The organism is Clostridium sp. YIM B02506 (assembly GCF_022324845.1).
Lineage (GTDB): Bacteria > Bacillota > Clostridia > Clostridiales > Clostridiaceae > Clostridium_T > Clostridium_T intestinale.
In genome coordinates this window covers 1-46544 of record NZ_JAKGTG010000037.1, presented here as the reverse complement: position 1 = coordinate 46544, position 46544 = coordinate 1, and the positions used below count along the sequence as shown (strand labels likewise).

General features: G+C 30.2%; 42 protein-coding genes. 36 read left to right on the top strand and 6 right to left on the bottom strand.

The genetic code is table 11. The features are described 5' to 3' along the window. Window positions 1-1950 (top strand): PAS domain-containing sensor histidine kinase (locus tag L1S49_RS20270; protein ID WP_238907160.1); only part of this gene is annotated, 1950 nt, incomplete at its 5' end. Window positions 1951-2078: 128 nt separating this feature from the next. Here L1S49_RS20270 and L1S49_RS20265 read toward each other — a convergent pair. Together L1S49_RS20265 and helD are read right to left on the bottom strand one after the other, a co-directional pair. Further along, window positions 2079-2315 carry a phosphopantetheine-binding protein gene (locus L1S49_RS20265; protein ID WP_238907159.1) on the bottom strand — a complete coding sequence of 79 codons (237 nt, stop codon included), beginning with the start codon at window positions 2313-2315 and terminating at the stop codon, window positions 2079-2081. 28 nt (window positions 2316-2343) lie between these two features. Next, window positions 2344-4575, bottom strand: a complete 2232-nt coding sequence (gene helD / locus L1S49_RS20260; RefSeq protein ID WP_238907158.1) for an RNA polymerase recycling motor HelD — start codon at window positions 4573-4575, stop codon at window positions 2344-2346. A gap of 245 nt (window positions 4576-4820) precedes the next feature. Between helD and L1S49_RS20255 the strand changes: the two genes are divergently transcribed. From L1S49_RS20255 to L1S49_RS20090, 34 genes are all read left to right on the top strand, one after another. Beyond that, entirely contained in the window at window positions 4821-5429 is a 609-nt protein-coding gene (locus tag L1S49_RS20255) for a copper homeostasis protein CutC (protein ID WP_238907157.1), read from the top strand. Window positions 5430-5456: 27 nt separating this feature from the next. Further along, a complete protein-coding gene (locus L1S49_RS20250) occupies window positions 5457-5864 on the top strand; it encodes a DUF2809 domain-containing protein (RefSeq protein WP_238907156.1) in 408 nt (135 codons plus the stop codon). A gap of 228 nt (window positions 5865-6092) precedes the next feature. Further along, window positions 6093-7139 carry a type 2 isopentenyl-diphosphate Delta-isomerase gene (gene fni / locus L1S49_RS20245; RefSeq protein WP_238907155.1) on the top strand — a complete coding sequence of 349 codons (1047 nt, stop codon included), beginning with the start codon at window positions 6093-6095 and terminating at the stop codon, window positions 7137-7139. 4 nt (window positions 7140-7143) lie between these two features. After that, the gene (gene mvk / locus L1S49_RS20240; protein ID WP_238907154.1) at window positions 7144-8118 is read left to right on the top strand and encodes a mevalonate kinase; all 975 of its coding nucleotides are present in this window, start codon (window positions 7144-7146) and stop codon (window positions 8116-8118) included. Between the two features lie 5 nt (window positions 8119-8123). Then, window positions 8124-9101 carry a diphosphomevalonate decarboxylase gene (gene mvaD / locus L1S49_RS20235; RefSeq protein WP_238907153.1) on the top strand — a complete coding sequence of 326 codons (978 nt, stop codon included), beginning with the start codon at window positions 8124-8126 and terminating at the stop codon, window positions 9099-9101. Between the two features lie 13 nt (window positions 9102-9114). Continuing rightward, on the top strand, window positions 9115-9357 hold the full coding sequence (locus L1S49_RS20230; protein WP_238907152.1) for a hypothetical protein: 243 nt from the start codon (window positions 9115-9117) through the stop codon (window positions 9355-9357). A gap of 1 nt (window position 9358) precedes the next feature. Further along, on the top strand, window positions 9359-10720 hold the full coding sequence (locus tag L1S49_RS20225; protein WP_238907151.1) for a tripartite tricarboxylate transporter permease: 1362 nt from the start codon (window positions 9359-9361) through the stop codon (window positions 10718-10720). Window positions 10721-10741: 21 nt separating this feature from the next. Beyond that, window positions 10742-11839 carry a phosphomevalonate kinase gene (locus L1S49_RS20220; RefSeq protein ID WP_238907150.1) on the top strand — a complete coding sequence of 366 codons (1098 nt, stop codon included), beginning with the start codon at window positions 10742-10744 and terminating at the stop codon, window positions 11837-11839. A 56-nt stretch (window positions 11840-11895) separates the two neighbouring features. Beyond that, a complete protein-coding gene (locus L1S49_RS20215; protein ID WP_238907149.1) occupies window positions 11896-12648 on the top strand; it encodes a MerR family transcriptional regulator in 753 nt (250 codons plus the stop codon). Between the two features lie 141 nt (window positions 12649-12789). Beyond that, entirely contained in the window at window positions 12790-13329 is a 540-nt protein-coding gene (locus L1S49_RS20210; RefSeq protein WP_238907148.1) for a GNAT family N-acetyltransferase, read from the top strand. 217 nt (window positions 13330-13546) lie between these two features. Beyond that, window positions 13547-14503: a sugar kinase gene (locus L1S49_RS20205; RefSeq protein ID WP_238907147.1), complete on the top strand. Its 957-nt coding sequence runs from the start codon at window positions 13547-13549 to the stop codon at window positions 14501-14503. A gap of 20 nt (window positions 14504-14523) precedes the next feature. Next, on the top strand, window positions 14524-15993 hold the full coding sequence (gene gtfA / locus L1S49_RS20200; RefSeq protein ID WP_238907146.1) for a sucrose phosphorylase: 1470 nt from the start codon (window positions 14524-14526) through the stop codon (window positions 15991-15993). Between the two features lie 14 nt (window positions 15994-16007). Then, window positions 16008-16979, top strand: coding sequence for a LacI family DNA-binding transcriptional regulator (locus L1S49_RS20195; RefSeq protein ID WP_238907145.1), 972 nt, complete (start codon window positions 16008-16010; stop codon window positions 16977-16979). A gap of 165 nt (window positions 16980-17144) precedes the next feature. Further along, entirely contained in the window at window positions 17145-18152 is a 1008-nt protein-coding gene (locus tag L1S49_RS20190) for a substrate-binding domain-containing protein (RefSeq protein WP_238907144.1), read from the top strand. Window positions 18153-18266: 114 nt separating this feature from the next. Then, window positions 18267-18944 (top strand): hypothetical protein, encoded by a 678-nt coding sequence (locus tag L1S49_RS20185; protein WP_238907143.1) that lies wholly within the window; start codon window positions 18267-18269, stop codon window positions 18942-18944. A 338-nt stretch (window positions 18945-19282) separates the two neighbouring features. Further along, window positions 19283-20272: an AraC family transcriptional regulator gene (locus L1S49_RS20180; RefSeq protein ID WP_238907142.1), complete on the top strand. Its 990-nt coding sequence runs from the start codon at window positions 19283-19285 to the stop codon at window positions 20270-20272. A gap of 240 nt (window positions 20273-20512) precedes the next feature. Beyond that, window positions 20513-22288, top strand: coding sequence for an ABC transporter ATP-binding protein (locus L1S49_RS20175; protein WP_238907161.1), 1776 nt, complete (start codon window positions 20513-20515; stop codon window positions 22286-22288). Continuing rightward, window positions 22281-24032 carry an ABC transporter ATP-binding protein gene (locus L1S49_RS20170; protein WP_238907141.1) on the top strand — a complete coding sequence of 584 codons (1752 nt, stop codon included), beginning with the start codon at window positions 22281-22283 and terminating at the stop codon, window positions 24030-24032. Before L1S49_RS20175 ends, L1S49_RS20170 begins: the two co-directional genes overlap by 8 nt. A gap of 378 nt (window positions 24033-24410) precedes the next feature. Continuing rightward, window positions 24411-25322, top strand: coding sequence for an AEC family transporter (locus L1S49_RS20165; RefSeq protein ID WP_238907140.1), 912 nt, complete (start codon window positions 24411-24413; stop codon window positions 25320-25322). A gap of 148 nt (window positions 25323-25470) precedes the next feature. Then, a complete protein-coding gene (locus L1S49_RS20160) occupies window positions 25471-25845 on the top strand; it encodes a GntR family transcriptional regulator (RefSeq protein WP_238907139.1) in 375 nt (124 codons plus the stop codon). Further along, on the top strand, window positions 25832-26527 hold the full coding sequence (locus L1S49_RS20155; RefSeq protein ID WP_238907138.1) for an ABC transporter ATP-binding protein: 696 nt from the start codon (window positions 25832-25834) through the stop codon (window positions 26525-26527). The genes L1S49_RS20160 and L1S49_RS20155 overlap by 14 nt, the downstream gene beginning before the upstream one ends. After that, a complete protein-coding gene (locus tag L1S49_RS20150; RefSeq protein ID WP_238907137.1) occupies window positions 26521-27336 on the top strand; it encodes a hypothetical protein in 816 nt (271 codons plus the stop codon). The genes L1S49_RS20155 and L1S49_RS20150 overlap by 7 nt, the downstream gene beginning before the upstream one ends. A 380-nt stretch (window positions 27337-27716) precedes the next feature. Continuing rightward, on the top strand, window positions 27717-28865 hold the full coding sequence (locus L1S49_RS20145) for a PucR family transcriptional regulator (protein WP_238907136.1): 1149 nt from the start codon (window positions 27717-27719) through the stop codon (window positions 28863-28865). A 169-nt stretch (window positions 28866-29034) separates the two neighbouring features. After that, the gene (locus tag L1S49_RS20140; RefSeq protein WP_238907135.1) at window positions 29035-30360 is read left to right on the top strand and encodes an aminotransferase class III-fold pyridoxal phosphate-dependent enzyme; all 1326 of its coding nucleotides are present in this window, start codon (window positions 29035-29037) and stop codon (window positions 30358-30360) included. A gap of 14 nt (window positions 30361-30374) precedes the next feature. Beyond that, window positions 30375-31526: an iron-containing alcohol dehydrogenase gene (locus L1S49_RS20135; protein WP_238907134.1), complete on the top strand. Its 1152-nt coding sequence runs from the start codon at window positions 30375-30377 to the stop codon at window positions 31524-31526. Window positions 31527-31596: 70 nt separating this feature from the next. Next, entirely contained in the window at window positions 31597-32406 is an 810-nt protein-coding gene (locus tag L1S49_RS20130; protein WP_238907133.1) for an ABC transporter ATP-binding protein, read from the top strand. 2 nt (window positions 32407-32408) lie between these two features. Next, a complete protein-coding gene (locus L1S49_RS20125) occupies window positions 32409-33185 on the top strand; it encodes an ABC transporter permease (RefSeq protein ID WP_238907132.1) in 777 nt (258 codons plus the stop codon). A gap of 18 nt (window positions 33186-33203) precedes the next feature. After that, complete coding sequence (locus tag L1S49_RS20120) at window positions 33204-33971, top strand: ABC transporter permease subunit (RefSeq protein ID WP_238907131.1); 768 nt, start codon at window positions 33204-33206, stop codon at window positions 33969-33971. Window positions 33972-34001: 30 nt separating this feature from the next. Further along, entirely contained in the window at window positions 34002-35030 is a 1029-nt protein-coding gene (locus L1S49_RS20115) for an ABC transporter substrate-binding protein (RefSeq protein ID WP_238907130.1), read from the top strand. Between the two features lie 133 nt (window positions 35031-35163). Continuing rightward, window positions 35164-36543, top strand: a complete 1380-nt coding sequence (hydA, locus tag L1S49_RS20110; protein ID WP_238907129.1) for a dihydropyrimidinase — start codon at window positions 35164-35166, stop codon at window positions 36541-36543. A gap of 188 nt (window positions 36544-36731) precedes the next feature. Next, window positions 36732-38237 carry an NAD-dependent dihydropyrimidine dehydrogenase subunit PreA gene (preA, locus tag L1S49_RS20105; protein WP_238907128.1) on the top strand — a complete coding sequence of 502 codons (1506 nt, stop codon included), beginning with the start codon at window positions 36732-36734 and terminating at the stop codon, window positions 38235-38237. A gap of 13 nt (window positions 38238-38250) precedes the next feature. Then, the gene (locus tag L1S49_RS20100; protein WP_238907127.1) at window positions 38251-39471 is read left to right on the top strand and encodes a Zn-dependent hydrolase; all 1221 of its coding nucleotides are present in this window, start codon (window positions 38251-38253) and stop codon (window positions 39469-39471) included. 166 nt (window positions 39472-39637) lie between these two features. Further along, entirely contained in the window at window positions 39638-40240 is a 603-nt protein-coding gene (locus L1S49_RS20095; protein WP_238907126.1) for a TetR/AcrR family transcriptional regulator, read from the top strand. 13 nt (window positions 40241-40253) lie between these two features. Next, window positions 40254-41945 carry a methyl-accepting chemotaxis protein gene (locus L1S49_RS20090; RefSeq protein WP_238907125.1) on the top strand — a complete coding sequence of 564 codons (1692 nt, stop codon included), beginning with the start codon at window positions 40254-40256 and terminating at the stop codon, window positions 41943-41945. Window positions 41946-42031: 86 nt separating this feature from the next. Here L1S49_RS20090 and larA read toward each other — a convergent pair whose 3' ends face one another. The 4 genes from larA to L1S49_RS20070 all read right to left on the bottom strand — a co-directional run bounded on the left by larA (window position 42032) and on the right by L1S49_RS20070 (window position 45369). Continuing rightward, window positions 42032-43306, bottom strand: coding sequence for a nickel-dependent lactate racemase (gene larA, locus L1S49_RS20085; RefSeq protein ID WP_238907124.1), 1275 nt, complete (start codon window positions 43304-43306; stop codon window positions 42032-42034). A gap of 177 nt (window positions 43307-43483) precedes the next feature. Then, window positions 43484-43960 (bottom strand): hypothetical protein, encoded by a 477-nt coding sequence (locus L1S49_RS20080; RefSeq protein ID WP_238907123.1) that lies wholly within the window; start codon window positions 43958-43960, stop codon window positions 43484-43486. A gap of 152 nt (window positions 43961-44112) precedes the next feature. Then, complete coding sequence (locus tag L1S49_RS20075; protein WP_238907122.1) at window positions 44113-44697, bottom strand: hypothetical protein; 585 nt, start codon at window positions 44695-44697, stop codon at window positions 44113-44115. Window positions 44698-44790: 93 nt separating this feature from the next. Beyond that, entirely contained in the window at window positions 44791-45369 is a 579-nt protein-coding gene (locus tag L1S49_RS20070) for a hypothetical protein (protein WP_238907121.1), read from the bottom strand. 94 nt (window positions 45370-45463) lie between these two features. On the opposite strand from L1S49_RS20070, the gene L1S49_RS20065 reads away from it, so the two are divergent. Next, on the top strand, window positions 45464-46372 hold the full coding sequence (locus L1S49_RS20065) for a YafY family protein (protein WP_238907120.1): 909 nt from the start codon (window positions 45464-45466) through the stop codon (window positions 46370-46372). Window positions 46373-46544 lie beyond the last annotated feature (172 nt).

Below are 46544 nucleotides of genomic sequence, written 5' to 3'. Positions count from 1 at the left end.
GTATCTTATATTCCGGTAGATATCCTCTGCATAAATTATCAAATATGTTCAATGACTAACTTAATGACATTGGGTCAAAAAGTGCAATATATAAAAAGTAAAAATACTAATAATAATATTCTTATATTAGCAGTTTTAAAATACACGATTTTAATTGCAATTATATTATTAAATAGTAACAAACGCTATATAGAAAAAAATTTAGTTGATATAAATGTTATGGAGTATCTACCTTTCTTTAAGGTGGCTACTATTCCTATTTCAATTGGAATAGGATTTTTTTTGAGATTTTTATTTTCTTATATTGGAGTAAAGAGAAAAAGTTATCATAATCAGATTATTGAAGATAGTATTTTTATTATATTAACTTCTGCTTTAATGATATTAAATAAAAATAATAGCAGTGGTGAGTATAAGGTTATGTTTATGGTTATTATTATTTCATCAACCATTTCTTTTGGGAAAAGGTATGGTTTAAAAATAGCTGGAATTTCATCATTTATAGTTTTGGGATTAAGTTTAATTTATAATATTACTGATATAACTAAAAGCTACAGATTTGAAAATGATTTGTTCATGTGCGTTATATTTGGAGTAATGGCTTGGATATTAGGTAATTATGTGATATCTGAGCAAAAGCAGATACAAGCATTAGAGGATGAATTAGAGATACAACTAAAGCAGCATAATTATATAGAGGATATGATGATACAAAATGAAGCTTGTTATGATTTATTAATTAAAAGTTCTTCAGAGGTTATCATTATTCATAATGAAAAAGGGGTACTATTTCTAAATGAAAAAGCATTAAATCTATTTGGGGTTAATCAAGGGGATGATAGTGCTCATAAGTATGAGTATGTTATTGATTCAGGATATAAAAAAGAGGATAAGGTTTCAAATAGTTATTATAAAGAAATCTTATTAAATAAGTATACGAATATTTCATTTGAAGAAGTTATAAAAAATAGTGAAGGAGAAGAGTATGTCCTCCACAATATATCTACCTACTGTATATATGATAAGCAGTCAGCCATATTAACTACAATGAGGGATATTACTCCAATAAAGCAGGTTCAGGAGTTAAAAGAAGATGTAAAAAGAAATGTTGCCTTATTAAATGAAACAATAGAATACAATAGATACATCACTGACTTTTTTTCAAATATATCACATGAGTTTAAAACACCTTTAAATATAATATTTTCATCGGTTCAATTGCTTAATATATATATTGAAAATGATGAACCAATGGGAATCTCAAAAAAGAAAGCGTATCTTAAGAGCATGAAGCAAAATTGCTATAGGCTTACAAGACTTATAAATAACATATTAGATGTAACTAAGCTAGATTCAGGTTTTATAACTCTTCAACTACAAAATATTGATATTATAAGCTATATTGAAAATATTACGATGTCTGTAATACCTTATGCAGAAAATAAGGGAATAGAGCTTATATTTGATACCTATGTGGAAGAAAAGATAGTAGCAGTTGATCCTAATAAAATAGAAAGAATAATGTTAAACCTCCTTTCAAATGCATTAAAATTTACGGATACTGGAGGGCGGATATACGTATCTATATCAAATACAGAGGATTCTATTATAATATCTGTAAAGGATAATGGAATTGGAATACCAGAAGATAAATTAGAATTAATTTTTGAAAGATTTATGCAAGTGGATAAGACGTTAAGAAGAAATCATGAGGGAACAGGTATAGGCTTATCTCTTGTAAAATCTTTTGTAGAACTCCATGAAGGAGATATACAAATAGTCAGTAAAATAAATGAGGGAAGCGAGTTTTTAGTAAATTTACCTATAAGATTAGTGGATAATCAGGAATGTATTATGAAAAAAGAAATAGAGGGAGATTTTATTGAAAAGGTAAATTTAGAGCTTGCAGACGTATATGGGGAAGTAATGAAAGAAACCAATGTGGAATGAGAAGTGTCTCAACAAGTTATATCAGATATTTTTTATTCTGTTTCTAAAGCTAAAAAATAATTAGGAGTATATTAGATTAAATAATAAATCTAATATACTCCTTTCTTTTATTTTAAGGAAATCTATTGTTAATCTTCATCTAGTATATCTTCAATATATTTAACAATATTGCTAATATATTTGAAAGTATGAACATCCTCATCATGAATAGTTATTTTAAATTTTTTCTCACACTCAATAACTATTTTTGCAATACTGATTGGTTCAACTCCGTGATCAGATGTTAATTGAGTATCAGCTGTGATGTCTTCGTAGTCAATATTAATAACTTCACCAACAATTTTAGCTATCTTTTCAAAAATCATAGTATTCCTCCTTTCATTTTTAGCGTAATTAAAGTAATGGACTTATTTCTCCAGTATAGAATAAGCTAAGTCTATGAAGGGCTCTAGTGCATGCAATATAGAGGAGATTTTTATCATCTTTAGAGTAATAGGTGTTTTTATCAGTATTTAATATTAATACAGAATCAAACTCTAAACCTTTAGAAAGATATATTGGAATTATAAAGGTTCCATCTAAAGTAGCCATGCTGTCACTTTTAATAAGTTTTATTTGGATTTCATCTTTTAAGATTTCATATAATGAAGATGCCTCTTTTTCAGTTTTACATATTAAGCCTATAGATTGATAGTTATTTTCTCTAGAGGTTTTAATTTCATTTATGATATTATCTTTAAGTTCAGTTAAAGTTGAAGAGGACTGAACTATAGGAGAGTTACCCTTTCTACTAAAACTATTGATTTTAAAATCATCATTAAGAAATTTCTTGCTAAATTCAAGTATTTCACTAGTAGATCGGAAACTTTTATCCATTGTAATTAAGGTGGATTTTTTCTTGCATAATATTTTATTTACTCTTTCATATAGGGATAAATTTTCTTGTTTTCCAATGGTTTGATTTATATCTCCTAAAATTGTGTATCTTGATTTTGGGAATAGTAAGTTTAATATTTTAAAATGAATAGGATAATAATCTTGAGCTTCATCAATTACTATCTGTCTTATTTCACTGTACCCATTGTTTGTATTTAGTTTTAAACTTAAGAAAGAAAGTGCTACTGCATCCCCATAAGATAATACATCATTATTAAGATTTTTAAAGGTAAAGTCTAGTATGTCTTCAATATTTTCTGGTAAATCTATACCTTTTGATAGACTATAAAAATAGCTTTTGTTAGTAAATAGTTTTCTATATAATTCTAAAGGATTTAGTTTAGTAAACTTTCGTATTTCTTTAATTAAATTTGTACTTTCATAAATAGATAACATACGAGCTGTTTCTTCAAGTTCAAATGAATGTTCTTTATAAGTCGTTACAAAGTCTGTTAACTTTTCTAGGCGGGTTTTATGATTTTTATGAACTTCTTCAAGAATTGATGCTTCCAATTGCTTTAGTCGTGAACTTAAAGTTATTGCTCTTTTTTCATTTAGTATTCTATTTTTTGATAGTTGTCTGTTTGATATATGTTTTCCATCATAATAAACATCTTTAAAATCTATCCATTTTCGAGGTAAATCATTAATAAAGCGATTTAGTATCTCAACGAACTCACTAGAACATTTAAATTCCATACTGCTTTTTGTCAAGTTATCATTAGATGAAAGTAGTGTTTCTAAAAGTTCATTCCTAGTTTCTATTTTAGGACCATTTAAAATATTGATAATTAATTCTTCAAAGGTTTTAGAGTTTACGTTCTTTTCACCAAGTTCAGGAAGTACATTTGATATATATTGCTCAAATAGGGTATTAGGTGAAATAATTAGTATGTTATTAGAAGATAGCTTATCTGATAAACCTTGATACATAAGGTAAGCTGCTCTATGTAGTGCAACTGAAGTTTTCCCGCTTCCTGCAACTCCTTGTACCATCATTAAATCCATTTCCATATTTCTTATAATCATATCTTGATCTTTTTGTATTGTTTCAACTATTGTCTTCATTTTAGAGGAAGTGTTTTGAGATAACATTTTTCTTAAAAACTCATCTATAATCTGTATATCTGCATCAAAAAAGTACTCTAACTTACCGTTATTTATTTCATATTGACGTTTTAGATTAACTTCTCCTGTTATTTTCCCAGATGGAGCTTCATAAAAGGCTTCACCTATTCCAAAACGATAAAATATACTTGATATTGGGGAGCGCCAGTCATAAACATAAATTTCACTTGAATCATCATCTATAAGAGAAGAACGACCAATATATATATTCTCATATTCATCTTCATCCTGAAATTTAAAATCAATACGAGCAAAGTAAGGAGAGTTAAGCAGTTTTTCTAACGCCATTATTTTAGCAGCTTCCACTTCATATTCAGAAATTTTATGAGATATAGGTTTAGCATATTGTCCTATTTCTATAAGGTCATAAAAATTATCCTTTACCCAAAGGTTAGATAAAGAGTGATTTGTTTCTTCCCTAAGCTGTTTTTTAGCTTCAAGTATTTCTTCACGAACCTTTTCACTATTTTTTCTTAAGGAAGAGAGTTGCTCTTCAGCTATTGATATAGTTTGATTTAAGCGATTGTTTTCGAAACCTAAGTGATCATAATTATTTTTCAATCTCAAAATCCCCTTTCAATGTATGATAGCTTTTCTATGATACTCCTAAAAATGTGCCAGTATAAGTCTTATATTAAGATTTTTAATATGGTATAATATAAGTGAGGGAAAAGTTATTTTCCCTTTAATAAGTTAAGAACTAGGATTGTTATTATGTATTTAGGATAATAACAATCCTTTATTGTTTTAGAGACTTAGATGTTATAATATTAGATATGATTTAGATAGGACTTTGGAGGGATAAAATGAAAATATATGAAGCTTGTGTTGGAAATTATAAGGAAGCTCTATTAGCTTTTGAAAAAGGTGCAGATAGAATAGAACTATGTGATAATCTTATGGAGGACGGAACAACTCCAAGTTATGGTACCATAAAAAAAACTGTAGAGAAATTAAGCATTCCTGTAATGGTTATTATAAGACCAAGAGGTGGAGACTTTATATATAATGATGAAGAACTAGAAATAATGAAATATGATATTCAGATAGCAAAGGATTTAGGAGCCCATGGGGTTGTTATAGGTGCAATTAAGGATTTTAAAATCGATAAAAAGATAATTAAAGAACTAATTTCTATAGCTAAGCCTATGTCAATTACTTTTCATATGGCTTTTGATGAAATAGATGACAAAAAAGAAGCTATTGATGAACTTGTAGAACTTAAAGTTGATAGAATTCTTACTAAAGGTGGAACTGGTAATGCAATTAGCAACAAGAATTTTTTAAAAGAATTAGTTGATTATGCAGATGGAAGAATTGTTATTATGCCAGGTAAAGGTGTAAATATAGAAAATAGAGATTTAATATTAGAATATATAGGGGCTAATGAAATACATGGAAGTAAGGTTGTCTAGCTATATAGGCTTAATGGGTGAAAAGAAATGAGTAGAGAAAAATTTATTTATAGCAGAATTAAATATTGGGTAGCCTTTATTATATTTTTTATAACAGAAGTTCTAATTGCGGTATATGTTCATGATGATTTTATAAGGCCCTATGTTGGAGATATACTTGTTGTGATTTTATTATATTGTTTTGTTAAAATATTTGTACCCTATAAAGTTAAACTAATGCCGTTGTATATATTTATATTTTCATCTTTTGTTGAGATACTTCAATATTTTAAATTAGTTGAGGTATTGGGATTACAAGACAATAGGTTTGCTAGAATAGTAATAGGTTCAGTATTTGATTGGAAAGATATATTGTGTTATGGAGTTGGATGTATTCTATTATGTGGGTATGAGAAATTAATAGATAAATGTTTAAGAGGAAGAACTGCCTTCTAAAAATATAATCAAAAAGATAATTATTTGTAATGTGTATATATGGCAAAATGATGTAAAATAGAAATAGACTTTGAAAGGTGTTAGCAAAATTACTTTGCAACACCTTTTATTTAATATTAAATGATAATATTTATCATTTACAAACTAATTTCCCTATGCTATTATGTTTGTAAATCCTCACAACAAGGCTAGAGATATAATCAATATTTTAGAGGAGGAAATGTGATTATGGAAGATTTAACGTCCAAAAGTGAAATAAGATCTTTAAGAAAAAAGGAACATGTTAAGCATTTTTCTAAAGGTGATTTTGAAGGAAATAATTATTTTAAATATATATATTTAGAGCACAACTCACTACCAGAGATTGATTTTAATGAGATAGATACAAGAGTGAGTTTTTTAGGTAAACAAATAAACTTTCCTGTAATGATTAATGCCATGACAGGAGGGTTTAATGATGCTGTAAAAATAAATAGTAATCTTGCAAAGGTTGCAAAGGAATTAAACATACCAATGGCAGTTGGATCTCAAGCAATAGCTGTTAATGATGAAAATTACTCAGCTTCTTTTAAAGTTGTAAGACAAGTATTAAAAGATGGGGTTGTTTTATCTAATATAAATGCTTTTTCAACTATAGATGATGTTAAAAAAGCTATAGATATGATTGAGGCTGATGGGATTCAGATTCATATAAATCCTGCTCAAGAGATATGCATGCCTGAAGGAGATAGAAACTTTAAAGGTGTTTTAAAAAACATTGAAAATATAGTTAAAAAAATAGATAAACCTGTAATAGTAAAAGAAATAGGTTTTGGCATGTCAAAAGATGTAGTCAAGAGGCTTTTAGAAGTTGGCGTAAAGTACGTAGATGTAGGAGGAAGTGGGGGAACAAATTTCATTAAAATTGAAAGTGAAAGAAATAAAGAATTTCACTTTGATGAACTATTTGATTGGGGAATACCTACAGCATTAAGTCTTATTGAAGCAAGAAGTTTAAGTGATGATTTAAATATTGTGTGTAGCGGTGGGGTTAAAGCTTCTGATGAGGTAATAAAGGCCTTATGTTTATGTGCCAATATGACTGGTATAAGTGGTCCTATATTAAAGTCATTTTTAGATGGTGGTTATGAAGGTGCACTTGAGTATCTTCAAAATATTATATATAAATCTAAAGTAATGATGTTTCTTTTAGGTAAAAAGAATATAGAAGAGCTTAAAAGTGTACCTTTTAGAATAAAAGGTGAACTTAAAGAGCTTGTGGATTATAAAAGGTGAAGACATGAATGAGAAATTAAAGGATATAGGTGAAGGGTATTCACATAGTAAGTTAATTTTAACCGGAGAGCATGGAGTTGTATATGGTAAACCTGCCATAGCAATTCCTTTTCCACTTAAGGTGAAATGTACCACAAAAAACTATGATAGAGGCATAAGGTTCGAATCATCAATTTATACTGGTGATATTAACGATATGCCAGTTAAGCTTAGAGGGCTTTCTTTGGTTTTAGAGGAGGCTTTAAATATTTTAAATAAACCATATGAAGGACTTCTTATTAATATTTATTCAGAAATACCAATAGGAAGAGGTTTAGGTTCAAGTGCATCAATTGCTACAGCTATAGTAAGAAGTTTATTTTCATTTTATGGACAAAATCTTACTAAAGAACAATTATTTTATTTAGTGAATATAGGCGAAAAATATGCCCATGGAAACCCAAGTGGTATTGATATGGAAGTGGTATCTAGTGAGGAAGCTATATATTTTAAAAAAGACAATAAGGTTCAGTATATTAAAAGTGCTAAACCATTTTATATAGTAGTAGGAGATAGTGGGAAGATTGGGGATACACGTAAGGCTGTAGAAAATGTACACCATAGACGTTTATTAAATCCTCATAAAATGGAATCTTATATAGATGAAATGGGAAAGCTTGTTGAAAAAGGCAAAGAAGCTTTTTTAGCTGGAAATATGGATTTATTAGGTGAACTACTTAATTCTAACCAAGATATACTTGAAAATATGGGTGTAAGCGATGAAAGTTTAGATATATTAATAAAAACTGCTAGAAAAAATGGAGCCTTGGGAGCTAAATTAACTGGGGGAGGATTAGGCGGTTGTATAATTGCACTTTCAAATAGTTTAGAGGATGGGAATTTAATTTCACAAGAATTAATAAATTCTGGCGCAGTTAAAAGCTGGTGTTTCTCTACCAAGGAAAATAAACTTTATACTTTCGAGAAAATGGAGGATTAAACTAAATGAAAGCTAAGGCAAAAGCTAATACAAACATTGCATTAATTAAATATTGGGGAAAGCGAGATAATGAATTAATCCTGCCTATGAATAGCAGTATATCAATAACCTTAGATGGATTTTATACCATAACTTCAGTTGAGTTTAAAGAATATCTTAAAAATGATATTTTTATATTAAATAATAAGGAAACAGAAGAGAAGGAACGGAAAAAAATATCAAAGTTTCTTGATGTTGTAAGAGAATTATCAAGAACTAAATTATATGCAGAAGTTAATTCTGAAAATAAAGTACCAACAGCTGCTGGATTTGCTTCGTCAGCTTCTGGATTCGCAGCATTAGCAGCTGCAGCTTCAAAGGCAGCGGGTTTAGATTTAAACAAAAGAGATTTATCAATATTAGCTCGTAGAGGTTCAGGTTCTGCATGTCGATCAATTTTTGGCGGATATGTTAAATGGGAAAAAGGTGAAAAGATTGATGGAACAGATTCTCATGGAGTTAGGCTGTTATCAGAAAAAGATTGGGATATAAGCATACTTTCAGTAATGGTAGCCTCAGGGAAAAAGAAGGTTTCTAGTAGAGAAGGAATGAAGCGTACAGTAGAAACCTCACCTTTTTATTCAGGGTGGCTAGATACTGTAGAAAAAGATATTAAAATAGCAGAAGAGGCAATAAGATTAAAAGATTTTTATAGACTAGGAAATATAGCAGAAGAAAATGCTCTAAAGATGCATGCTACAATGCTTGGAGCAAAACCACCTGTTTTATATTGGGAACATGGAACTCTAGAAGTTATGGGGCATATTCAAAATCTAAGAGAGTCAGGTATACCAGCATTTTTCACCATAGATGCAGGAGCAAATGTTAAGGTGCTTTGTCTTAAGGAGAATGAAAATATGGTATATGAATCTCTTTTAAAACTTTCAAGTGTTATGAAGGTTTTAGTTTGTCATCCAGGTTCAGGAGTTACTTATTTAGAATAATAGGAGTTTAATTATGAAGTATATAGATGAAAAAAAGGTTAATATCGAAATTTGGGAAGATGTTGTAAATATTAAGGATTTAGTTAAGGCGCTTGTAATATGTAGTGTTACTACCCTTGGAGGATACTTTATTGCGCCAAATGAACCACCTAAGCCATTATTTTTTGGTTTAGGCGGTGCAATTATCGGGTTTGTTGTTTGCTCTGTTCTAATAAAGCCTAAAAGGATATTTGTTAAGGAAGATAAGGAGAATTAGGATGGATATTAGTTTAATTATACAGATGATACTAGCAGCAGCTTTAGCTGCGGTGATTTATTCTATAATTGGAGCAGCTCCAGGTGCAGATGAAACTGCAACCATTGCTCCAGTAATATTAGTACTTGTTTTATCAGGAGTAGAACCTGTTGTGGTTTTAGCTTTCTTTATTTCGGCAATAGTTGCATGTAAGCTTATTGATGCAGTTCCTGTTTCTATTGCAGGAATACCAGCAGGTGTTATGTCTACGCCAATGGTTGAGCATGCGATGGTGCTTAAAAAGCACGGGCTAACTAATACAAGCATAAGAAAGATTGCTTCAGGAGCTATAATAGGAACTTTCGTTTCTATACCTGTAAGTTTATTTTTGGCAAGTTTTATTGTGCCATTTGCAACTACTATTAAGGAATATGGAGATGCTATATTTTTTGTTGGAGCCATAGTATTAGCTTTAATGAGCAAAAAAAGATGGATAGCACTTGCTTCTATATTACCTTTTGCGCTTTTAATTCAAGGACTTAGATATCTTTATTGGGGAATAAATGCAGTACCTAAAGAAACTAATGTTTTTGTTTCTTTTTTCTTAGGTATTACTATAGGACCTGTTATCTTAAGTTTATTTGAACTTCTTAATAAAGATAAAAGAGATGCCTTAAAAAAATATGATACAAAGAAAATATATATAAAAGAGGAAGAGGAGATAAAGAAGTTTCCAAATCCCTTTAAAATATTAACTAAAAAAGAAGTAGGTTATAGTACATTAGCCTCACTTATAGGATCAATTACTTTTCTTCTAAGCCCAGTAGGATTAACCACCTTTTTGGGGGAGTTATTCTCAAGTAGAGTTAAAGATCCTGTGGAAAAAGCTTCACTTGCAGTTTCTTGTATGGAAGCTTTGGCACAGGCAACATATATTTCAGGAATTTTAATTCCTCTCCTAGCGTTAGGTATTCCACTATCTCCCGTAGCGTTAGGTCCAGGGAATCCATTATTTAATGCACCACCAGTATTTACATTAGAGAATAATATGCATCATATATTATCAAGAACAGATTTTGTTGTTGCAACTCTCATAGGAGCAGTTATTGCATCAGCTTTTACTTATTTTATCACCGTAAAGTATTCTCAAAAGATTTGTTCCTTCGTATTTAAAAAGATTCCTCATGAAGCTATGTTAGGAGTATTTTTCAGTTTAGTTTTACTTTTAGCTTTTATGGATGGAGGAGTTATTAATATTGTCGGTGTACTTTTAATAGGTATTTTTTCAGGGGTTTTATATAGGTTAGGAGTTAACTATGGGGTTATGTTTATGATTCTTTATTCAGCTCCATGGATTATAAAAGTATTATCAGGATTATATTAACTTGAGAGAGGGGAGATATTAATGATTAATATAAAGGTTCCAGGAAAACTTATGATAGCTGGGGAGTATGCTGTGCTGGAGAAAAATCAAAAGTGCATAGTAGCTGCAATAAACAGGTATGTAGAGGGAAGTATTGAACCTAGCATTAAAAATCAATTATTTCTCCCAGATATTAAACTTGAAGATGTTTTTTTTGAAATTAAAGATGGGAATGTAGAATTTAGTATAGAGGATTTAAGGTTAAGTTTTTTAAGAAGTTCAATCTCTATAGTTGTTAGGTTTTTAAAAGAAAATTCAATTGAGCTTATTCCATTTAAGTTATCAATAAAAAGTCAACTGGATGATGCCTCATCTGGTAAAAAGTATGGACTTGGATCTAGTGCAGCAATTGTAGTAGCAGCTGTTTCCTCAATATTAGCACTACATAATAAAGATGAGTTTCTTAACCATGATACAATCTTTAAGCTTTCTGCGATTGCTCACTTAAAGACCCAAGGAAATGGGTCAGGTGCAGATATAGCTGCTGGAGTTTACGGTGGATGGCTTGAATATTCAGCATTTGACTCAAAGTGGTTATTAAATGAGCTGGAGAGCTCAGATAAAATTAAAGATATTGTGGAGAAGCCTTGGAGAAATCTAGTTATTAGAAAATTAACCCCTCCTTCGGAATTAAAACTAGTAGTAGGATGGACTAAAGAGACAGCTTCAACTTCCCCTATGATACGAAAGGTAGATAATTTTAAAAAAGAAAGTCCTCATATATATAAGGAGTTTTTAAAAGAGAGTTCTATTGCTGTAGATAATCTAATCAAAGCTTTTGATGATAATAGTTTTGAAGATAGTATTAGTTCTCTTTCAGAAAATAGAAAAGCCTTAAAAAACTTTGGAGAAGTAGCTGGTATTCCAATAGAAACAAAAAAACTAACTGATTTATGTTCTATTGGAGAAGGATATGGAAGTGCTAAATCCTCAGGGGCAGGTGGCGGAGATTGTGGAATAGCATTTTTAAAAGGAGATTATAAAAAGCAAGAACTATATAGGGCGTGGGAGAAAGCTGATATTGAACCATTAGATTTAAATATATCTGAAATAGGTGTATCCATAAATAAAAAACAATAAAAATACTTGACTCCAACCTTAGGTAAGAGCTTAGTATTATATTCGAGGTGATAATATTGCAATATTACACAGTTAAAGAAATTGCAGATCTAACAGGAGTGACCATAAAAACTCTTTATCATTACCATAAAATAGGTCTGTTAGAACCCTGCAAGATTACAGATGCTGGATATAGATTATACGGTATTAAGGAATTAGAATTGTTGCAGCAGATTTTATTCTATCGAGAGCTTGAGTTTACATTAGAGGATATTAAAAAGGCTCTAGAAGATGAACCTAATCGAATTGAATTCTTGGCCAAGCAATATAAGATGCTTTTAGAGAAAAAGCAGAGAATGGATTGCATATTAGACACAATCGAAAAGTCAATAGACTTATCTAAGAAAGGAGTAATTATGGATAAAACTAAAATGTTTAAAGGATTAAATAAAGAAGAGTGGACAGAGGCTATTTCAGAACAAAATGAATATTTAAAAGATAAATATGGTTATGATATGATTCAAAATAACGATGTTGATGTAGAAAAGATTAATAAACAAGCACTAGAGGCAAAACAATTTACTGAGGCTATGATTAATGGATTAAAAAGCGGATGGAGAGTAGATGATAAAAGATTAAAAGAGTTGATTAAAGAGCATGTAGCATTTTTGAATGAGCATGGTACAGCTATGGATGAAAATTCATTTCTTAATGTAACAAAGTTTATGATAGAAGATGATTTTCATAGAAATATGTTAGAAAGCCAACAAGTAGGTCTTTCTTATTATCTTTATACTGCAGCAGAAAATTATGCAGTTAAGAAAATTTAGTATTCTATAGGATTTAGAATTACTAGCTAGTGGAGTTAAAGAGTTTACTAGCTAGTTTTTGATTTTTAAAATAGAACTTCACTTGATATTTAACCTAATTATTAGTAGATTAATATAAGATAGAATTTTAGGGGGAGAGTTATGAATAAAGAAATTTTTCAAAGTCTAGAAGGAAATAAGATATATTTTGCACCTGTAAAAATAGAAGACATGAAAGCAATACATAAATATGCTTCAGATGAAGATGTTTCCCGTTTTATTGGATGGAGGCTTATGAGTAGTGAAGAGGAAACCTATAGGTTTGTTGAAGAAATCATAAGAAGAGTTAATAATGGAACCCATCTTTATGCATCTATTTTTACTAAAGAAGGAAAAGAACTTATTGGTACAGTCATGATTTTTGGATTTAATGAGGAAGATAAACATGCTGAAATTGGATATGTTTTAGATAAGGATCATTGGAGAAAAGGATATGGAGAGGAAACTATAAAACTAGTAAATGAGTATGTTTCTAAGCATCTTGATTTACATAGACTTAATGCTTTTGTAGTTGATGTAAATGTTGGCTCAGCCAAGGCTTTAGAAAAAAACGGATTTATACTTGAAGGAAGATCAAAAGATTTTTATCTTATAGATGGAAGGTATTATGATTCTTTAATTTATGGCAAGATTTTTAACTAAAATTATATAGTTTGTTTGATAAAGTTACAGAAGCTTTTCTTAAAATGAAAAAGTTTGATATTAAGAAATTAAAAGAAGCATATAAACCTTAATAATTAAGTTATCTAGTAGAGCCCTTGGGTTTTACTAGATATTTTTATATGTCAATCGTTTGACATATATTCTATGAAAAGGTATACTTTTTATATAATATGACCTTTATATAAGGAGGGGTATGATGTTTAAATTTAATAAAAAAATAGATTTTAAGGATAAAGAAAATGATATTTTAACTATAGGAGAAATCTTAGTTGATATGATAACTGCTGACTATAGTGAGGATTTTGAATGTGATAGTTACAATAAGTTTTTTGGTGGTTCGCCAGCTAATATTGCCATGAACTGTAAAAGACTAGGCATTAATTCTCTTATTGTATCAGCTGTTGGAGATGATGGACTTGGAAGATTTTTAACTAATCATTTAAAAAATGCTGATATTAATACAGAGTATATTCAAAAAGTTGATTATTCTACTAGTATGGTTTTAGTTACAAAAAGTAAAACAAGTCCAGTTCCTATATTTTATAGAGAGGCAGATTACCATCTTGATTATAATAAGTCCTTAGAGAAAGGGTTAAAGAATTCTAAAATAGTACATTTTTCCTGCTGGCCTATTTCTAAAAAGCCATCGCGTTTAACTGTTGAAAAAATTCTAGAAGAAGCTAGAAAAAATGAAGTGTTAGTTTGTTTTGATCCCAACTATCATCCTATGATATGGGAGAAAGGTGAAGAGGGAATAGAATATATAAAATCAATAATAGGTAAGGTTGACATTATAAAACCTTCAGAAGATGATACTGAAAGGTTATTTGGCAAAGATAGCCATGAAAATCAAATTAAGAAGTTTTTAAAGCTTGGGGTAAAACTTGTGATAATGACTTTAGGATCCGAAGGAGCACTTATTTCAAATGGAAATGAAACTATTAAGCTTGATACTTTAGCAAAGAACATAGTAGATACTACGGGTGCTGGAGATGCTTTTTGGTCTGGGTTTTATTCTGGGATTATAAAAGGGTATAGCATAAGAGAAGCGTTAGATTTAGGACTTGGGGTTAGTGCATATAAACTTAAGTTTACTGGGGCTGTAGTTGAGCTCCCTGTATTAGAGGAAATAAAAAAGCTGTATAACTTATAATATTTTAGGAGGAAATAAGAATGGCAGTTAAAAATAAAGTACAACTTATTACTTACCCAGATTCATTAGGTGGAGATTTAAAAAAACTAAATAACGTATTATTAAAATATTTCTCTGATACTTTTAAAGGTGGAATTCACATTTTACCTCCTTTTCCATCCTCAGGAGATAGAGGTTTTGCGCCATTGACTTATTTAGAGATAGAACCTAGTTTTGGAACCTGGGAAGATGTAAAAGCTATAGGAGAAAAATTTGATGTATTAGTGGATTTAATGGTTAATCATATTTCTAGACAATCTTCCTACTTTCAGGACTTTTTAAAAAGTGGAAGAGAATCAGAACATGCTGACTTATTTATAACCTTAGATAAGTTATGGAAAGATGGAGAGCCTATTAAAGAAGATATAAACAAAATGTTTTTAAGAAGAGAAGTGCCTTATTCAACATTTAAAATAGAAAAAACTGGTGAAGAAGAGAGGGTATGGACGACTTTTGGGAAAACAACTCCCTCAGAGCAGATAGATTTAGATATAAATTCACCTAAAGTTAAAAGATTATTTGAAGATTTTTTTATAAATTTTAGTAGAAATGGAGTAAAAATAGTAAGGTTAGATGCTATAGGGTATGTTATTAAAAAGTTAGGTACTAGTTGCTTTTTTGTAGAACCAGAGATTTATGAATTTCTTAATTGGATTAAAGAATTAGCAGATTCTTTAGATATTGAACTACTTCCAGAAGTTCATTCTCATTATTCTATTCAATATAAATTAGCTGAAAAAGATTTTTGGATATATGATTTTATTTTGCCTTATATGATTTTAGATACACTTGTAAATAAATCTAGTGAAAAACTTTGTGAATATCTAAAGATACGTCCAAAGAAACAATTCACTATGCTTGATTGTCATGATGGAATACCAGTTAAACCTGATATGGATGGACTTATAGATACAAAAGAAGCTAAAAAACTTGTTGATGTATGTTTAGAAAGAGGATCTAATTTAAGCCTTATTCTATCAGATGAACACAAAGATGAAGATGGTTTTGATGTACACCAAATAAGGTGCACCTATTATTCTGTTTTAGGTTGTAATGATGATGCTTATTTGGCAGCTAGAGCTATTCAATTTTTTACTCCAGGCATTCCTCAGGTTTATTATGTAGGGCTTTTAGCAGGAGAAAATGACGTTGAAGCAGTGAAAGAAACTGGTGAAGGACGTGAAATTAATCGTCACAACTTTACCTTAGAAGAAATAGATAAAGCCATAAATAAAGATGTTGTAAAAAGGCTTTTAAAACTTATAAACTTTAGGAATAACTATGAGGCTTTTAACGGAGAATTTAAGGTTTTAGATTCTTCAAAAAAAGAGGTTAAACTTAATTGGAAAAAAGGAGATAAGTATTGCACTTTATTTATAGACCTTGAAAACAATAAGGCTATAATAGATTATATAGATGATGAGGGAAAGGAAGCAGAATATATAGTTTAAAGAAAGGAATTATTATGGCAACTATAAAAGATGTATCAAAGATAGCAGAGGTTACAGTAACAACAGTTTCAAGGGTTTTAAATAACAGAGGATATATAAGTGAAGCTACGAGAAACAAAGTATATGAAGCTATGAGAGAGCTTAATTATCAACCAAATGAAGTAGCACGTTCTTTACTAAAGAAAAAATCTAACATCATTGGGTTAATAGTACCTAATGTAGCTCATCCATTTTTTGGAGAGTTAACTAATTACATAGAGTACTATGCTTATAAGGAAAACTATAAGGTACTTATATGCAACTCATATGAGGAGAAAGAAAAAGAAAAAGATTATATAGATATGCTTAAAAGAAATCAAGTAGATGGGATAATAATAGGAAGTCATACCCTAGATCCATCAGAGTATTTAAGTTCAAAATTGCCTATTGTAGCTATAGATAGAGATTTTTCTATGGATATACCCTTTGTAACCTCTGATAATTATAGAGGTGGAGTACTTGCAACCAACCTTTTAATAGATAAAGGATGTAGAAAAATAGCTCATATAAGTGGTCCATTAAAATTAAGTACACCAGCTAATAAAAGATATGAGGCTTTTATGGATGTAGTAAAGGAAAGAGGAGTTAACTACATAGTTTTGGAGGAGAAGCTTGATATAGTTGAAAACTATAAAAAACTTGCATATAAACTTTTTAAGGAACATCCAGATATTGATGGAGTGTTTGCAAGTAGTGATATGATAGCTGCATCCCTAATTCAAGTGGGTAATGAATTTAACAAAAAAATACCTGAGGATATAAAAATTGTTGGCTATGATGACATTAATATAGCATCTTTAATAGTTCCACCTTTAACTACGATAAAACAGCCAATAGAGGATATTGGAAAGCTTCTTATAAAGGTATTAATAAATAAAATTGAAAATAAAGAAGTAGAACTTGAAAATATTTTACCTATAACTTTAATTGAAAGAAAAACAACTTAATAACAAATTAAACAAATAAACCTCGCATTTTTATAATGTATGGGGTTTATTTTAGTGTAAGCTAATAAATTTCATAAAATGTTTCATTTAGGTAATGAAAGTTGTACTTATAAGTCTATAATTTGAATATTAAATTATAGGATAAAAATTAGATAGGTGGTAAATATGTATTTATCAAAACCAGAAGTTTTTAGTGTTCCAATAAGGTATATTAATTTTGATATATTAGGTTTAGAAAAAAATAATATAAAAAGAGCAAGACATCATGTGTTTATAGGAGTTATTTTGCCTAATCAAAGAGAGTCTAGATGGGTTAGAGATAAAGAAGCAATGGAGAGAGAAGCAAGACTTAGAGAAGTTAATATAAAAATAGAATTTAATGATTTTAATATAGAAAAGCAGAGAATTGCTGTAGAGAAGCTTATGTCTGAAGGGGTAAATGCTTTGATTATCACGTCTATAGATCATGGTGATGAAGCATCATTAGTTGATAAAGCTAAAGAAGCTGGAATAAAGGTTATAGCTTATGATCTATTGATAAAAAGCTCAAATGTAGATGTATATATAAGTTTTAATATAATTAGAGTTGGAGAATTTCAAGGAAGATATTTAACTAAAAATGTACCTAAAGGTAATTATATACTTCTATCAGGAGAACCAAGTGAAGGACTACTTAGAGAGGGAGCTATGACTTATATTCAGCCGCTTATTTTTATGAGAGAAATTCGAGTTGTCACAGATCAAGTGGTAAAGGGCTGGGATCCAGATAATGCCTTTAAAATAGTTGAGGAGGCTTTGGTTAAAAGTGGTAACAAGGTTGATGCTATATTATCACCAAATGATGCAATAGCTGGGGCTTCAATTAAGGCATTAGAAAATCAAGGACTAGCTGGAAAAGTTGCAGTTACTGGGCAAGATGCCGATTTAGCTGCAATCCAAAGAATAATTCAAGGAACACAAAGCATGACTGTATTAAAAGATTCAAGAGAACTCGGGAAGGTAGCAATAGAGACAGCTATAAAATTGGTTGAAGGAAAATATATAGATCACAATGCTATTAAAAATAACGGGAAAAAAGATGTACCATCTATATTAATTGAACCAATAGCTATAGACAAATCTAATTTGTACACTACTTTTAAAGAAACTGAATATTATAAGGATGGATTTTAACGAATAAAAAGTATATTGTAGTAAACATAAAATATTTCTAATAAGTGAATATACCTACCTTATGTTGAATAAGATTGAAAAGACAGAAATTTAGTATTAAGGTAAGGTGAATACATGAGAACTAAAGGTTATAGGAACATAATAAACATATTTTTAATACCAATAGGATTACTTATTACTTTTTGTGTATTTATACTTTTTAGTGGTTCAAGCAATAAGGAAATATCAGATTCTACTAGAAAAGAAATTCTTAAAAAAGCAGAGGAAATGGCTAATGTAAAATGGACTCCTAAATATGACTTAAATGACAAAAGTGCAAAGTTTACTTTCTCTAAAGGAAAAACTTATATGGGAATACCCTATAGTATGGATGGATACCAAGCAACATCAGCCAAAGAGTTTTTAAAAAAGATAAAAGATAGTAGTGAGTTATATGGTAATGACTGTTCGGGCTATGTAAGTGCAGCTTGGGGGATAAGTAGACAAACTACCTTAACCCTATATAATGCAGTAGAGAAAAAGGAAAAAATAGATGGAAGATATATTAAAAAAATTTCATGGGATGATATTAAACCAGCTGATGCCCTTCTTTTAGATGATGGTAAAGGAAAAGGTCACGTAATACTATATGTTGAAACTAATAAGGAAAATAAAGATGAACTCATAATATATGAACAAAATGTAGTTATAAATACACCTAATGGATCTGTTCCAGTAGCAAGAAAAGATGTACGCTCTAAGAAAGTTCTAATTAAAGATGGTTATATTCCCATAAGATTAATGAAAAAATAAAATTAAGTTTTGTATAAGAAACTATTCAAGCGACTTTTGAATGGTTTCTTTTTTTATTGTATAGGAAAGTGCATTCTTTTCTATACAATAAAAAATGCAAGGGGTGCAGGGGAAGTTGTGTTCCCCTGCCTGTCAAGGAGGGTGCTCAGACACGCAGTGTCGTCGAAGGGAACCATAGGGTTCCCTAGCGAAGTGGCGTAGCCACTTTTTTATTTGATTATTAGGCAAATAATTACATTTAATCATTGACAGTATAAAGACATAGGGTTACTATTTAGTTGATAATAATTTTCAATTAGTTATGATGTAAAATTGATATCCTTAAGGGGTGGATAAATATGTATGATAAAATGTGTACTTATGTTGAAGTTATAGATAAAAAAGATAGGCTCAAAAAAAATAATATTGAAAATATATTTAATTCAGATAGTTATGATTATTTTTATGAATTGCCTAAAGATTTCGGTAGAGGATACTTTTCTTCAATTATTCCAAATGAAAGTATGAAGATAACTATTTGCGATTTTACTTTTAATGAAAACATTATTTTAAATGAAATTGCTAAGGTTAATTGTTTATTTTTATCCTTTTGTGTTTCTGATTTTTTTGAGTGGAAAAATGTAAATAATAAAGAAAGTTTTATATTAGAAAAGAATGAGTGTTTTATACATAATAGCTATGAATTTATTACAAAAAGCCAAATGAATGCAGGGGAAAGATATATAGGACTTGGAATGGGGATAGATGAAAAGAGATTTAGAAATGTAATAGATGAACATTTTACTAAAGAATTTATTTCGGATTTTTCTGTAGGAAAATTAAGTAAGATATCTATGTCACTCAAGAGTAAATTAATTCTTAAAGATATTTTAGAGTGTAATTATTCAGGAAGCTTAAAACCTTTGTATATAGAAGGGAAAATTCTTGAATTGTTAACTACTATGGCAAAGGATTTAAAAGATAATAGTGTTATTCAGAAAATTGAAGGAAACATTAGTAGAGAAGATCTTCAAAATATAAATAAAATAAAGGAGATAATAGATAGTAATTATGTTGAACCTTTAACTATCAATGAACTTTCAAAGTTAGCCTTTATAAGCCAAACAAAACTTAAAAATAATTTCAAGAAAGTATTTGGGAAAAATATATATGAATACGTTGTTGAAAAGAGAATGGATAAAGCTAGAGAGTTATTAGATAAATCAGAAGTTAAGGTTAAAGAAGCAGCGAGTATGGTTGGGTACAGTAACATAGGTTACTTTAGCAGGAGTTTTAAAGAACGATATGGGTTTAGTCCAAGTGAATATTCTAAATCAAGAACAAAGTAAAAAAGTATGACTTTAAGAACTAGTTAAATGTCTTTTAGAAGTAGATAAAAATAAAGAATTTTAGCTATTATAAGTTGTGTAAAGAAAAGTGTCCTAGTTAAATAGGATATTTTTTTTAGTTATAAAGTGATAATGATTATCAATAATAAGGAGGCATAAATTTTTATAAAAATTTTAAAATTGAAAAGAGGGATAAATGTGGAGAAAAATATAAAACATAAAACTGGTGTAGCAAGACTTATGGAACTTGCTACTACTAAAAAACCTTTAATGATTATCTCGGTCATACTTTCAGCTTTAGCATCAATAGCTTCTTTTGTTCCATATATAGCCATTTATTATATCATAGGCGAAATAATGGGGAGTTATGGAGATTTCAATAGTTTGGATGTAGAAAAAACATTAAACTTTGGATGGATAGCTTTTGGAGGAATAATATTAAATATTTTATTGTATTTTGGAGCTTTAGTGTGTTCTCATCTTGCGGCTTTTGGAACACTTTATGAATTAAAAGTAGATTTTGCATCTCATTTAGCTAAACTTCCACTAGGTTTTCATTTGACCATTGGCAGTGGTAAGATGCGTAAAATAATGGATGAAAATATTGAAAAAATAGAAGGGTTTATAGCCCACCAGCTTCCAGATATAGTAGCAGCTTTTGTGGCTCCTATAGTTATGATTATAATTCTTCTTGGGGTCGACTGGAGATTTGGACTAGCAGCTTTAGTAGGAATAGTAATAGCGTTTATGCTAGAATTTAAAGCTTATGGAAATGAAGGCGCAAAAGCTATGATGAAAAACTATCAGATGTCTCTAGAAGATATGAACAATGCATCAGTAGAATATATTCGTGGTATTTCAGTTGTTAAGGCCTTTAAGCAGACAGTATATTCTTTTAGAAGACTCCATGAGACTATCAAAAGGTATACTAGTTTTGTGATTCCATATACCTTAAGCTGGGAAAACTATATGTCAGGCTTTACTACAATTGTTAATAACATATACTTATTCCTAATTCCAGTAGGAATACTGATTGGTAGTAAAACTAATGATTATGAATCTTTCGCCATAACTTTTATATTTTATCTTATTTTTGTTCAATCAATATCTTCCGTAATGATGAAAATAATGTATGTATCAAGTAATGGTATGCAGATTATAGGGGGAGTAGAGAGAATGGATGGAATACTTAATAAAGAAGTATTAAAAGATAAAGATAGTTTAGAAAAGCCAAAAGATTATTCTATTTCCTTTAATAAGGTTTCTTTTTCATATGATGAAGATAATGAAACTTCAGCTTTAAAAGATTTATCCTTTAAAGCTATTCAGGGAGAAGTAACTGCTATAGTTGGACCTTCTGGAGGAGGCAAAAGTACAATTGCTCATTTAATTCCACGTTTTTATGATGTAACTGAAGGAAACATAGAAATTGGAGGAGTAGATATACGCAATATTAGTCTTTCTCATTTAATGGACATGGTTAGTTTTGTGTTTCAAGATGTGTTTCTATTTAAGCAAAGTATAATGGATAACATAAGAATAGGAAATCAAAATGCATCAGATAAAGAGGTTATTGAAGCAGCTAAAGCTGCTCAATGTCATGAGTTTATAATGAAACTTCCAAATGGTTATAATACTGTAATTGGAACAAAAGGAGTTCATCTATCTGGAGGAGAAAGACAGCGTATAGTAATAGCAAGGGCTATCGTTAAAAATGTACCTATAATAGTACTAGATGAGGCTACAGCTTTTTCTGATCCAGAAAATGAATACTTGATTCAAAAAGCTTTTGAAAAATTAATTCAAAATAAAACAGTTATAATAATAGCACATCGCTTATCAACAATAAGGAGTGCAAATAGAATATTAGTTATGCAAAAAGGGCGTTTAGTTGAAGAAGGTACACATGAGAAACTTATTCGGGAAAAAGGCAAATACCATGATATGTGGGAAATGTATACAAAATCTCTTGATTGGAAAATAGGTACTAAAGAGGGGGTGGAAGTAAATGCTTAAATTAAAAGAAGTGTTATTTCTAAGTGATAAAGGATATTCAGACTTAAAGAAGGCAATTTTAGCATGTACCATAACCAATTTTTCTCTTATGCTACCTTTTGGAATAACGATAGAGATATTTAAAGAACTTTTAAAACCACTTATGAAAGAGGAGATATCTTGGGAAAAGATGTGGATGCTTTTGGGGGCTGGAATAGTAGCTGCAATTTTAGTTTTTCTTGCAAACAAAAATGATTATAAGAAAACCTATGTAACTTCTTATAATGAGGCAGAGGCAACACGTATTAGTATAGCTGAACATATAAGAAAACTTCCAATGAGCTTTTTTAATTCGAAGGATTTATCAGAGCTTACAACAAATATGATGGGGGATTGTGCAACTACTGAGCATGTTCTTAGTCATATTATTCCTCAATTAATTTCTAATGGAATTTCTATATCAGTTATAACCATACTTCTTGGATTTTTTGATTGGAGATTAGCTTTAACTGTTTTTTGTACTGTACCAATAGCATTTTTCATTATATTGGGTAGTAAAAAAATACAAAATAAGTTAAGTGGAAAACAAATAGAGGCTAAACTTAGAGCTTCTGACCAAGTACAAGAGTACCTAGAAGGGATTAAGGTAATTAAAGCTTGTGGTTTGGATGGAGAGAAGTTTGAAAAATTAGATGACGCTCTTAAAAATATGAAAAAGATGGCCATTCAAATGGAATTTGGAACTGGAATATTTGTTACTGGAGCTCAAATAGTTGTACAAGCTGGTGTAGGACTTACTGTTTTTGTTGGAACTTATCTTTTAACAGGTGGGAAAATTGAATTAATTCCCTTACTTATGTTTTTCTTAATTGTTGTGAGAATATATGGTCCAGTACTTGTGGAATTAACACTCCTTCCAGAACTTTTATATCTAAGATTATCAACAAAAAGAATGAGAACTTTAATTAACACACCTATTATGGAAGGAAATACAGATATTGAATTAAGAAATTATAACATTAATTTTGAAAATGTAACTTTCTCTTATAACGAAGTGAATTCTTTAGAAAAAGCAGTTATAAAAGATATTACAATGGCTATTCCAGCTGATGGTATAACAGCCTTAGTAGGCCCGTCAGGTTCTGGTAAAAGTACTATATCAAAACTAATAGCTAGATTTTGGGATGTAAATAAAGGTGCAATAAAAATAGGCGGAGTTGATGTAAAAACTCTTGATCCTGAGCATTTGATGAGTTACATGTCTTTTGTATTTCAAGATGTGGTACTTTTTAATGATAGTATATATAACAATATAAAAATTGGTAATATGGATGCTACAAGAGAAGAGATTATGGAAGCTGCTAAAGCTGCTTGCTGTGATGAATTTGTAGCTAACTTACCAAATGGCTATGATACTTTGCTTGGAGAAAATGGAAGCACTTTATCTGGAGGAGAAAGACAAAGAATATCTATAGCACGTGCATTACTTAAAAATGCACCAATTGTTCTTCTTGATGAGGCAACGGCTTCTTTAGATCCAGAAAATGAAGTTTTGATTCAGCAGGCTATTTCAAGATTAATAAAAGGAAAAACTGTTATTGTAATTGCACATAGACTAAGAACTGTAGTTGGAGCTGATAAAATAATAGTTTTAGATAATGGTAGAGTCGTTGAAGAAGGTAATCACACTACTTTAATGAAAAATAAAGGATTGTATGAAAAACTTTATAACATCCAAAAGGAAAGTTTAGGCTGGAGTTTATAAAGTAAAAATAGATTAAATAGTAGCAGAGGATTTTTAATAAAATTCTCTGCTATTTTTTCAGTAGATAAGTTTAATTCTTTAAGCTTCCTAAGAGAAATCTATTTCATTATAAAAAATCAATGCGCAATTAATCAATTGCGCAATTGCGTAATTGCGTAATTGCGCAAAACATCAAAACATCAGAACATCAGAAGTTTAGAAAATCAGAAATTAAAAGTAAGGTGATTAAGGAAAAATCATCTAAAGTATGCAATTGCTGATTTTGAAAACAATACGAGTGAATTAATGTTATAATAAGAGCTATTGAAATTATTTATAGAAATAGATGTAGAAAATATTAAGTAGAAGTTATAGTTTAAAAGAAGAAAGGTGATGAGAATGGAAGCAGTATTGGTTAAATCAGCAGGATTTATTTTTATTATTTTTATTGGGTACATGCTTAAGAGAAAAGGATTTTTTAAGAGAGATGATGGGATTTTTTTATCTAAGATAATTATGAATATAACTCTTCCAGCAGCTTTAATATCTGGAGCAAGTGGAATGAGTATAAATTCTTCAGCAATTATAATAATTTTGGTAGGGTTTTTAAGTAATTTATTTAATTTATATTTTTCTAAATTTACAAGTTATAAGAATTCTTCTATTGGAAAAGCAATTAATATGATTAATTGTACAGGCTATAATGTTGGTAATTTTGCTATTCCTTTTGCAGCAAGTTTTTTTGAACCCTTAGCTCTTGTTTATATGTGTATGTTTGATATAGGAAATTCCTTTATGGTTTTAGGTGGTTCTTATGCATTTGCAAAAAATGAAGTTGAAGGTAATGGTAGAATAAACTTTAAGAATTTATTTAAGGTTTTGTTTAAATCTTTTCCATTTGATATATATCTTCTTTTGCTTATTCTTTCAATTTTTAAAATAGTAATTCCAAAAGAAGTTATTTCTATAGCAGCCATGATTGGAAATGCTAATGGATTTCTTGCAATGCTTATGATTGGGATTATGTTAGAGATAAATATTACTAAACAGCAAGCTAAATCCGTTATGAAGATATTAGGAACTAGGTACATGGGAAATATTATAATAGCAGTATTAGTATATTTTTTAATACCACTTCCTATTTTGGCGAAACAAATGATTATTCTCATTTTATTTGCTCCCCTATCAACAATTTCAGCAGTTTATAGTAAAATGATAGATCCAGATAATCCAGCACCAGCTCTATCTAATTCAATAAGTATTATAATTTCAATTTGCGTAATGACAGGTTTATTAGTTTTATTTACATAAAAAATTAGTTTAAAAGCTACTATGAGGAGATTTCTTCATAGTAGCTTTTAAAATTATCTAAAGAATTTTTATGGAGCCTATTGACATTAAAATATGGGTGTATTATCATAGTGGTACACTAGTAATATAGATAGGAGCTGTAACAGCTATGAAATTTAATGAAAGTACGCCGATTTATATGCAAATTATACAAAAAATTAAGGCTGATATAGTATCTGGAAGGCTTAAGGGGGGAGATAAAATGCCATCTGTCAGAGAATTCTCAGAGAATTTTAAGGTTAATCCTAATACCGTACAGAGAGTTTTTCAAGAACTTGAAAGGGAAGGAATAACATATTCTCAAAGAGGAATAGGAACATTTATTGTTGAGGGAGATGACATTTTGAAGGAACTTAAGGATACCCAGGCTCAAAGATACACAGAAAGATTTGTTGATGAAATGAAAGAACTTGGAATGAACAAAGAGGATATTTCTAAATATTTATTAAAGGTATTGGAGGAAAAATTAAATGAAAATTCTTGAAGTTAATGGAATAAGCAAAAAATATCTTACCCAAAAAGCTTTAAATGGAGTTGATTTAACCGTTGATAAAGGAAAGATAGTAGGCATTCTAGGACCAAATGGAAGTGGTAAAACTACGTTTTTAAAGATAATTGCTGGTTTAACAAGACCTACTGCTGGAAATATTCAAATATGCAATACCGAGATAGGTTATAAAACAAAAGAGTTAGTTGCATATTTACCAGATAGTGATTTTTTATATCCTTGGATGAAAATTAGTGATGCAGAGAAGGTATATACATCATTTTTTAAGGATTTTAACTCAGAAAAGTTTTATGAACTATTAGATTTTATGAAATTAGAGCTAGATATGTCGGTAAAAGGACTTTCAAAAGGAATGAAGGAAAAGTTAGCATTAGCTTTAACCTTAGCTAGAGAAGCTAAATTAATAGTGCTTGATGAACCTTTAAATGGAGTAGATCCAGTAGCTAGAGAACAAATCTTAAAGGCAATCTTAAAAGGCTTTAACTTTGAAAGTTCTATGATAATAACAAGCCATCTTATCAATGAGGTTGAGAGTTTACTAGATGAGGTCTACTTTCTTAAAGAAGGAAAAATTGAGCTTTGTGGAAATGCAGAGGATTTAAGAATCGAAAAGAGCATGACTCTTGACGAACTTTATAGGGAGGTTTTTGCATGTTAACTAATTTAATAAAATATGAATTTATGAAAAAATGGAAAAGTATGAAGTATATTTTGTTAGGGTATGCCCTTATTGAAGTAATATTATTAGTTACAAACAAGGTATTACATGCTACAAGTGGTGATCCTGTTCCCTTTATAAATGATGGAACATCAGATATGCAAGTTGGAATTTTCTTGTTTATATGTACAATATTTTATTTTTTATTTATTGTTCTTATAAGTATTTATCCTTTTTTTGAAGGCGTAACAAGATATGAAAAAGATCTTTCTGGTAAGCAAGCTCCTTTAGAGCTTATGATACCCGCACCTTCTTGGAAAAAGGTATTGTCGAAGTTAATATCAACTATAGTTGTAACTATTTGTTGCATAATAATATCTCTTGCATCTGTAATGATGTTTATCTTAGTTATGAGTAATTTTGATAAAGTTGTATTAACTCAAATTTCTAACTGGCTTAAAACCATACTTGATTATCCATTTTCTTTACTATTTACAATTATTTATGTGATTTTATCTTATGTATCATTTTATTTGTTAATAAACTTTTGTACAGCTGTAGCGAAAGCTATCACTCATAAAAATAAACTTTCGACCTTGATAAGTATTATAACATTTGGAGTGTTAGTAGCTATAATACTGTATTTATCAATTAAAATTGAAAATTATCCAATAGTGACATTTACATTTTTTAAAGGATTAGCAACAGGAATGGCAAGTAGTTTAAGTTCTATAATATTGGATATAGCTATATTAAGCTTCTTTTTTGCAGGAACATCTTATATCATGGAGAAAAGGATAGAATATTAATGAAAGAAGATCTTTTTATAATGACAATCTAAGAAGTAAAATGTGTCCGAAATATTGACCTAGGTCAAAACTTAAGAACAAAAGAATTTAAAAATATAAGAATAAAGGAAGAAAAGAATAAAACTTCTTAAGAATTAATATTTAAAAGAAGTAATATTCCTAAGAATATATAGTGTTTATGCGGGTTTAAGGCACTTTTGTCTATTTGAACCTAGAAAATTTATAAGAGTATATAGGGATGTGGAAATAGTTTTTCTAATTACTATTTCTATATCTCTATTTTTATTTTATGGAAATGAAATAACGAACATTAACATTCGCTTTGATAAATTTTTTGTTATATAATAAATAAAAATATGTAATTGCTTGGGGGCGATATAATGTCAATTACAGTAGGAAAACTATTTGGAAATGGGGCTGTACTCTACCAAATGAAATTAATAGCAGGCAACAAGGGACTTAATAAGTTAGTTGAGTGGGTACATATAGTAGAGGATGATGATGTAAGTAAATTTCTTCATGGAAATGAAGTTGTATTTACTGCTGGCATACTTAATAAAACAAAAGGTTGGCTTTTAAATTATACTAAAAAATTATATAACGTTGGAACTAGTGCCTTTGTTATAAATATTGGGCCCTATACTAAAGAGGTTCCAGAAGAGGTAATAAAATATTGTAATAGTGTAAACATGCCTCTTTATACTATTCCTTGGGAAACAAGGATGGTTGATATAACTAGGGATGTATGTTCTAGGATTATGCAAAGTGAGCAAGTGGAGATAAGTCTTGCAACAACTATTAAAAATATTATATTTCAAATTGGAGATTTAGAGACTCATATACTTCAAATGGAGAGGTATGGATATTTAAGGGATAGTAATTTCTGTTTTATTGTAATGTCTTTTGAAGGAGAAAAAGACGAAGAGTTTAATATGAATAGAATCAGAATGTATTCTGAAAGAATTGCTAGAAGTATTCATGAGCTTTATATATCTTTTCCCCATAATGATTGCTGGGTTTTGGTTTTAGTTAATTATAGCGACTACAATATAAATAGTTTTGTAACTAATTTCTTTAGTGAATGGGATATGCACTCCTGTAAGATTTATATGGGTGTAGGTGAAAACAAGGCAGGGATAAAGGTTCAGGCGGAAAATTTTAATAATGCTTTTACAGCTATGAACATGGCTAAGAAAAAAGGCAAAGAGATAATTTTTTATGATAAATTAGATATTTATAAAATTTTATTAAATACAAAGGATAAAAATATTCTAAAGGCATATTATGAGGAGACCTTAGGTAAATTAGAGAAATATGATAAGGAAAATAATACGGATTTAATGGAGTTTTTATATACATATTTAAAAAATAACGGAAGTCAAAGTCTTGTTGCGGAAAAACAATATATTCATAGAAATACAGTTAATAATCAGCTTAAAAAAATTGAAAAAGTAACAGGATTTAATCCTTTAGGATTAGATGAAAAGTTAAGATTCTATTTAGGATTTTATATTAAAGATTTGATGTAGATGTGCATATGCACAAAAAAACTTAGTCACCTATTCATTGTATTTAATTAAAACACAGGTATATAATATAAACATGTTAAAGATGAATAATAGAAATTTGATAAACAGCGACGGAGCTTGTTCAATAGAATAAGTTCCGTCTTTTTATTTAAGGGGAGCGTGTTATGATATGAATGGTGAGGAAATTAAAAGTACATTAAAGAAATATAATTTACAATCATGGAGCAAACAAGGAAATTTAAATCCAATATCCGTTGAAAAAGCAGATGGAATTTATTTTTGGGATTATGATGGAAATAGATATACAGATATGTCTTCTCAACTAGTTAATATGAATCTTGGATTTGGGAATAAAGCAATAGGGGATGCAATTAAGGAACAAGTAGACAAGTTTTGTTTTGTAGGACCATCCTTTGGAGCAGAATCTCGAGCAAAGCTTGCAAAGAAAATAATCGAATTAATGCCTGATAATATGGGAAAAGTATTTTTTACAAATGCAGGTGCAGAATCTAACGAAAATGCTGTTAAAATAGCAAGAATGTTTACAGGTAAGTCTAAGGTATTTAGCCGTTATCGTAGTTATCATGGATCATCATTTGGGGCAGGAAACTTAACTGGTGAACCTAGAAGATATACTTTAGAACCTGGTATACCAGGGTTTGTTAAGTTTTTTGATCCATATATTTATAGAGAAGCTATAGAATTTAAATCTGAAGAAGAGGCAACAAAATACTATTTGACAAAATTAAGAGAACAGATAGTATATGAAGGACCAAACAGTGTTGCTGCTATAGTTTTAGAAACCATAACAGGTTCAAATGGCATAATAATTCCACCGAAGGGCTATTTACCAGGAGTTAGAGCTTTATGTGATGAGTTTGGTATTTTAATGATATGCGATGAAGTAATGACAGGATGGGGAAGAACAGGTAAGATGTTTGGATTTGAGAATTTTGGAGTAAAACCTGACATTGTAACTTTTGCAAAAGGTGTAACCTGTGGTTACGTTCAACTTGGGGGAGTAGCAGTAAGTAGTGAAATTGCAGCATACTTTGATGATAATTTATTATCTTGTGGGTTAACTTATAGTGGACATCCCCTAGCTTGTGCAGCAGGACTTGCTTGTATTAATTATTATGAGGAAGAAAACATCTTAGATAATGTAAATAAGGTTGGGAAAGTACTTGGTGAAAAACTTGAAGAGATCAAGGAAAAACATCCATCTGTTGGGGATGTAAGATATATTGGGTTATTTTCAGCTGTGGAATTAGTTAAGGATAAAGAGACAAAAGAGGCATTAGTACCTTATGGAAAAGATCCAGAAGGAGTTATGGGAAAAATATTAGGAATGCTAAAAGAAAGAAAATTCATGACCTATACCCATGAAAATATGATACTTGTAGCTCCACCATTAATTATTACAGAAGAGCAGCTAGTTGAAGAGTTAGCTAAATTAGATGAAGTGCTTGAAATTGTGGACAAAGAATTTATCTAGATGAGGTGAAAATAGTGGCATATGAATTTAGTTTACCAGGACGTACTATTATGGGAGAGGGTGCACTTGAACAAAGTGAAAATATAATAAAATCCTTTGGGAAAAAGGCACTTATTGTATCAGGTAAAAATGTAACTAAGATGGGTACAGTTAAGATTATTACTGACTGTTTAGAGAAATGGGAAATAGATTATTTAATTTTTAATGAAATAACTGGTGAACCAACAGAGGTTATGATTGAAGCTGGAGTTAAGTCTTATAAAGAAGGAAAATGTGATTTTTGTATAGCAGTAGGAGGAGGAAGTCCTTTAGATAGTGGAAAAGCAATAGTAGCTATGACAAAACTTGAAGGTGAAATCTCAGATTACATGGGACAAACTATGGAAGGAAAGTTTCCACCCTTAGTATTGATTCCAACTACGGCAGGAACAGGCTCTGAAGCTACGAAGTTTACAGTTATTACAGATTCAAAAAAAGATATAAAGATGTTATTAAAAGGAGAAGCACTACTTCCTGATTTAGCTATTATTGATGCTAAGTTTTCACTTACATCTCCAAAAGGAGTTACAGCAGCAACTGGTATGGATGCATTAACTCATGCAGTTGAAGCTTATACTTCAAGAAAAGCTAATCCATTAACAGATACATTTGCCTTATCTTCAATAAAAAAAATATTTAAGTATTTACCGCTTGTATATAAAAACGGAGAAGATAAAAAAGCAAGAGAAGAAATGGCAATAGCTGCTTATGAAGCAGGAGTATGTATAAACAATTCTTCTGTAACTATAGTTCATGGAATGAGTAGACCTATTGGAGCTTTATTTCATGTACCACATGGAATTTCAAATGCAATGCTTATAAAGGAATGTTTAAGTTATGTTTTAGATGGTAGTTATGAGAGATTTGGTGAAATTGGAAGAGCAATAGGTGCAGCAGATGAAAGCAAAAGCGATAAGGAAGCTTCAGAAGCTTTTTTAGATAAACTCTCAGAGTTATGTAAGGTATGTGAAATACCTACATTAAAAGAATATGGTATAGATAAAGATGAGTTTAATAAATTTGTAGATAAGATGGCACAAGATGCAATGAACAGTGGAAGTCCATCAAATACAATAAAAGAAGTTTCAAAAGATGATTTGTTAAAAATATACGGAATATTATGGTAGAAATAATTTGCAATGGCGCAAAACTTAAGGTTTTGCGTCATTTTTTATATTTAGGGGAGGCGTAGTAAGTATGATTAATGAAATAGAAACTACATTTCAAGAAGAGTCAAATAATATAGAAATTAAAATAGAAAATTTAAGCATGATATATCAAGATAAAAATGGTGGAAAGCCGGTAACCGCTCTTAAGGATGTTAATCTAGAGGTTAAAGAAGGAGAATTTATTTCATTATTAGGACCATCAGGCTGCGGAAAAACAACATTGCTTAGAATCATAGCAGATTTATTACAACCTTCTATGGGAAATATCACAGTAAGAGGACAAAGTCCAAGAGATATAAGACTGCAAAAGAAGTTTGGAGTAGTGTTTCAAAATCCAGTTTTATATGATTGGAGAACAGTTAGAAGAAATGTATGTATGCCAATGGAGATTTTAGGTATGAAGAAACAGGATCGTACAGCTAAGGTTTCAGAAATGCTTGATCTAGTAGGATTATCAAAGTTTGGGAAACATTATCCTTATGAGTTAAGTGGCGGCATGCAGCAAAGGGTTGGTATAGCAAGAGCTTTAGCAATTAATCCAGAAATTCTTCTTATGGATGAGCCATTTTCTGCTTTAGATGAGTTTACGCGTGAAAAACTTCATGAAGATCTTTTAAATATCTGGAGTAAGACTAAAAAGACAGTAGTATTTGTTACTCATAATATTTCAGAAGCGATTTTCCTATCTGATAGAGTTGTTGTTTTATCACCTCATCCTGGACGTGTTTCAGCAGTAATAGATATAGATATCCCAAGACCAAGAAATATGGAATCAAAACAAACACAAAAATTCTATGACTATATAACTAAAATTAGAAACAGCTTTGAGGGGGTGTGATAATGGGAAGCAAGAAAGAAAAGTACAAAGTCAATTTAGTGTGGACTATTGGAGTATTTTTAGTTTGGGAATTGATTGCTTTCTTTCTAGATAAAGTGATTAATGACCCTATGGCTGATGCTAAATTACCTTATCCTCATAGCATTATTGTATCTATTACTCAGAATTTTACTGATTTAATTTCAGCAGCTGGACTTACTTTTTCAAGAGCGGTTTTAGGATTTGCACTTGGAGCTTTAATAGGTTTTGCATTAGCTATAATTATGAGCTTATCAAAGATAGCAGAAAAGATAGCTCTACCGTATTTGATAGTATCACAAATGATACCGGTATTAGGGCTTGCTCCTATAATATTCACTTTAGTTAAGGATATGAATACTTCAAGAATAGTAATAGCCGCTTATATAACATTTTTCCCAGTTTCAGTAAATATGCTGAGTGGACTTAATAGTGTTGAAAGTGATAAGAAGGAACTACTATATTCATATGCAGCTAAGAAAAAGAGCATATATTACAAGCTTATGATTCCCTATAGTTTACCTTATTTATTTGCAGGATTAAAAATAGCAGCTCCAATGGCTATAACTGCATCAATATTAGTTGATATGTTAGGTTCAAGTGGTGGGATAGGCGTTAAACTTCTTTATTCATTATATTCTGGAACAAAAGATGTCTTTTGGGCTTCAGTTGTAACTAGTGCGCTTATGGGTATTATGGGTTATTTTGTAGTGATTTTCTTTGAGAAGATATGTATGCCATGGAGAAAACAAACTACATAAGGGAAAGGAGAAGAAGTCATGAAAGAAAAAGTTAAAAATGTGTTGTTGCCTTTGGGATTTGGAATATTAGTTATATTTATATGGCAAAAAGGACTTATACATGATGTTTTAGGTTTTAAGCCTTTTCAACTACCTATACCGTCACAAATTATAGAGACTCTACAAAAGAATTTTGATAAAGCTATAGCAGATACAATTGTAACAATTTCAGGAGCCTTAGTTGGACTAGCTTTGGGATGTCTTATTGGATTTTTAGTAGCTGTAATTGCTACACAATTTCCAAAGTGGGGATACACAGGACTTAGTATAATAGCAGCATTTAATGCAATACCAATAGTTGCATTATCTCCAATAATGAATCGCTGGTTTACTAGTGGATTTGCTCAAAAGGTAGGCGTAGTAACAGTAGTTTGTATGGCAGCTATGGCAATTAATGCTTATAGAGGGCTAAATGATTTAAAGCCTTTCTCTAAAGATTTATTGGAATCTTATGCTTCCTCAGAGAGGGTTATATTTTTTAAACTTCGATTACCTAATTGTTTGCCTAGTGTGTTAACTGCACTAAAAATAAATGTTGCAGCAGCAATAATGGCTGCAATGATAAGTGAATATTTTGCTGCATCTACTTCAGGTATTGGGTTTGGAGTTAAAGATAACTTAAGAAAAGGGATGATGGCAATGGGGTGGTCTTACATAGTTATGGCAGCCTTAGTAGGAATTGTTCTATATTTAATTGTTCTTTTGGTAGAACGCAGAGCTATAAAATGGCATGCTTCTCAAAGATAAATTATTTTATTTAAAAAGGGGGATATAAAAATGAAAAAGAAATTATTAACTCTATGTTTAAGCGTAGTAATGATGGGATTAACCCTTGTAAGCTGCGGTACTAAGGCACAAGATACTACAAAGACAGACGGAAGTTTAGATAAGGTGAAACTTCAACTAAAATGGCTTCCTCAGTCACAATTTATGGGATTTTATGTAGCTGCTGAGAAAGGTTATTACAAAGAAGAGGGAATAGATATAGAACTTTTACCAGGTGGAAGTGATATTATACCAGAACAAAATGTATATAATGGGGCAGCAGATATCGGAGTTACATGGGTATCAAGTTTAATGACCTATCAAGCTCAAGGATATGAGTTACAAGAAATAGCACAAGTATTCCAAAAGTCAGGTTTATTATTAGCTTCTAAGAAATCTTCAGGAATTAATTCTCCAACAGATTTAAAAGGTAAAAAAGTTGCTAACTGGTTTGGTGGTAATGAATATGAAATTCTTGCATTATTAGAAAAATACAAATTAAACAAAGATTCAGACCTAAAGTTAGTTCAACAAGATTATACAATGGATCAATTAAAAGAAGGTTCAGTTGATGCAGCTTCTGCAATGACTTATAACGAATTTGGATTGTTATTAGAAAGCGGTATTCCAGAAAGTGATTTAAATGTTATAAACATGAATGACGAAGGTGTTGCGATGCTTGAAGACTGTTTATTTGTAAACTCTGAATGGGCATCTAAAAATAAAGATGTAGTTGCTCGTTTCTTAAAAGCTACTATAAAAGGATGGCAGGAAGCTGTTAAAAATCCAGAAGCAGCTGGAAAAATTGTTTATGAAGTTGATAAATCAGTATCTTTAGAACATCAGGTTTATATGGCTAAAGAAGTAGCTAAACTTGCAGCTCCAGAAGGATTTGACTCAGCTAAAATAGGACAAATAGATATGGATGCAGTTAAACAAACAGCAAAATTCTTAAAACTTTATAATAAAGACTTGGCTAAAGATCCAGTAGTTGATAAAACAACATTTACTTCAGAATACTGGGATGAAGCAACTAAGTAATTAAACTTAAGTTCAGATGAGAGAATTCTCTCATCTGAACCATAAATATACAAGCTTAGTGCGACTTATCATCATCTAAATGGGTGATGTGTAAGTGGCAGTAATGGTATAGATAAATGAAAGGAGAATATGTATGGATTTAATTATAAAAAATGGAATGATTATAACATCAAGTGAGACATATGTAGCTGATATAGCTGTTAAGGGTGGAAAGATAATAGCAATAGGTACAGATTTAGATGAAAAAGGGGCAAAGGTTGTTGATGCTAAAGGAAAGATGATTTTACCTGGGGCTATAGATGTTCATACACATTTGGCAATGCCTTTTGGAGGTACTGTTTCATCAGATAGTTATTTATCTGGAACAAGAGCTGCAGCTTGTGGTGGAGTTACTACAGTTTTTGATTATCCAATGCAAAGAAAAGGTAGTGGTATTTTAGAGACTGTAAAGGGAAGAAGAGAAATGGCTGACCCAGAAGTTTGTGTTGATTATGCCTTCCATTGCATTATAACAGACTTAAATGATGGGAAGATATTAGATGAATTTGAAGAGGCAGTTAATTACGGTATAACAAGCTTTAAATGTTTTTTTGTATATAAAAAAGAAGGAATGATGGTAGATGATGCAACCTTCACTAAAATTTTGTTAAAAGCTAAGGAAACCGGTGCCATAACTAATCTTCATGCAGAAAACCCAGATTTAATTGATTTAAATATTGAAAAGTTTTTAAAAGAAGGAAAAACCTCAGCTTGGTATCATTATTTAAGTAGACCTGAGTATGTTGAGGCAGAAGCAGATAAGAGAGCTGTTCATATAGCAAAATCGGTAGATGCACCGCTTTATATAGTTCATATGGCTGATAAAGAAGGCCTAGAAGCTGCTATAGAAGCTAAAATGGATGGACACGACATATATATAGAAACTTGTCCTCAATATTTAGAATTTACTAGTGAAGTTTATAAAAGAGAAGATGGAAGAAACTTTGTATGTTCACCGCCAATCAAAGGACAAGAAAGTCAAGATGCACTTTGGAAAGCCATTAACACAGGAGCTATAGATACTGTAGCTACAGATCATTGTCCATTCCAAAGTTATGAAAAAGATTGGGGTAAAGATGATTTTACTAAGATTCCTAATGGATGTGCAGGGGTTGAAAACTTATATCCATACATGCTATCTAAAGCAAATGAAGGAAAGTTAAGTTTTAATAGAGTTGTAGAACTATGCTCAACTAATCCTGCTAAAATATTTGGATGTGCGCAGAAAGGTTCTATAACTGTTGGAAAGGATGCAGATATAGTTATATATGATCCAGAAAAAGAGTTCACAATTTCAGTAGATAACATGCATTCAGATTATGATCATACTATTTGGGAAGGTAAAAAACTTAAGGGATATCCAGTGCAAACTTATGTACGTGGAGCTTTGGTATATGATAATGGTGATTTTGTTGGAACACCTGGATCTGGTAAGTTTGTTAAAAGAGTAGGACGTAAATTAAGTGAAACTTGATTCAGGTGGGGTTTGATCCCCAACTGAATGTTAGTTGAACTTATCTAGGGTCGTGCCACTGTTATCTCCCAATTGAAGAAAAGCAGATATTCCAAATTTTATATTTGGCGTAGTCGCTTTCACACAGTGCGTGGGAGTGTTACAGTGGCTAGACATCAGATAAAGATGTATTAAGAGGGGGCAATGAAATGAATAGTTTATTATATAAAGATATTTCACTTAGAGAGGATGTTGCAGGCTGTTTACTTTGTCATGAGGCACCTTGCCGAAAAGCTTGCCCTCATTCAGTAGAAGTTGATAGTATTATTCTTTCTTTAAGATTTGAAAATAAGGCAGGAGCAGTAAACAAATTGCCAGATGTTTTGCCCTGTGATATGTGTGAAACTAAAGCTTGTAAAGATGCCTGTTTAAAAGGTAAGATTAACGATCCAGTTAATATAGATAGAATACTAAAAGGTATATCTAGTGAACAAAAGATAGAAGAAAAAGAGGTTGATTTATCAATAGATTTTTGTGGAGTTAAATGTGAAAACCCATTTTTCCTCTCTTCTTCTGTAGTTGGTAGTAACTATGAGATGGTAGCTAAAGCTTTTGATATGGGATGGTCAGGAGTGGCTTTTAAAACTATAGGTATGTTTGTGCCTAAAGAGGTTTCTCCAAGGTTTACAGCCCTTACAAAAGAGAATGTACCTTTTGTAGGATTTAAAAATATTGAACAGATTTCTGATTACACCTTAGAAGAAAATATTGAATTCCTAAAAAAGTTAAAGAAAAACTACCCAACTAAAGTTATTGTTGCATCAATTATGGGACAAAACGAAGAGGAATGGACTACCTTAGCTAAATTAATGACAGAGGCAGGAGCAGATATAATAGAATGTAATTTTTCTTGCCCTCACATGACGAATAAAGGAGTAGGTTCAGATGTTGGTCAAGATTCAGATTTAGTAGCTCTTTATACAAAGGCTACAAGAAAAGGCACCCATCTACCTATATTAGCTAAAATGACACCGAACATAGGTAATATGGAAGTTCCTGCAATAGCTGCAATGAAGGCAGGAGCAACAGGTATAGCAGCTATTAACACAATTAAAAGTATAATGAACTTAGACTTAGAAACCTTTGAATCGGAACCAAATGTAGAAGGTAAAACAAGTGTTGGTGGATACTCAGGGAAGGCAGTAAAACCTATAGCACTTCGTTTTATTCATAGCATGAGTAGTTGTGAAGCGTTAAAAGATGCAGAGTTTAGTGGAATGGGTGGAATAGAAACCTGGAGAGATTCAGCAGAGTTTTTAGCATTAGGCTGTAAAAATGTTCAGATTACAACTTCTGTAATGCAGTATGGATATAGAGTTATTGAGGATTTAATAAATGGGATGAAGTTATATTTAAGTTCACAAGGATACCATAGTATTTCTGAAATTGTAGGGAAAGCACTTCCTAAAATAGTTCCAGCAGATGAACTAGAGAGGGATAGTATCTGCTATCCAAGATTTAATAGAGAAAAATGTGTAGGTTGTGGTAGATGTTATTTATCCTGTTATGATGGAGGCCATCAAGCTATAAAAATGGATGAAAAAAATAAAAAGCCTATACTTATTGCAAATAAGTGTGTGGGATGTCAACTATGTGTAACTGTTTGTCCAGCTAATGCTGTTGCACCAGGAAAAAGGGTTAATAAAAAAATATAAGGGGGATACTGAGATGTTAACTTGTAGTAAAGAAAGACTTGAAGACAAAATTAAAACTTTTAGTAAGTTTGGAGATACAGGAAAAGGAGGTATTACAAGATTATCTTTATCTAAGGAAGCTCTAGAGGCAAGAGAAGAGTTTTGCAAAAGGTGCAGAACACTCGGAATGGAAATAAAAACTGATGACATGGCTAATATTTATGCAACTATACCTGGTGAAGAAGGACTTCCAGCTATAATGAGTGGTTCTCATATGGATTCAGTTAAGCAAGGTGGAAATTATGACGGTATATTAGGAGTACTTACGGCACTAGAAGCTGCGGAAACTATTGTTACTGAAAAGATAAAACATAAACATCCAATTACGGTAGTAGTATGGACTAATGAAGAAGGTGCTCGTTTTGAACCAGCAATGATGTCTTCAGGAGTTATAACTGGCAAATTTGATAAGGATATTATGTTAGCATCAAAAGATATTGAAGGAATTACATTTAAAGAAGCTTTAGAAGCTAGTGGATATATGGGTGAAATAGAAAACAGAGCTAGCTCAGAGAAGTGCAAGGCTTTAGTGGAATTACATGTAGAGCAAGGACCAGTACTTGAGGATGAAAAAATAGATATAGGAGTTGTAGAAGGGGTTTGCGGAATGATAAACTATGAATTTACATTTATAGGTCAAGCAGATCATGCAGGAACAACACCTATGAAGTATAGAAAAGATGCTTTATATGCAGCTGTTAAAACCATACAATATCTACATGATGAGCTTGATAAACTTGACAGCAAGTTAGTATATACAACTGGTAAAATATCAGCACATCCTAATATCCATACAGTTATTCCAGACTGTGTAAAGTTTACTTTAGATGCAAGACATCAAGATCCAGATGTTATAAGTCAGGTTCTTGATATTATAAATGAAATTCCTAAGGTGGTTGAAAAGTGTGAAGCCAGTTATGAAAAGGCATGGTCACGTAATACAGTTCGCTTTAACCCTGACTTTATAGATTATGTTGAGAAAAATGCAAAAGAATATGGTTATTCTACTAAAAAAATGTATAGTGGGCCAGGACATGATGCTCAATTTATAACAGAAATAATTCCAACAACCATGATTTTTGTACCAAGCGAAAATGGACACAGCCATTGTGAAAAGGAGTTTACTCCACTTGAAAATTGTTTAAAAGGAGCAAACGTATTATTACAAACAATATTAGATATTGATAAAAATTAAATATTAAGATACTAAAAAACTCACAGAATCTAGTTAGATTTGTGAGTTTTTACTTTTTATAGAAATAAATATTTATAAATAAAAATTATTAATTAGAATTGACTATTAAGTAAAAAGATGCTAATATTTTTACAAGAACTAACGATAGGTAGGAAGAGGTGAGGATTTGTCTAAACAAAAAATACTTGATGCTGCCTTTGAATCATTTTCAAAAGGGCACTATAACAGTGTAAGTATTTCTGAGATATCACAAAAAGCAGGGATAAAAAAACCTTCTATCTATGCACATTTCGATAGTAAAGAAAGCTTATTTTTACAAGTGTTTGAAGATGAGTCTTCAAAGATTTATTCAAAGTTTTTAAATCTTATCAATGAGAATAGAGGATGTGATACAAAAGTTATTCTTGAAAATATTTTAATAGAAAGTATTAATTACATAAGAGAGAATAAACCCATTGGAGGATTTTTAGCTTATTTGTTTTTTGTAACATCTTACGATTTACCAGAAAAAATTATTGGTAGAATAGAAAAGTTCAAAAATTTAATGAATGATTTAATTTCTGAAATAATTCAAAATGGAATTAACAAAGAAGAATTAACAAAAGAGGAAATTGATGCTATAACATATTTCTATTATTGTCTCTTACAAGGAAACATACAAATGGAGTTAAATTCGGATATTTTTAATATGGATAAAGTTAATAAAAGTTGGGACTATTTTTGGGAGGGTGTTAGAAATAAATTTTATGGCACACAAATAAAAGCTTAAGGGGGAAAAGAAAGTGGTTAGCAAGTTAAAATTAAAAGGCAAAATTTTAGTAATGACAATATCTTTATTAGTAGTTTTAGGAGTTTCAGTTTTTGGAGTAGTATTTTCTCAAATAAAAAATCTAGTTGTAAATAACTTAAATACTAGCCTTAATAGCTATGTTAATTTGGCAGAGAGTATTTTAGACGAGAAGTACCCTGGTAATTGGAAAGTAGAAGGAGACAAGCTTTATAAAGGAAATACCGTTATAAATAATAATACTGACTTTGTAGATACTGTTAAAGAAGCAACAAATTCACCAACTACAATATTTCTTGGAGATACTAGAGTTGCTACAAATGTAATAACAGATGGTAAAAGAGCTGTTGGAACAAAGGTATCTGAGGAAGTAGCAAATGAGGTTTTAACAAAAGAAAAAGAGTATATTGGATCAGCTAAAGTGCTTGACTCTAAATATAAGGCAAAGTATGTACCAATAAAAGATAGCTCAAATAAGGTTATAGGAATATTTTTTATAGGAATAGAAGAATCAAAGATAAATTCTGAAGTAAATGCTTTAATGCTAACAATAGGAATAATTACTTTTGCAATAGTGGGACTAGCTATCTTAATATCAATATTATTTACTAATTCCATAACAAAAAATATTAAAAAAATTGTATTTTCCTTAAATAAGATTTCAAATGGAGATCTTACGGAAGTTTGCGACATAGATGCAAAAGATGAAACAGGAGATATAGCAGAAAGCTTAAATAGCATGAATAAAAATATATCTTCATTAGTTAAAGAAATCAAAACAACATCAAATTATTTACAAGAAAAAGGAGAAAATTTAACTGCTGTATCAGAGGAAATGGCATCCTCTTCTGAAGAAGTAGCTATGGCAATACAAGGTGTAGCTAAAGGAACTGTAACTCAAGCAGAAGACCTAGTACAAGTATCCTTTGTACTTGAGAAATTTGGTAGCGAAGTTGAAGAAATTGTTAGTGATATTTATGAAATAGATTCAAGTTCTAAATATATAAGTTCTATGGCAAACACAAGTAACGAAGATATGAGTCACTTATTTAACTCCGTTGAAAATATAAATCTTACATTTAATGAATTCATGAGTAAGATAAACCTGCTTGAAGGTAATATATTAAGAATTAATGATATAACAAATGCAATAAATAGTATAGCTGATAAAACTAATCTTTTAGCCTTAAATGCAGCTATTGAAGCCGCTAGAGCTGGTGAAGCTGGAAAAGGATTTTCAGTTGTAGCAGATGAAATAAGAAAACTTGCAGAGCAATCAAAAAATTCTTCAATGGATATAAATAGTTTAATAAACAGTATATCAAAAGATAGTGAGAACATTATTAACTCTGCTGATGGAATGAATTCTGAGCTTAGTAATCAGATAAACATAATAAATACTACTATGGATTCCTTTAAAAATATAATTCAGTCTGTTAATGGTATAATACCGATGATAGAGTCTGTAAATACCTCAGCAATATCAATAAAAAATGAAAAAGATTCGATAGTTAAAAACATAGAATCTTTAACAGCTATATCTGAGGAGGTTTCTGCATCGTCAGAAGAAATAGCTGCATCATCAGAAGAGATGAGTGCTTCTTCTCAAGAAGTTACAAGTACAGCTCAAGATTTAAGTGATATGACTATGAATATAAATAAATTAATAGACAAATTTAAAGTTTAATTATAAAGACACATGTATAGTAGCCATAATTGACTACAAGATATATGTGTCTTTAATATTTTATATAGGTTTATTATTAAAAGTTATTATTTTACTACTACTCCTACGCCGTTTGGAATTACAACAACCTCTGCATCTTTTCCTTTTATTTTATAAGCCATTTCTAAAGCTTCTTCAAATGTACTTGCATGTTTCATGTGCATACTTTTAATCATATCTGGATCGCACATATCAGTAACCATAATTACAGTATAGTTACATAAAATTCTAGCAAGTATTTGAAATTCCCATTGATCAGGAATGGTTTCATTTCGAGGAACAGTTAGTACCTTGTCCAAAAGTTCTTGAGGATTTTTAGCTTGTGCAACATTATCATAAAAAGATTGGCCGCCATGACCATCATTACAGGCAGCTATCATAATAATTACGCCACCTTTTCTACAAGTAGCTTCAGCAGCTGTCATTCCTTTTACAGATTGGTATATATTTTGATCTAAAGGATATCCACCATTACTTGAAACTACAATATCAGAAGGTATGCTTTTTACACTTGAAAGTTCCATTACAAATTTACAACCTTCTTCATGCGCTAGTTTACTATCTCCAGCAAAAGCATTTATAATATTTTTATCTTCATCTATAACAACATTTAATATAAATGCAAGGTTTGCTTTTTCAGCAGCATAAAGCATGTCTTTATGAATAGGGTTGTCCTTTATTATTCCAGTTCTAGCTTTATTACTATTTATAAATTCAGAGCAATGATTAGCCATTATAGTTTTTGCAGAAGCTATTCCAGGTAATATGCTTTTTCTGCCTCCAGAAAATCCAGCAAAAAAGTGAGGTTCTATAAAACCCTCTGATATAAGCAATTCAGTTTCCATAGCTAATTTATTTAAATAAAGTTCCCCGCCAGAAGGTAGAGTTCCAACATTAACTAAGGTACTCTCATCTGTAGAGATATGATTTATTATTTGTTCATTTTCTGCAATTGTTTTACCAAACTTATTAATCATTTCTTCCTTTGTAGTAGGTCTATGAAAACCTGTGGCTATAAGTATTTTTATATTGATACTCGGATTTACCTTTCTTATTCTTTTTAATAATATAGGCATGGTAATTTTACTTGGAACTGGTCTTGTATGATCACTTGTGATGATAACCATGTTATTTTTACCTTTTACTAGTTCTTCTAAAGAATTGCTGCCTACAGGGTTATCAAGGGCTTTGTTTACGATTTCATCTTGAGAAATAGAAGCCCTGTAATTATTTGCTTTCGATTCTAAAATACCTTTTAAATTTTTATCTTCGATAGTTATTTTTAGTGTTTTATTAGAATAAGGGATATCAATTGTATTCATAAATTCTCCTCCTCTTAAAAATTATAGATAACCATATTTTAACACATATAATAAAATATAAAAAAGCCTTGCTAGTAGTACATAAGATTAGCAAGGCAGAGATTTTTAAATATATACTCATATAAAGGTATCTTAGAGTAGATTAAAGCTTAATAGCAAGTTAAAAAGAGATTTAAACTAATCTAGAGTTATAATGTCCTCCTCATTTACTCGTTGCATAGCTCCAAGAACTTTAAATATGCAGCCTACAATTGCTATGTTATATCCTTTACTTATGTTTAAGTTAGGAGTTGGAGTTAGAGGAGTATCTACTATGGCTTCTGATTCAACAATTTCTACATATCTCCTATCTGCAACATTGCCAAAAATAATATAAGCAATAAGTACTAGGCTATTTGATAAAGCAACTAATCTATTTGGGCTAACAGCATTATTAGGTTCAGTTCCTTTTAATCTATTATATATAATTTGTTTATCTTCATGTGCTGAAAAAAGAAGAACTATATAAGCAAAAATAGCAATGTATGCTGCGGCAATCTCTTTATCTATTAATTCTAAATCAAGCTGTACATTACCAGTTTGACGTATAGAAGTGCCATTTATAGAGGAGTTATTTGTAGATCCATTATTTGTAGGGGAATTATATGAAGGCATATATCCATCTCCAAGAATTAATTTAACTACTACTAATATATTAATATATATTAGTAATGTGTACCTTTTTAAATATTAAGAAAAAAGACTTTGGTACTGAATATAGTAACAAAAGTCTTGATATTTAAAATTCTATTAATACTATAGCTTTATTATTTATTATGAATACGATAAATAATTAGGGTTATACATGAACAGAAAATATTTATAAGAATATCAGAAGCAGTGTCGTGTATTCCTCCTGTCAACATATCAGTTTTAAGTATAAGATCTCCAATGTATTCAAACATCTCCCACAAGGTTTCTAAGGTAATGGAAAAGGTAAATGCAAAAATAGTCTTAAATGCAAAAAATCTTTCTTCGCTTATTTCTGCTTCTTTTCGTATAATTCCTTTAATTAAGTTCATACCAATTATAACAGCATAAGAACCAAATGCTCCATGCAATAATAAGTCCCACCACCAAAATTTTTCGTAAAAGTGTAAAATTTCACCCAAATATTGAGCTGAAAAATTAAATGTTAGGGCTATTAGTAGAAAGTTTTTAGGTAATTGAACTTTTTTGACTCTAGCAATAAAGTCAATTATAAATGGAATAGGAAGACAAAGAAAGGCTAATAAAGATAAAAACATATTCTCCCATTGTTTTTCTATAATATTGAATATACAAGTAATTAAAATAATAATTCCAAACAAAATAGCTAATTGTACAGAAATTTTATCTTTTTTATTCTTCATAATTAATCCACCTCGTAGGTAAGTAATATCTCTTTAGTTAATATCTTTATAAACAGAAGAAAATATTCTCATTAACAAAAAAATAAACTGTTATTACATTGCCTCATATTGTAATAACAGTTTATTTATTATTTTATATATTTCTTTCCAATTATACACTCTAGTAATATTATCATTTAGAGGAAGTCTATTGTAGTTCGTATCAATTAGTAGAACCTTGTAGCCAGCATTTGAAAGCTGAAGTGCATTATCATAGCTATCCTCAATAAATATGTCACAATTAAGTTGGTTAGCTGTTTCAACTTTATCTGGTGAACCTAAAACATAAAGACCATCATAAGCAATTTCATTTTTCTTAAGATAACCATGGGTTAACATAGTTAAGCTTTTATCTCTAGCAGTTACAAAATATATATTATTATATATACTAAGTTTATTTATTAGTTTGCGAGCATTTGGTAGAAGTTCTTGCTCAAGATGAATTTGAAATTTATGATTTTCATAAAATTCAGCATAAACACTTTCTTCTACACCTAAAACATTGGGAATTGAATATTCAGTAACTTGTTCTTTAGAAACATTGGTATTAAAATATTTATTAGAAAGATTTAACCAATAATACGCATCAGTTATTGTACCATCAATATCAATACAGATGTTTAAATTTTTCATTTAATCACTCTCCTTATATGATTTATATTATCATTTGGAAGTTAAGGTTTTATTAAATATAGGTTAAATATATATAAGTAAGGATGGTAAAAGTATGCAAATTAATAGATTGTTAGAAATAGTGATGATTCTTTTACATAAAGAAAATATCACAGCAAAAGAACTTGCTGAACGGTTTGGAGTATCTACTAGAACTATTTATAGAGACATAGATGCACTTAGTTTAGCAAATATTCCTATATACACAAACAAGGGGAATAAAGGTGGAATTAGGATATTACCAGAGTTTACTCTTAATAAATCTATTTTTTCAGAAGAAGAGCAATCAGAAATGTTAAATGCCATGCATAATCTTAAGGCTGTTAAATATCCTGAAATTGATGGAGTTTTGACTAAACTAGGAGCTTTATTTAAAAATGCAAACAGTTATAACTGGTTGGAAGTTGATTTTTCTAGTTGGGGAAGTGGGGAAGAAGAAAAAAATAAGTTTAATAAAATCAAAACATCAATTTTAAGTCATAAGGTTATAAGTTTTAATTATATAAATTACGATGGAGAGGAAACTAAAAGAGAAGTGGAGCCTTATAAATTAATATTTAAAGGGCAAGCTTGGTATGTGGTTGGATTTTGTAGAACTAGAAATGCTAATAGAACCTTTAAAATCTCAAGAATAAGAGAACTAATTATAAGAGATGAAGTATTTGATTTTCTAGATGGAGACAACAGGTTTATAGATACTTCTTCCTCAAAGAATACTATGATTAATCTTATATTAAGATTTAATCGTAAAATAACCCATAGAGTTTATGACGAGTTTAAAATTGAAGATATAAATAATAAAAATGATAAATATATAGAAGTTAATACTTCATTTGCAGAGGGGGAGTGGGTATATGGATATATACTATCTTTTGGTGCAGATGTTGAGGTTATAGAACCAGAATATATAAGAGAAGAAATAAAAAATAGATTAAGTGATGCTGTAAGAAATTATTTATTATAAGTAAGTAATAGTTAAATAATTGTTACATTTCCTCGAAAAAAATAAAAAATTTAGTTGAAAAATGAATAAAGAGTAGGCAGAAAAAGTAGACTACCTTAATGAATGGTTGAATGGTTGAATGGTTGAATGGTTGAATGGTTGAATGGTTGAATGGTTGAATGGTTGAATGGTT

What these genes read in the sequence shown, in the direction of transcription:
- mvaD (WP_238907153.1), top strand. Translation starts at nt 8,124, where the DNA reads ATGAAAGCTAAGGCAAAAGCTAATACAAACATTGCATTAATTAAATAT.
- L1S49_RS20230 (WP_238907152.1), top strand. Translation starts at nt 9,115, where the DNA reads ATGAAGTATATAGATGAAAAAAAGGTTAATATCGAAATTTGGGAAGAT.
- L1S49_RS20075 (WP_238907122.1), bottom strand. Translation starts at nt 44,697, where the DNA reads ATGAAGAATAAAAAAGATAAAATTTCTGTACAATTAGCTATTTTGTTT.
- L1S49_RS20250 (WP_238907156.1), top strand. Translation starts at nt 5,457, where the DNA reads ATGAGTAGAGAAAAATTTATTTATAGCAGAATTAAATATTGGGTAGCC.
- fni (WP_238907155.1), top strand. Translation starts at nt 6,093, where the DNA reads ATGGAAGATTTAACGTCCAAAAGTGAAATAAGATCTTTAAGAAAAAAG.
- L1S49_RS20140 (WP_238907135.1), top strand. Translation starts at nt 29,035, where the DNA reads ATGAATGGTGAGGAAATTAAAAGTACATTAAAGAAATATAATTTACAA.
- preA (WP_238907128.1), top strand. Translation starts at nt 36,732, where the DNA reads ATGAATAGTTTATTATATAAAGATATTTCACTTAGAGAGGATGTTGCA.
- L1S49_RS20150 (WP_238907137.1), top strand. Translation starts at nt 26,521, where the DNA reads ATGTTAACTAATTTAATAAAATATGAATTTATGAAAAAATGGAAAAGT.
- L1S49_RS20220 (WP_238907150.1), top strand. Translation starts at nt 10,742, where the DNA reads ATGATTAATATAAAGGTTCCAGGAAAACTTATGATAGCTGGGGAGTAT.
- L1S49_RS20195 (WP_238907145.1), top strand. Translation starts at nt 16,008, where the DNA reads ATGGCAACTATAAAAGATGTATCAAAGATAGCAGAGGTTACAGTAACA.
- L1S49_RS20185 (WP_238907143.1), top strand. Translation starts at nt 18,267, where the DNA reads ATGAGAACTAAAGGTTATAGGAACATAATAAACATATTTTTAATACCA.
- L1S49_RS20210 (WP_238907148.1), top strand. Translation starts at nt 12,790, where the DNA reads ATGAATAAAGAAATTTTTCAAAGTCTAGAAGGAAATAAGATATATTTT.
- L1S49_RS20080 (WP_238907123.1), bottom strand. Translation starts at nt 43,960, where the DNA reads ATGCCTTCATATAATTCCCCTACAAATAATGGATCTACAAATAACTCC.
- L1S49_RS20120 (WP_238907131.1), top strand. Translation starts at nt 33,204, where the DNA reads ATGAAAGAAAAAGTTAAAAATGTGTTGTTGCCTTTGGGATTTGGAATA.
- L1S49_RS20180 (WP_238907142.1), top strand. Translation starts at nt 19,283, where the DNA reads ATGTATGATAAAATGTGTACTTATGTTGAAGTTATAGATAAAAAAGAT.
- hydA (WP_238907129.1), top strand. Translation starts at nt 35,164, where the DNA reads ATGGATTTAATTATAAAAAATGGAATGATTATAACATCAAGTGAGACA.
- L1S49_RS20155 (WP_238907138.1), top strand. Translation starts at nt 25,832, where the DNA reads ATGAAAATTCTTGAAGTTAATGGAATAAGCAAAAAATATCTTACCCAA.
- L1S49_RS20160 (WP_238907139.1), top strand. Translation starts at nt 25,471, where the DNA reads ATGAAATTTAATGAAAGTACGCCGATTTATATGCAAATTATACAAAAA.
- L1S49_RS20205 (WP_238907147.1), top strand. Translation starts at nt 13,547, where the DNA reads ATGTTTAAATTTAATAAAAAAATAGATTTTAAGGATAAAGAAAATGAT.
- larA (WP_238907124.1), bottom strand. Translation starts at nt 43,306, where the DNA reads ATGAATACAATTGATATCCCTTATTCTAATAAAACACTAAAAATAACT.
- L1S49_RS20145 (WP_238907136.1), top strand. Translation starts at nt 27,717, where the DNA reads ATGTCAATTACAGTAGGAAAACTATTTGGAAATGGGGCTGTACTCTAC.
- L1S49_RS20130 (WP_238907133.1), top strand. Translation starts at nt 31,597, where the DNA reads ATGATTAATGAAATAGAAACTACATTTCAAGAAGAGTCAAATAATATA.
- L1S49_RS20125 (WP_238907132.1), top strand. Translation starts at nt 32,409, where the DNA reads ATGGGAAGCAAGAAAGAAAAGTACAAAGTCAATTTAGTGTGGACTATT.
- L1S49_RS20065 (WP_238907120.1), top strand. Translation starts at nt 45,464, where the DNA reads ATGCAAATTAATAGATTGTTAGAAATAGTGATGATTCTTTTACATAAA.
- L1S49_RS20255 (WP_238907157.1), top strand. Translation starts at nt 4,821, where the DNA reads ATGAAAATATATGAAGCTTGTGTTGGAAATTATAAGGAAGCTCTATTA.
- gtfA (WP_238907146.1), top strand. Translation starts at nt 14,524, where the DNA reads ATGGCAGTTAAAAATAAAGTACAACTTATTACTTACCCAGATTCATTA.
- L1S49_RS20225 (WP_238907151.1), top strand. Translation starts at nt 9,359, where the DNA reads ATGGATATTAGTTTAATTATACAGATGATACTAGCAGCAGCTTTAGCT.
- mvk (WP_238907154.1), top strand. Translation starts at nt 7,144, where the DNA reads ATGAATGAGAAATTAAAGGATATAGGTGAAGGGTATTCACATAGTAAG.
- L1S49_RS20100 (WP_238907127.1), top strand. Translation starts at nt 38,251, where the DNA reads ATGTTAACTTGTAGTAAAGAAAGACTTGAAGACAAAATTAAAACTTTT.
- L1S49_RS20170 (WP_238907141.1), top strand. Translation starts at nt 22,281, where the DNA reads ATGCTTAAATTAAAAGAAGTGTTATTTCTAAGTGATAAAGGATATTCA.
- L1S49_RS20070 (WP_238907121.1), bottom strand. Translation starts at nt 45,369, where the DNA reads ATGAAAAATTTAAACATCTGTATTGATATTGATGGTACAATAACTGAT.
- L1S49_RS20190 (WP_238907144.1), top strand. Translation starts at nt 17,145, where the DNA reads ATGTATTTATCAAAACCAGAAGTTTTTAGTGTTCCAATAAGGTATATT.
- L1S49_RS20165 (WP_238907140.1), top strand. Translation starts at nt 24,411, where the DNA reads ATGGAAGCAGTATTGGTTAAATCAGCAGGATTTATTTTTATTATTTTT.
- L1S49_RS20115 (WP_238907130.1), top strand. Translation starts at nt 34,002, where the DNA reads ATGAAAAAGAAATTATTAACTCTATGTTTAAGCGTAGTAATGATGGGA.
- L1S49_RS20175 (WP_238907161.1), top strand. Translation starts at nt 20,513, where the DNA reads ATGGAACTTGCTACTACTAAAAAACCTTTAATGATTATCTCGGTCATA.
- L1S49_RS20265 (WP_238907159.1), bottom strand. Translation starts at nt 2,315, where the DNA reads ATGATTTTTGAAAAGATAGCTAAAATTGTTGGTGAAGTTATTAATATT.